37 protein-coding genes, 1 tRNA gene and 3 pseudogenes are annotated in these 45,052 nt (G+C 55.8%); 33 read left to right on the top strand and 8 right to left on the bottom strand.

Going from position 1 to position 45,052, the window contains the following annotated elements:
- The 3 genes and pseudogenes from NKJ81_RS29170 to NKJ81_RS29180 form a co-directional block, all read right to left on the bottom strand.
- Positions 1–310 (bottom strand): annotated as a pseudogene (locus tag NKJ81_RS29170) (calcium-binding protein); the annotation flags it as partial.
- A gap of 637 nt (positions 311–947) precedes the next feature.
- Positions 948–1,022 (bottom strand) — tRNA-Gln (locus NKJ81_RS29175).
- 114 nt (positions 1,023–1,136) lie between these two features.
- Positions 1,137–1,471 (bottom strand): annotated as a pseudogene (locus NKJ81_RS29180) (VOC family protein).
- Between the two features lie 191 nt (positions 1,472–1,662).
- Here NKJ81_RS29180 and ppdK point away from each other — a divergent pair.
- From ppdK to NKJ81_RS29195, 3 genes are all read left to right on the top strand, one after another.
- Entirely contained in the window at positions 1,663–4,341 is a 2,679-nt protein-coding gene (gene ppdK / locus NKJ81_RS29185; RefSeq protein ID WP_352542562.1) for a pyruvate, phosphate dikinase, read from the top strand.
- A gap of 297 nt (positions 4,342–4,638) precedes the next feature.
- A complete protein-coding gene (locus NKJ81_RS29190; protein WP_352542563.1) occupies positions 4,639–5,580 on the top strand; it encodes a glycosyltransferase family 9 protein in 942 nt (313 codons plus the stop codon).
- A gap of 141 nt (positions 5,581–5,721) precedes the next feature.
- Positions 5,722–6,459: a polysaccharide deacetylase family protein gene (locus NKJ81_RS29195; RefSeq protein WP_352542564.1), complete on the top strand. Its 738-nt coding sequence runs from the start codon at positions 5,722–5,724 to the stop codon at positions 6,457–6,459.
- Here NKJ81_RS29195 and NKJ81_RS29200 read toward each other — a convergent pair whose 3' ends face one another.
- Complete coding sequence (locus NKJ81_RS29200; RefSeq protein ID WP_352542565.1) at positions 6,460–6,849, bottom strand: DUF427 domain-containing protein; 390 nt, start codon at positions 6,847–6,849, stop codon at positions 6,460–6,462. It lies immediately after the preceding gene.
- Positions 6,850–6,974: 125 nt separating this feature from the next.
- The gene (locus NKJ81_RS29205) at positions 6,975–7,361 is read right to left on the bottom strand and encodes a hypothetical protein (RefSeq protein WP_352542566.1); all 387 of its coding nucleotides are present in this window, start codon (positions 7,359–7,361) and stop codon (positions 6,975–6,977) included.
- A 175-nt stretch (positions 7,362–7,536) separates the two neighbouring features.
- Here NKJ81_RS29205 and NKJ81_RS29210 point away from each other — a divergent pair, with 175 nt between their 5' ends.
- Both NKJ81_RS29210 and NKJ81_RS29215 read left to right on the top strand, forming a co-directional pair.
- Entirely contained in the window at positions 7,537–9,165 is a 1,629-nt protein-coding gene (locus NKJ81_RS29210; RefSeq protein WP_352542567.1) for a fatty-acid--CoA ligase, read from the top strand.
- 83 nt (positions 9,166–9,248) lie between these two features.
- Positions 9,249–10,034 (top strand): DUF1499 domain-containing protein, encoded by a 786-nt coding sequence (locus NKJ81_RS29215; protein WP_352542568.1) that lies wholly within the window; start codon positions 9,249–9,251, stop codon positions 10,032–10,034.
- 13 nt (positions 10,035–10,047) lie between these two features.
- On the opposite strand, the gene NKJ81_RS29220 is transcribed toward NKJ81_RS29215, so the two are convergent.
- On the bottom strand, positions 10,048–10,956 hold the full coding sequence (locus NKJ81_RS29220) for an MBL fold metallo-hydrolase (RefSeq protein WP_352542569.1): 909 nt from the start codon (positions 10,954–10,956) through the stop codon (positions 10,048–10,050).
- Positions 10,957–11,069: 113 nt separating this feature from the next.
- Here NKJ81_RS29220 and NKJ81_RS29225 point away from each other — a divergent pair, with 113 nt between their 5' ends.
- From NKJ81_RS29225 to NKJ81_RS29345, 25 genes are all read left to right on the top strand, one after another.
- Entirely contained in the window at positions 11,070–11,660 is a 591-nt protein-coding gene (locus NKJ81_RS29225) for a biotin transporter BioY (RefSeq protein ID WP_352542570.1), read from the top strand.
- A gap of 455 nt (positions 11,661–12,115) precedes the next feature.
- Complete coding sequence (gene nusG / locus NKJ81_RS29230) at positions 12,116–12,706, top strand: transcription termination/antitermination protein NusG (RefSeq protein ID WP_352542571.1); 591 nt, start codon at positions 12,116–12,118, stop codon at positions 12,704–12,706.
- Positions 12,707–12,852: 146 nt separating this feature from the next.
- The gene (locus NKJ81_RS29235) at positions 12,853–14,187 is read left to right on the top strand and encodes a UDP-glucose dehydrogenase family protein (RefSeq protein WP_352542572.1); all 1,335 of its coding nucleotides are present in this window, start codon (positions 12,853–12,855) and stop codon (positions 14,185–14,187) included.
- Between the two features lie 34 nt (positions 14,188–14,221).
- Positions 14,222–15,499: a sugar transferase gene (locus NKJ81_RS29240; protein WP_352542573.1), complete on the top strand. Its 1,278-nt coding sequence runs from the start codon at positions 14,222–14,224 to the stop codon at positions 15,497–15,499.
- A 147-nt stretch (positions 15,500–15,646) separates the two neighbouring features.
- Positions 15,647–16,741: a GDP-mannose 4,6-dehydratase gene (gene gmd, locus NKJ81_RS29245; RefSeq protein ID WP_352542574.1), complete on the top strand. Its 1,095-nt coding sequence runs from the start codon at positions 15,647–15,649 to the stop codon at positions 16,739–16,741.
- Positions 16,742–16,762: 21 nt separating this feature from the next.
- A complete protein-coding gene (locus NKJ81_RS29250; protein WP_352542575.1) occupies positions 16,763–17,527 on the top strand; it encodes a glycosyltransferase family 2 protein in 765 nt (254 codons plus the stop codon).
- A 141-nt stretch (positions 17,528–17,668) separates the two neighbouring features.
- Complete coding sequence (locus NKJ81_RS29255; RefSeq protein WP_352542576.1) at positions 17,669–18,556, top strand: O-fucosyltransferase family protein; 888 nt, start codon at positions 17,669–17,671, stop codon at positions 18,554–18,556.
- Between the two features lie 6 nt (positions 18,557–18,562).
- Positions 18,563–20,101, top strand: a complete 1,539-nt coding sequence (locus NKJ81_RS29260; RefSeq protein WP_352542577.1) for a hypothetical protein — start codon at positions 18,563–18,565, stop codon at positions 20,099–20,101.
- Complete coding sequence (locus NKJ81_RS29265) at positions 20,098–20,847, top strand: FkbM family methyltransferase (RefSeq protein ID WP_352542578.1); 750 nt, start codon at positions 20,098–20,100, stop codon at positions 20,845–20,847. The genes NKJ81_RS29260 and NKJ81_RS29265 overlap by 4 nt, the downstream gene beginning before the upstream one ends.
- A 30-nt stretch (positions 20,848–20,877) precedes the next feature.
- Positions 20,878–21,675, top strand: a complete 798-nt coding sequence (locus NKJ81_RS29270; protein WP_352542579.1) for an FkbM family methyltransferase — start codon at positions 20,878–20,880, stop codon at positions 21,673–21,675.
- Positions 21,676–21,789: 114 nt separating this feature from the next.
- Positions 21,790–23,127 carry a lipopolysaccharide biosynthesis protein gene (locus tag NKJ81_RS29275; RefSeq protein WP_352542580.1) on the top strand — a complete coding sequence of 446 codons (1,338 nt, stop codon included), beginning with the start codon at positions 21,790–21,792 and terminating at the stop codon, positions 23,125–23,127.
- Positions 23,128–23,163: 36 nt separating this feature from the next.
- Positions 23,164–24,000: a glycosyltransferase family 2 protein gene (locus tag NKJ81_RS29280; protein WP_502904351.1), complete on the top strand. Its 837-nt coding sequence runs from the start codon at positions 23,164–23,166 to the stop codon at positions 23,998–24,000.
- Complete coding sequence (locus NKJ81_RS29285; protein ID WP_352542582.1) at positions 23,997–25,181, top strand: glycosyltransferase family 4 protein; 1,185 nt, start codon at positions 23,997–23,999, stop codon at positions 25,179–25,181. Before NKJ81_RS29280 ends, NKJ81_RS29285 begins: the two co-directional genes overlap by 4 nt.
- The gene (locus NKJ81_RS29290; RefSeq protein WP_352542583.1) at positions 25,127–26,338 is read left to right on the top strand and encodes a glycosyltransferase; all 1,212 of its coding nucleotides are present in this window, start codon (positions 25,127–25,129) and stop codon (positions 26,336–26,338) included. The genes NKJ81_RS29285 and NKJ81_RS29290 overlap by 55 nt, the downstream gene beginning before the upstream one ends.
- A gap of 526 nt (positions 26,339–26,864) precedes the next feature.
- Positions 26,865–27,701 carry a glycosyltransferase family 2 protein gene (locus NKJ81_RS29295; RefSeq protein WP_352542584.1) on the top strand — a complete coding sequence of 279 codons (837 nt, stop codon included), beginning with the start codon at positions 26,865–26,867 and terminating at the stop codon, positions 27,699–27,701.
- 40 nt (positions 27,702–27,741) lie between these two features.
- Positions 27,742–28,695, top strand: coding sequence for a UDP-glucuronic acid decarboxylase family protein (locus NKJ81_RS29300; protein ID WP_352542585.1), 954 nt, complete (start codon positions 27,742–27,744; stop codon positions 28,693–28,695).
- An 814-nt stretch (positions 28,696–29,509) separates the two neighbouring features.
- A complete protein-coding gene (locus tag NKJ81_RS29305) occupies positions 29,510–31,861 on the top strand; it encodes a ubiquitin-activating E1 FCCH domain-containing protein (RefSeq protein WP_352542586.1) in 2,352 nt (783 codons plus the stop codon).
- Positions 31,862–32,382: 521 nt separating this feature from the next.
- The gene (locus tag NKJ81_RS29310; protein WP_352542587.1) at positions 32,383–33,504 is read left to right on the top strand and encodes an acyltransferase family protein; all 1,122 of its coding nucleotides are present in this window, start codon (positions 32,383–32,385) and stop codon (positions 33,502–33,504) included.
- Positions 33,505–33,888: 384 nt separating this feature from the next.
- A complete protein-coding gene (locus NKJ81_RS29315) occupies positions 33,889–34,362 on the top strand; it encodes a hypothetical protein (protein ID WP_352542588.1) in 474 nt (157 codons plus the stop codon).
- Between the two features lie 298 nt (positions 34,363–34,660).
- Positions 34,661–35,149, top strand: a complete 489-nt coding sequence (locus NKJ81_RS29320) for a hypothetical protein (protein ID WP_352542589.1) — start codon at positions 34,661–34,663, stop codon at positions 35,147–35,149.
- A 516-nt stretch (positions 35,150–35,665) separates the two neighbouring features.
- Positions 35,666–36,472, top strand: a complete 807-nt coding sequence (locus tag NKJ81_RS29325; RefSeq protein ID WP_352542590.1) for a tyrosine-protein phosphatase — start codon at positions 35,666–35,668, stop codon at positions 36,470–36,472.
- A 29-nt stretch (positions 36,473–36,501) separates the two neighbouring features.
- On the top strand, positions 36,502–37,260 hold the full coding sequence (locus NKJ81_RS29330; RefSeq protein WP_352542591.1) for a polysaccharide biosynthesis/export family protein: 759 nt from the start codon (positions 36,502–36,504) through the stop codon (positions 37,258–37,260).
- A gap of 49 nt (positions 37,261–37,309) precedes the next feature.
- Complete coding sequence (locus NKJ81_RS29335; protein WP_352542592.1) at positions 37,310–39,694, top strand: GumC family protein; 2,385 nt, start codon at positions 37,310–37,312, stop codon at positions 39,692–39,694.
- Positions 39,582–40,841 carry a tetratricopeptide repeat protein gene (locus NKJ81_RS29340; RefSeq protein WP_352542593.1) on the top strand — a complete coding sequence of 420 codons (1,260 nt, stop codon included), beginning with the start codon at positions 39,582–39,584 and terminating at the stop codon, positions 40,839–40,841. Before NKJ81_RS29335 ends, NKJ81_RS29340 begins: the two co-directional genes overlap by 113 nt.
- A gap of 50 nt (positions 40,842–40,891) precedes the next feature.
- The gene (locus tag NKJ81_RS29345) at positions 40,892–42,181 is read left to right on the top strand and encodes an O-antigen ligase family protein (RefSeq protein ID WP_352542594.1); all 1,290 of its coding nucleotides are present in this window, start codon (positions 40,892–40,894) and stop codon (positions 42,179–42,181) included.
- Between the two features lie 317 nt (positions 42,182–42,498).
- Here the strand turns inward: NKJ81_RS29345 and NKJ81_RS29350 are convergent, their stop codons facing one another.
- Positions 42,499–42,732 carry a hypothetical protein gene (locus NKJ81_RS29350; protein WP_352542595.1) on the bottom strand — a complete coding sequence of 78 codons (234 nt, stop codon included), beginning with the start codon at positions 42,730–42,732 and terminating at the stop codon, positions 42,499–42,501.
- Between the two features lie 2 nt (positions 42,733–42,734).
- Positions 42,735–43,535: pseudogene (gene tnpC / locus NKJ81_RS29355) on the bottom strand (IS66 family transposase); the annotation flags it as partial.
- 112 nt (positions 43,536–43,647) lie between these two features.
- On the opposite strand from tnpC, the gene NKJ81_RS29360 reads away from it, so the two are divergent.
- From NKJ81_RS29360 to NKJ81_RS29370, 3 genes are all read left to right on the top strand, one after another.
- On the top strand, positions 43,648–44,028 hold the full coding sequence (locus NKJ81_RS29360) for a transposase (protein ID WP_245274633.1): 381 nt from the start codon (positions 43,648–43,650) through the stop codon (positions 44,026–44,028).
- An 11-nt stretch (positions 44,029–44,039) separates the two neighbouring features.
- Positions 44,040–44,369 carry an IS66 family insertion sequence element accessory protein TnpB gene (gene tnpB, locus NKJ81_RS29365; protein WP_352542596.1) on the top strand — a complete coding sequence of 110 codons (330 nt, stop codon included), beginning with the start codon at positions 44,040–44,042 and terminating at the stop codon, positions 44,367–44,369.
- 73 nt (positions 44,370–44,442) lie between these two features.
- Positions 44,443–45,052 (top strand): IS66 family transposase (locus NKJ81_RS29370; protein WP_352542597.1); only part of this gene is annotated, 610 nt, incomplete at its 3' end.

The following is a 45,052-nucleotide window of genomic DNA, read 5'->3' on the forward strand; positions in this document are numbered from 1 at the left end:
CTGGAAAATGCTCATGGATCCAGTCGGATTCCGCCTTCAGGTTCTCGGCGGTTGCATAGGTGCCCCACCTGCCCGTGGGATCGGGCTCGTCAACCAGATAGAACCCAAACACATTCGGATTGCCGAGGAAGGGGGTCATTTTCTCGATGAAGGATGCGGTTACGCCCTCATGCTCGTTGAGGTACACCAGGCCTTTCATGCCATCCGGCAATGCGTCGACCAGCGAAACATACTGAACGTCAGCCAGATTGAAGCCGGCGGTTGCGATTTCGGTGGCAGAACCACCCGATGCATAGTGCAGAGTTGCCATCCATAATCCCTCATTTTGATTCGATAGCGCCCGCGGATGTCTGCCTACTAGAAGGTGTATATTAGCGCCAAATCACATACCTGCAGGCTCTGATAGAATGATTGATCGGCGGCAGGATTCTCACGTTGCGGCGAAAAATATACTTACAGATAGTAAACATTGTGCGATAAAACAAATTTAACTGCAGATATACCCCCGTTGTTTTCCAATAGATGTTTATTGACATTTCTACTGTATTCTAGTTGTTGCTGATATCACAAGATAACATGATCGCTGACGTTTAAAAAAGAAATTGAATTTTATTAAAATGAATTTGATTATTGAACTGGTTGATACTAGAGAAGGCGTTGGAGGCGCTGACTTGTCTGAAGAAAAGCAACAAAAAATCCGGTGTTTTTGATTATAAAAGTCTCAAACTATAAGATCGAACGCCAAGCCGTGGCAGAAAAACTGCTTTTCTCCACAAGATACATTTGACTGCCGGCCAATTGAGCCGACATTAAACTAAGATGCCAGCCGCATCGCGCTCTCTGCCGGAGACACCAATTTGTTGTGGACAGATACCGCAGATACCAGTCCGCGACCAAGGTGTCTGCAACTGAGATTACGACTCGGGAGATCGTCAGAATTGGAGAACTGGCTGGGGCGCCAGGATTCGAACCTGGGAATGTCGGTACCAAAAACCGATGCCTTACCACTTGGCGACGCCCCAACAGCCGGAGCGTACCCGCTGTGCGCGCGGCCTTATAGGACGAGCCGGGAGAAAGCTCAATCCCGACTATGCGCGACCGACCCACCAGTTTTGCAATCGTCACTTTGAACGGATCTATTCACTCCACACCGCCATTTCATTGCCGGCGATCGACGAAATAGAACCGCCTGCCGCCGGGGAATGAAAAGATCGGCTTGACGATGGTGCCGCCGGCATTTTCGACGGCGCTCAATGTTTCCCCTAGCCTTTCGGAATAGAGCACGTGCAGCGGCTTGGCCGGTGCATCTTGGCCATCCGCCTGAAAGCCGCCGTCCAGCCTTCGGCAAAGGCTGAATAGGTCGGCCCGCAATCGGTGAACGACCACGAGAAGGCCGCGCTGTAGAAAGCCTTCACCCTGTCCAGCGTTCCGCCTGTCGCCGGTATTCCAAATAATCGAGCTTTCCGGTCATTCTCGTCGTTCAGCCTTTTGTTCACGCTATGTTCGACAACAAAGCTTTCCAAAAAGCAAGTCTTTTCGGCGCCGCTTTTCTTAATCGATTGTAGAGGCCGGCCGGCTTGGTCGATGCCTTGCCTTTCGCACTGCAGCATCATATCGCTCGATTTGTCAGTATTTCCAATCTCCTGCAACCGGGGAGCAAGCATGACCAAATGGGTCTACACCTTTGGCGATGGCGCGGCGGAAGGCCGTGCCGGCGACCGCAATCTGCTCGGCGGCAAGGGCGCCAATCTTGCCGAAATGTGCAGCCTGGGCCTGCCGGTGCCGCCGGGCTTCACCATCACTACCGAGGTCTGCAACGCCTACTACGCCAACGGCCACGCGTATCCGGCCCCGCTGGAAGCCGACGTTGCGATCGCCCTCGACCATATCGGTCGGCTGACCGGGCGCCGTTTCGGCGAACCGTCGAAACTGCTTTTGGTGTCGGTTCGCTCCGGTGCCCGCGCCTCCATGCCCGGCATGATGGACACCGTGCTCAATCTCGGCCTCAACGATGAGACGGTCGAGGCACTTGCCGCCGATTCAGGCGATGCGCGGTTCGCCTATGACAGCTACCGCCGTTTCATCCAGATGTATTCCGATGTCGTCATGGGCCTCGACCATGAGGTCTTCGAGGAAATCCTCGAGGACCAGAAGGGCGGCCTCGGCCATGAGCTCGACACCGAGCTGACAGCCATCGAATGGCAAGGCGTGATCGCGCTTTACAAGGCCAAGGTCGAGGAGGAGCTCGGCAAGCCGTTTCCTCAGGATCCGAGCGAGCAGCTGTGGGGCGCCATCGGTGCGGTGTTTTCCAGCTGGATGAACAACCGCGCGATCACCTATCGGCGCCTGCACGACATTCCCGAAAGCTGGGGCACGGCGGTCAATGTCCAGGCCATGGTCTTCGGCAATATGGGCGACACCTCGGCCACCGGCGTCGCGTTCACCCGCAACCCGTCGACCGGCGAAAAGCAGCTCTACGGCGAGTTCCTGGTCAACGCCCAGGGCGAGGACGTCGTTGCCGGTATCCGTACGCCGCAGAACATCACCGAGGCGGCGCGCATTGCCGCCGGTTCCGACAAGCCGTCGCTGCAGAAGCTGATGCCTGACGCCTTCCAGGCTTTCGTCAGCATCTCCGACCGCCTGGAAAAGCATTACCGCGACATGCAGGATCTCGAATTCACCATTGAGCGCGGCAAATTATGGATGCTGCAGACCAGGTCAGGCAAGCGCACCGCCAAGGCGGCGCTGAAGATTGCAGTCGACATGGCCAGGGACGGGCTGATCTCGAAGGAGGAGGCCGTCGCCCGCATTGATCCGGCCTCGCTCGACCAGTTGCTGCATCCGACAATCGATCCGAAGGCGGCGCGCGATATCATCGGCGTCGGCCTGCCGGCATCGCCAGGTGCTGCCACTGGCGAAATCGTGTTTTCCTCGAACGACGCCGAGGAGGCCAAGACACAAGGCCGCAAGGCGATCCTGGTGCGCATCGAGACCAGCCCCGAAGACATCCATGGCATGCATGCGGCCGAAGGCATCCTGACGACGCGCGGCGGCATGACCAGCCACGCCGCTGTTGTGGCGCGCGGCATGGGCAAGCCTTGCGTTTCGGGCGCCGGCTCGCTGCGAGTCGACTACAAGGCCGGCACGCTGATGGCGATGGGATCGACGTTCCGCAAGGGCGATATCATCACCATCGACGGCGGCAACGGCCAGGTGCTGAAAGGCGCGGTACCGATGCTGCAGCCCGAACTCTCGGGCGATTTCGCCGCCATCATGGAATGGGCCGACGGCGCGCGCCGCATGAAGGTGCGCACCAATGCCGAGACGCCGCTGGACGCTCGCATGGCGCGGTCCTTCGGCGCCGAAGGCATCGGTCTTTGCCGCACCGAACACATGTTCTTCGACGGCGATCGCATCATTGCCATGCGCGAGATGATCCTGGCCGATACGGAAAAGGACCGTCGAACGGCGCTGGCCAAGCTGTTGCCGATGCAGCGCTCGGATTTCCTCGAACTGTTCGAGATCATGGCCGGGCTGCCGGTGACGATCCGCCTGCTTGATCCGCCGCTGCACGAATTCCTGCCCAAGACCGAGGAGGAGGTGGCCGAGGTCGCCGCCGCCATGAATGTGTCGCCGGACAAGCTCCGGCGGCGCACCGAGGCGCTGCACGAGTTCAATCCGATGCTCGGCCATCGCGGTTGCCGGCTTGCCGTCTCTTATCCCGAGATCGCCGAGATGCAGGCGCGCGCCATTTTCGAGGCGGCCATCGAGGCCGGCAGGAAGGCCGGCGCGCTGGTGGTCCCCGAAATCATGGTGCCGCTGGTCGGGCTGGTGAAGGAGCTCGACTTCGTCAAGGCACGCATCGATGCGGTCGCCAAAAGCGTGATGGAGGAGACCGGTGTCAGGATCGACTATCTGACCGGCACGATGATCGAACTGCCGCGTGCCGCGATCCGCGCCCAAATCATCGCCGAGGCGGCCGAATTCTTCTCCTTTGGCACCAACGATCTGACCCAGACCACCTTCGGCATCTCGCGCGACGACGCGGCCTCGTTCCTCGAGACCTACCGGCAAAAAGGCATCATCGAGCAGGATCCGTTCGTGTCGCTCGACATAGAGGGTGTCGGTGAGCTGGTGCGGATGGCGGCCGAAAAGGGCAGGGCGACGCGGCCCGACATCAAGCTCGGTATTTGCGGCGAGCATGGCGGCGACCCGGCCTCGATCCATTTCTGCGAAAAGGTCGGCCTCGACTACGTCTCGTGCTCGCCATACCGGGTGCCGATCGCCAGGCTGGCCGCCGCGCAAGCGGCGGTGCAGGCTGCAAAGAACGGCCGCGGATAGGAGTTGGAGTCCACCGGCATCTGACCTTACCGATTTGTAACCGAATTCACGCGAACGTGCGTCTGTCGGCTCCAAATCCCGACATCGTTTCTGCCCAGTTTCCGGCCCCCGAACCCGCCCCGGTGCCAGAAACAGATGTTGCAGAACCCGCCCACGCACGTCCGCTCGATTCTCATCCTCCAGACGAAATTCATCGGCGATCTTGTCCTCGCTTCCGCGCTCGCCAGAAACCTGCGTCTCCAATATCCAAAGGCCAGGATCGTATTCCTTTGCGAGGCGAACTTTGCCAGTTTCCTGTTGGCTCATGGCATCGCCACGGACGTGGTGGCGTTCCGACGCGTACGGATGCGTGGCACCCCTGTGCAGCGTGGTTGCGAGCTTTACGCGATGGTGCGCGCTCTGCGCCGCTTCCGGTTTGACCTGACCATCGACCTGGCCGATTCCAAAACCTCACGCATCATTGTCAGGCTCGTCAGCGCCAAGACCCGCGTCGGATATGATCCCCCCGAAAAACCGTTGCGCTGGCTGGAACGCCAGCCCGCCAACGTCCTGGCCAAGCCGTTTGGCTTTGGTGGCCAGCATTATCTCTACCGCTATCTTTCGCCGCTTGAGGCGCTTGGCGTGAAGTTGCGTGCGCCGGTCCCAACGATTGAGCCGCTGCCGCTGGAGACCGCCAGGGCATTGGCGCTTCTCGACCGGCATCATCTCCGGCGTAACGCCTTCATAGCCGTTCATGCAGGAGCGAGCTTCCGGGGGCGGCAATGGCAGCCGGAACGTTTTGCGCTGGCCATCGACGAGATCTCGCGGCAGACCGGGTTGGACTTCCTGCTTGTCGGCGGCCCCGATGAACGGGCATCGGCCGAGCGCATCGTCGCCAAGGCCGCTTCGCCGGTCGTCAACGTGGTCGGGGCGCTGTCACTGGCAACGCTGCTGGCGGTCCTCGGCCAGGCACGCCTGTTTCTGGGAAACGAGAGTGGCCCGATGCAGATGGCGGCGGCCGCGGGAACGCCGGTTGTCGGCCTGTTCGGCCTGACCGACCCGGCCGTCTGGGGGCCTGTCGGCGTGGTCAGTGTTACGCCGCGGCCCTCCATGCCTTGCGAGTGCATAGCCAGGGACCTGTGCCGCCGACCCGATCCGAGCAAGGCTTGCTGCGTCTGGCGACTTGAGGTCAAAGCGGTGGTCGACGCGGTGCTCGCGATCCTTTCACGTAAGGTTAAGGACGTGGAGCACGCGTTGTGACCTCGCACTTGCCAAAGGTCAGGCCGGCGGTCAAATTGCCGCTGCCGACGCTTTTGCAGGGGCACCGTCCCGATTTCCGCCTTGATGCCGGTCTTGGGGTCGCCGCTTCAACTTTGATCCGGCCGACCTGGAAATAAATCGATGCGCCTGTTCCAAAAGTATTTTTGCGCCGTTGCGATATCGCTGTGGGCTGTCTCTCCTGGCAACGCCCAGTTGCTCGTCGCACCGACGCTGCACATCAAGGCCGAGGCGGGCGGCGGCCGCGTCGCGCTGACGCTCGATGCGTGCGGCGGAAGGACCGACACACGGATTCTCTCGGCGCTGGTGGAAAACAAGATTCCTGCCACCATTTTCGTCACCGGCATCTGGCTGAAGCACAACGCCGCCGCCGTCGAGATCATGCGGGCGCATCCCGAACTGTTTGAATTGGAAAACCATGGCGGCCGCCACATCCCGGCCGTCGACACGCCGCAAAAGATCTACGGCATTCGCAGTGCCGGCAGCCCGGAGGCCGTGCTGGCCGAGGTCGAATCGGGTGCTGCCGCTCTTGCCGTGACCGGCGAACCGGCGCCGAAATGGTTTCGCGGCGCAACCGCCGAATACAGCCCGTCGGCGATCGCGATGATACGCAAGCTTGGTTTCAAGATCGCCGGATTCTCGATCAACGGCGATGGCGGCTCATTGCTCGGCGCAAAAGAGACCGCCCGGCGCATTGCCGCGGCGAAGGACGGCGACGTCATCATCGCTCACATCAACCAGCCGACCCATGCGGCCGGCGAAGGCGTAGTGCAGGGACTTCTGGCGCTGAAGGCCAAGGGCCTCACCTTCGTGCGGCTCGACGATGCCGACGGCATCGGCGATGAAGGCACCACCGACTGATCAGTCGGGCGTGGCCTCGATGGTCACCTTGTTCGGATAGAACGCGCCGTGGTCGCGGATATCGGCCATCTCGTCGAACGGCCGCTCATAGGCCCACATCGCATCCTTGCCTGCATCGCCGGCGGGCAGCACGCTCCAATAGCTGGCATCGCCCTTATAGGGGCAATGGGTCGAGTGTTCGGTCTTGCCAAGCTGTTTGAAGTCGATGTCACCGAACGGAATGTAGAAAACAGGCGGATAGGGAGGTTCGGTCAGCACCTTGACCTTGCTGGACGAGGCGATAACGACATCGCCGGCGCGCACCGTCACGGTGCCCTTGTAAGGCTCGACCCTGATGACCTTGCCCGGATTGCTCTGAAAGCCGGGTGACGGATTTGCGATCTGGTCCATATCGGATCTCCTTGCCTCTACCCCAAGATGTGTCTGGCAAGCGCGTTGCGCAAGACCTGCCAGCCACCGGCGGGCATCGCCCGCGGCTGGCAGTCTTCCGCTTTCCTCCGGTATCGCGCCTAAAATCAGGCGGCGGCCTGGAAAGCGTCCATCAGCCCGGCATAGGCGGCAGCAATCCCGGCCACCGGATTGGTGCTTTTCGAGGTGGTCTCGACCTTCAAAGCACCACCGTTGGTCGGCAAGGTGAGCAGCAGGAACTGGCGATTGCCGCCATCGCCGACCGATGCGGCGGCGACGTGCTGGGCTTCGCCCTCGTTCTCGACGCACATCTTGAACAAGAGCGTGCCGCCGACAGCTTCGAGGGCGCCGCCGACGACCTCGACGAATTCATCTTCGGAAACGGTTTTGGCGTCAGGCACCCGATCGGCCTGCGCCACATCGGCGGCCACCAGATCGGCCAGGCTTTCGGCAAGCGTATTTTCGAGGGCTTTGTCGTCGAGCTGCGCGTCCATGCGAACCTCTTTCATTCGCCAATCGCGCCCCGCCGTTAATCAACGTTAACGCCGAGCATGGCCGGATTGTGGCGAATTCGGCCTCAATTGGCTCCATGCCCCGCTCCAGCCCGATCCTGGCTGGACAATCCGCCGGTTCGTCCCACAATGGCGAAAAAATAACGGGAGGAACAAGATGCTCGGGCTGATGCAGGAATGGCCGCTGCTTTGCCATAAGCTGATCGACAATGCCGAGCGGCAGCACGGCAACCGCGAAATCGTGTCGCGTTCGATCGAGGGGCCGATCGTGCGCAGCACATATGCCGAAATCCATGATCGTGCCCTGAAGGTCGCCGAGCGGCTCGAGCGTGACGGTTTCGGGCTTGGCGACCGCATCGCGACCCTGGCCTGGAACACCGCGCGCCATATCGAGGCCTGGTACGGCATCATGGGTGTCGGCGCCATCTATCACACGCTCAACCCGCGGCTCTTTCCCGAGCAGATCACCTGGATCATGAACAATGCCGGGGACAAGGCGATCTTCGTCGACCTGACCTTCCTGCCTCTGCTCGAAAAGATCGCCGGCGCGGTCAAGTCGCTGAAGCAGGTTATCGTGCTGACCGACAACGCGCATATGCCGGAGACTGCGCTGCCCAATGTGGTTGCGTACGAAGAATGGCTTGCTGAAGCCGACGGCAACTTCGCCTGGAAGACTTTCGACGAAAACACCGCCGCCGGTATGTGCTACACCTCGGGCACCACGGGCGATCCGAAAGGCGTCCTCTACAGCCATCGTTCGAACGTGCTGCACGCCATGATCGAAGCGATGCCCGACGCCATGGGCCTGTCGTCGCGCGATACCGTATTGCCGGTCGTGCCGATGTTTCACGCTAACGCCTGGGGCCTTGCCCAGAGCGCGCCGATGATCGGCGCCAAGCTGGTCATGCCCGGCTGCAAGATGGATGGCGCTTCGATCTACGAGCTGCTCGACACCGAGAAGGTGACCTTCAGCGCCGCCGTGCCGACGGTGTGGATGATGCTCCTCCAGCATCTGGAAGAAACTGGCAAGAAACTGCCCTATCTGCAGAAAGTCGTCATCGGCGGCGCGTCCTGTCCACGCGCGATCACGACGAAGTTCCAGGACAATTACGATGTCCAGGTCGTCCACGCCTGGGGCATGACCGAGATGTCGCCGCTCGGCACGCTGTGCACCTTGAAGCCGGATTACGCCGGGCTGAAGGGCGAGGCTCGCCTCGCCGTTCAGCAGAAGCAGGGCTTTACGCCATTCGGCATCGAAATGAAGATAACGGATGACGACGATAACGAGCTGCCATGGGACGGCAAGACCTTCGGCCGACTCAAAGTCCGCGGGCCGGCCGTCGCGCGCGCCTATTATGGCGGCATCGGATCCGAACAGTTTGATGAAGACGGCTGGTTCGATACCGGTGATATCGCGCATATCGACCCCGGCGGCTACATGCAGATCACCGATCGCGCCAAGGACGTGATCAAGTCGGGCGGCGAATGGATCTCGACCATCGAGCTCGAGAACCTCGCTGTCGGCCATCCCGACGTGGCGGAGGCCGCCGCCATCGGCATTCCGCATTCCAAATGGGGCGAGCGGCCTTTGCTCGTGATCGTACGCAAGCCGGGCAGGGAGCCGACCAAGACGGATATTCTCGCTTTCATGGACGGCAAGGTGGCGAAGTGGTGGATGCCGGACGACGTCGCTTTTGTCGGCGAAATCCCACACACGGCTGCCGGCAAGATCCAGAAGATTACCTTGCGCCAGCAATTCCGGGATTATCACCTGCCGACGGATTGACCGGAGATGCGGCGTCTTTGCGTCTTCAAGCCGGCGCTGAAAGGCACTATGCCTGTGTTCGGGTTGGGGCAGCGCGGAAAACAATGACGGGAATTCCCGAGCGACAGACATCGAGGGCTGCCGGTTGGTCGCGGCGCGCCGGCGCCTTTTCGGCGGTCCTGCTGCTGACCGTACTCATCGGCCACCGATATGATCTCGTCGAGACGTCGGCATTCCTGTGGGTGCTCGCCATTGTCGCCTTGCTGGCCGCGTTTGCGCTTCTGTTCGCCGGGTTTGCCTTTGCGCGATTGTGGAATTTCGGTGATCGCGGCGGCCATGACCTGACCGTCGGCGCCTTGCTGGCGGTTCTGGTGCTCATCCCTTACGGCGTCGCGGCCTATTGGGTGGCCACTTATCCGCCGCTGCGCGACATCTCGACGGATCTGGACGACCCACCGGTGCTCGATATTTCCACCCGGACAAAGGATATGAACGAGCTTTTGCCGCCGACACCCGGCGAGCAGCGCCTGCAAATCGAAGCTTATCCGCTTGTTACCGGACGCAGCTACACCTTGCCTTTCGATCGCGTTCTGGAGGCGGTCAAAACGGTGCTCGATCGGCGCGGCTGGCAGCTCACGGCGCCGTTTCCAGACGCAGCAGGGCAAAGCGACCTGACGGTCGATGCGCTGGCCAAGGGCTTGCTGCTTGGTCTTCCCGCCGATGTTGCCATCCGCGTGACCGACGACGGCGATGCGGTCATCGTCGATATGCGCTCGGCCTCGCGTTACGGCCGCTACGACCTTGGCGACAATGCAGCGCGTATCACCGATTTCCTTTCCGAACTCGACCAGGAAGTCGCCGGCCAGGTGGGCGTGGCGCCGGCGGAATGATATCCGAAGTGTGCTAGGTTGCCGGCGAATAGATGCCGTCGATAGCCGGCGCGCCGTCGGTGTGGACCAGGCCGCGCGCCATCAGGTCTTCCAGATGGGCAAGCACCGACAGACCGGCCGCGCCATGCAGGCGCGGGTCGGTGTCGCGATAGATCACCTTCACCATGTCCTTGATTGTCCGGTCGCCGCTGTTGATCCGCTCCAGAATTGCGCGTTCGCGCATTTTGCGATGCGTTTTCAATCCGCGCATGAAGCTGCGCGGCTCGGTCACCGGCCCACCATGACCGGGCAGCAGCAGCCGGTCGTCACGTTCGATCAGCCGATCGAGCGATGTCATGTACTCGGCCATCTCGCCATCCGGCGGTGCGACGATCGTGGTTGCCCACGCCATGACGTGATCGGCCGAGAAAAGGATGCCGGTTCCCTCCAGCGCGAAGGCCGCGTGATTGGCGGTATGGCCGGGCGTCAGCACCGTCCGGATCGCCCAGCCATCGCCGTCGATCACCATATCATCCGGTAGCGCGACGTCTGGAACGAACTCGATGTCGGCGCTGGCATCGAGCGGATTGACCTCGCCGGTGCGCAACGGCCGCGCCGGGCGATGCCGGCCCTCCGCCAGAACCACCGCACCCGTATGCCGCTTTAACCGCGCCGCCAGCGGCGAATGGTCGCGATGCGTGTGGCTGACGAAGATATGGCTGACCGGCCTGGTCCCGATCGCTTCGAGCAGTGTTCTAAGATGTGCCTCGTCATCCGGTCCGGGATCGATCACCGCCACCGTCTCGCGACCGACGATATAACTGTTGGTTCCGTGAAAGGTGAACGGGCTTGGGTTCGGGGCCGTGACGCGTTGAATACCAGGCGCAACGATCACGCCCTTGCCATAGGACGGTTCGAAGCGTGTGTCGAATTTCAGCGCCATGCGAACGTCGCGACCTTTTTGGGGCGAGGGCAAAACCGATTGCCGCATAGCACGGAAGCCAATATAGGAAAACGCAAGGCCGCGTTCGGCGGCAATCTGGAACGGGGAAGACCATGGCAATTGCAACGACGATGCGTCCGCTTATTTCTCTCGCTCTGCCTGAAAAGGGCGCGGCACGGCTGGCAGGACAGCTTTTGCTGGCGATCGCCGGAACGCTGCTGTTGATCTTGTCTGCCAAGACCAAGGTCATGCTCGGACCGGTCGATATCTCGATGCAGACGCTCGCCGTCTTGCTGATCGCTGCCGCCTTCGGCATGCGCCTTGGCGTCGCCACGCTGCTTCTCTACATGGCTGAGGGCGCGCTGGGGCTTCCGGTCTTCCAGAGCACGCCGGAAAAGGGCATCGGCATCGCCTACATGCTCGGATCGACCGGCGGTTATCTTGCCGGCTTCGTCGTCATGGCGGCGATCGTCGGCTGGGCTGCCGACCGTGGCTGGGATCGCCATCCTATCAAGCTCTTCAATGCCATGCTGGTGGCCGAGATCGTCATGATGGTAATGGGCTTTGCCTGGCTGGCGCTGTTGATCGGCCCGGAAAAATCCTGGCAGTTCGGGGTGGTGCCCTTTATCGTCGGCGATCTGATCAAGGTTGCGCTGGCCGCGAGCTTGGTGCCGGCTGTCTGGTCGCTGTTGAAGCGTTCGTAAAGCCGGTCGAGCGGAACTTAAGCCAAAAACGGACCTGCATGTTGCACCGCTGTCACCAAGCTATTGCCTGAACCCCATGACTCGATGGCAACCTGTTCTGCGCGATTACCTGTCGAATGGTTTTCGCCGTAGTTGGTGTGGCCGTGCAGGATCTTTCTCGCTGGCGGCTGGCTTCTAGCGCGACGCCATCCGTCACATTAGCTTCAAGTCGACGGGCTAAGTACCAGAACCAACGGGCGATTCGTCACGACCAGCGTAACCAAGCACCTACGTATGGAAATAAATTGCTCGACATAGCATCTCAGCCAGCTGAAAAAGAAAGCGGCTCGGTGATTATTTAGGCACAGCTAAATTTCTGGACAATGTGTAGGAAATTCTTAACCCAACCGCCTTGACTTTAGTGGCTTGGTTGCTTGCTGGTATCCACACACTGTCGTAACCGTTGACCTGAGATCATGCCGCTGACCGCCGAAGGAAGACACGTGAGTAGCGCGGAAAAAACAACGAGCAAGGCAACAGCCCTGTCGCGTGGGCCGACCGCCGCGCCGGCAACCCGCTGGTATGCGGCCAGCGTCTTTCCCGGGAAGGAGCATGTCGCAGAGCGGCATCTCCGGATCCAGGGATTCGAGCCCTTTGTGCCTCGCTGCGAGAAAACCGTGCGTCATGCCCGGCGGCTCGAGACACGGTCTGCGGCTTATTTCCCGGGCTATATGTTCATCGCCCTCGACCTCGCGCTGCAACGTTGGCGCTCGGTCAATGGAACATTCGGTGTGCGCTCCCTCGTCACACAAGGCGACCGGCCTTTGCCGGTCCCCTCGGGTCTGGTAGAGCGTTTCATTGCATTGACCGGTGAGGACGGGCTGCTTGATTTCAGTGGAGGCCTCGCAGCTGGTGCCTCGGTCCGAATCCTTTCGGGCCCTCTCGCGGAACAGATCGGTCGCCTTGACCGGCTCGATCCAGCCGGAAGAGCCCGGGTTCTGGTGGCCATCATGAATGGCGAAATCCCTGTCGACTTGGATGCCAGGGATCTCGTAGCAATCGCGTAGCCGCAAACATCAAGGCGGCGTCGTGATGTAAATTGTTGTAGGATGCGCTCTCGGGTTTCACCCGGGAGTGCGGTAGCCGTCGTTCGGTGGGGAATAGGCGCTGTCTGGCGAGATCATCTCATCGGCGCTGATTGAGAGTACGCGGTATGCGAATAACAATGATTGGTGCCGGCTATGTAGGGCTCGTCTCGGGCGCCTGCTTTGCCGACTTTGGCCATCAGGTCTGCTGCGTCGACCGGGATGCGGAAAAGCTTGCCATGCTCAAACTTGGCAAGATACCGATCTATGAGCCAGGGCTCGACGACCTCGTCACCACCAACACCGCGCAAGGCCGCTTGCGTTTCGACGACAATCTGGCCGATGCCGTTTCTCAATCGGATGTCGTTTTCATCGCCGTCGGCACGCCGTCACGGCGTGGCGATGGGCACGCCGATCTGTCCTTCGTTTACGACGCGGCCGCCGAAGTTGGCCGCGCGCTCAAAGGATTTACGGTCGTGGTGACGAAATCGACCGTCCCTGTCGGTACCGGCGATGAGGTGGAACGGATCATCCGCGAGCAAAATTCCGCCGCCGATTTTGCGGTGGTCTCCAATCCGGAATTTCTTCGCGAAGGATCGGCGATCGAGGATTTCAAACGGCCCGACCGCATCATTGTCGGAACCGATGCCGAACGGGCCAAGGCGGTCATGGGCGAGATCTACCGCCCGCTCTCGTTGAATGCCGCGCCGATATTCTATACCAGCCGACGTACCGCGGAGCTCACCAAATATGCCGGCAACGCGTTTCTGGCCATGAAGATCACCTTCATCAACGAAATTGCCGATCTCTGCGAGAGGTTGGGGGCCGATGTGCAGGACGTCGCACGCGGCATCGGCATGGACAACCGCATCGGTGCAAAGTTTCTTCATGCCGGGCCTGGCTACGGTGGCTCCTGTTTCCCGAAGGATACGCTGGCGCTGGTCAAGACCGCGCAGGACGCGGCAAGCCCCATGCGGCTTATTGAAACGACGGTCTCGATAAATGACCAGCGCAAACGGGCGATGGCGCGCAAGGTGGTCGAAGCCTGCGGCGGATCGGTGCGCGGCAAGACCATCGGTATCCTCGGCCTTACGTTCAAGCCGAACACCGACGATATGCGCGACGCCCCCTCATTGGCCATCATTCAGGCACTCAAGGATGCGGGCGCTTCGATCAAGGCCTATGATCCGGTCGGGATGGAGCAGGCACGCAAAATGATCGAGGGTATTGAATTCGGCGAAAGCGCCTACGCGGTAGCCGACGGCTCGCATGCGATCGTCATCGTCACCGAGTGGAATGCGTTTCGGTCATTGGATCTGAAGCGGCTCCGTGCACTCATGGCGACGCCGGTGATGGTCGACCTGCGAAACGTCTATCGCGGCGAGGACGTCGTGAGGGAAGGCATAGCCTATTCGAGCGTCGGACGAGGAGCGATATCTCGTCGAATGGATGCGGATCATTGAAGCATAAATGTCGATCAGGTTAGCGGAAATAAACTTGAACACTTCTACAATTACCCTGCCTAAAGCAAGACACCTTTTGCTTCGGATGCGCTTTCAATTGCTTGGCGGATTGACCTTCGCTATCTTGATTCCTGTGCTTATCCGTATGTCGTTTGGTTTCGGCGTAATATTTTCTTCAAACATGCAGGTCACGATTTTGGCTGCATTCATTGCTCACACGACAGGCTACTTGTTTTATAAGCGAATTGGAAATTTTCCTGGTGTGGCAGCAACAGGTTACATCCTACCCACCTTTGCGCTGACCTACGGTCTGGTTTTTGCGAGCATTTTCTTTTTTCGATTTGACTACAGCCGGTTCCAAGCCGCTGCCAGCTTCATCCAATCAACATTGTGGTATTTCGGCTTGCATTTAGCCACACGAAGGCTAGCTCCATACCGGCTGGCAATAATTCCTGGCGGAGATGTCAGTAGGCTCGAAAGCATACCAGGCGTGAGTTGGCACTGGATCCGTTCGCCTGACAGGGTTATCGAGTATGCAAACGGCGTCGTGGCCGATCTTCGGGCCGACCTTTCAGATGAGTGGGAGCGGTACATCGCCGACCGTGCGCTCTCGGGAACGCCGGTTTACCACGTCAAACAGATCAGCGAATCCCTGACCGGCCGGGTTGAGATCGAGCATCTTTCCGAAAATACCCTAGGCTCTTTGAACCCGAATCAGGCTTACCTGAAAATAAAGCAGGCCATTGACTGGGTTTCTGCATTGTTTGTCCTTGTTGTTTTCTCGCCATTGCTGATGTTCGTGGCGATTGCCATAAAGATCGATTCACCTGGGCCGGCGCTATTTCGACAGATAAGAATGGGTTACAGAGGACTTCCTTACGAGGTCTACAAGTTCCGAACGATGAAGCGCAGCGCCATCATCGGCGATGAGAAAGAAGCGGCGATCACAAAGGCCGGCGACGCGCGCATCACCCGCTTGGGGCAGCTCTTGAGAAAATCCAGGATCGACGAGTTGCCGCAGGCGTTCAACATTCTGCGCGGCGAGATGAGTTGGATCGGTCCTCGGCCGGAAGCACTCGTGCTCTCGAAATGGTACGAAGCGGAGCTGCCCTTCTATCGATATCGGCACATCGTTCGGCCTGGCATTACCGGATGGGCGCAAGTCAATCAGGGGCACGTTGCGGCCGTGGACGACGTTCTGGAGAAACTTCACTACGACTTCTACTACATCAAAAATTTCTCCCCTTGGCTCGATGTGCTGATTGTGTTTCGTACCATCCGAACCATGCTGACAGGATTTGGCGCGCGTTGACCGAACGGCGAAGATCGGGAGCCAACGTCGCAATACCGTCCCTTACGAGCATAGGACGGGGCAGCGACGTTTTTTTGAAACGGGTAAATTCTAAGATTTGCTGACGAGCGTTGGAAATATCGTTGTATCGTCCTTGGAGAAAACACAATGACTAGGAAGACCGCACTCATTACCGGCATCACCGGCCAAGATGGCGCCTATTTGGCGGAACTTCTTTTGGCAAAGGGCTATGATGTTCATGGCATCAAGCGGCGTTCCTCGTCGTTCAACACCGGTCGCATCGACGGTCTCTACCAAGATCCTCATGAAAAGAACGTCAGGCTGTCGTTGCACTATGGCGACATGACCGACGCCACCAACCTCATCCGCATCGTCCAGGAAGTGCAGCCAGACGAGATTTATAATCTCGCCGCACAATCGCATGTCCAGGTGAGCTTCGAGACCGCGGAATATACGGCGAACGCGGATGCGATCGGTACGTTGCGTCTCCTCGAAGCCATCCGGCTGCTTGGCCTGACAAAAAAGACGCGTTTTTATCAGGCGTCGACTTCCGAGCTCTACGGTAAGGTGCAGGAGATCCCGCAACGCGAGACGACCCCTTTCTATCCCCGGTCGCCATATGCGGCCGCAAAGATCTATGCGTATTGGATCACAGTGAATTACCGCGAAGCTTACGACATCCATGCTTCCAACGGCATACTGTTCAACCACGAGAGCCCGATGCGCGGCGAGACGTTCGTCACCCGCAAGATCACCCGGGCGGCTGCTGCGATCAGCTTGGGCCTTCAGGACAAGCTTTACCTCGGCAATCTGTCTGCCGAGCGGGACTGGGGCCACGCTCGCGACTATGTCGAAGGTATGTGGCGAATTCTTCGGCATGACGTGCCGGACGACTACGTTCTCGCAACCGGCGTGAAGAACTCGGTCCGCCGCTTTGTCGAGCTTGCATTCAATGAGGTTGGGACCGAGATCCAATGGGTTGGTTCGGGCATCGACGAAAAAGGCATCGACGCGAAATCGGGCGCCGTTCTGGTCGAGGTGGATCCGCGCTATTTCAGACCGACCGAAGTTGAGCTTCTGATTGGCGACGCCTCGAAAGCGGAGCGCGTTCTAGGGTGGAAGGCGACAACGTCCCTCGCAACCATGATCCAGGAAATGGTCCAGTCCGACCTTGAAACGGTAAAGCGCGAATCGGAGCACAGGCGTCTGGACGAGGATCAGATTCGAATTGCGGCACAGTAAGAAGCGTTGAACCGAGGTGACATGAAAATCTCGGTTTTAACAGTTTGCCGGAATTCGGCGGCGACAATTAACCATACGCTCGACAGCTTCTTGGCCCAGGACCATTTGGACAAGGAACTGGTGGTCATAGATGGGGGCTCGTGGGATGAGACGTTGTCGATAATCCGATCTTACTCACAGGACCAGATTCGGTTGGTCAGCGAACCCGACAGCGGAATGTATGATGCACTCAACAAAGCACTGCGGCTCTATACGGGTGATGCCGTAGGGGTTCTTAATTCCGACGATTGCTTTCACGACCGCACGGCGCTGAGGCGAATCTCCGCAGGGCTCGAACAAGCGGACATTGTGCATGGCGACCTAGACTTTGTTGAAGACCATCTGACCAAGCGGGTCGTACGCCGTTGGCGTGCGGTTCCCCGACCCGCCAAGGGGTTTCGGACCGGCTGGATGCCGGCCCATCCCACGTTCTATGTTAAACGGAAGGTCGCCGAAGCGATCGGTGCTTTCGACCTTAATTTCAAGGTGGCATCGGATTATGATTGGATGCTCAGAGCTGTTGAACTCCATGGATTTCAATCGGCCACAATCGAGCAGGTCTTGGTTGACATGATGATTGGTGGCGAGAGCACGCGCAGCCTTAAATCTCATGTTTTGCACAATATGGAAGCGTTGCGAGCACGCCGCCGATGGCTGGGTTCGGGTGGGATAGACTATGCGCTCATCGCAAAGCCTGTACGCAAAGTTGGGCAGTTTTTCGTGGGTCGCGGCAGGTCCCGGGCATGAAACGAAAACAAGGTTTTTTCTTTGCGGTATGCGAGGTGGGTTGGATAACTGTAAGGCGAGTCTTTTTAGCTGACTCATCTCAGATTTGCTCGAGCTCCCGTGTTTCGGCGAGCCTAAAAACAGTAAGCGGTTAGCTCAGCTATGAACATCTATGGCCTGCAGAATTCCGCTTTTTCGCTTTTCGCTAAAGTGGCGCCATTGCGTTTGCGCATTCCATCACGTGGCTGCGGTTTCTTTGGTGACCTCTTCATGACCCTCAATGGGCTAAGGTTTGCTGAGCTTTGCGGAGCTGATGCCTCCGTGGTATGGGGGCAAAATAGCCTCTATTTCGATGCGAACTCGGGACAGAACGCTTATCGCTACTTTTTCGAACAGGCCGAGTTTGATATTAGGACGCCCAGATCGCGCTTGTCCTTGGATATGAAATATCGACCAACTGCCGATACATTTCGCCCATATGACGGCCTGAGCGTCCGCGCATCGCTTAGACGTGCGCTCGCGACGTATTGTGTTGTCCGAAAGGAAATTGCAGACGCAGTTGAGACGTTCGTCCGTGACGAATTTAGCAATCTAACGCTTGGTGTTCATATTCGCATGACGGATGCGGCGACCGGTGTTGAGAACCGGAAAGTCGCTGCGATTGATCTCTATAAACATCACGCAGACAAATGGGTCAACAGAAACCCCGATGGACGAGTGTTCTTAGCAACCGATGACGAGCGAATTGTCGAGGAGTTCGGCCATCGCTACCGCGAGCGGCTTGTTGTTCGAAAGAGTTTACGATCAACAGACGGAACGTCCTTGCACGGTCACTACGATATTGGGGTCGCAGGAAGTGGTCTAACTAAGGGTCAAGATGTTCTTACCGAAGCGTTGATTCTTTCGCGATGTAATTATCTCGTTAGAAGTCACTCCAGAGTAACCTGTTACACACTTTGTGTGAATCCGGCACTAGAATTTACTGACCTGAGCTTGGAAATCGACGGGGTAGACAGAACGCCTTGGCTCCGCGGTAATGGATTTTATTGAAGGACGATGGCTCAGATAGTTCCATTTATCGTGTTGGGATTGGCTGCCCTTGTTGCGATGCGCCTGCCGCTTGGAAAGGATTTAGCTGTACCGGCGTTTCTTCAACCCTGGTTTGCGCTGACCCCAAATGTGGGGCTCAACCTTCCGCTCTCTAAGCTCCTGTTTGGCATTCTCATATTCAAATATCTTCTGCATGGGCGCTTTGATCCAATAAAGTCGTCGCTTTTTCTAATCTATATGCTGCTGTTGGCGTCGGGATTTTGTGCCGCCACTGTTTCGCTGTCTGTAACAGGATCAGGCGTAGAATTTGTTGGTGGCGCATTTCGAAATGGCTGGCTGCGTGTTTTCGTAGCTGCAATCAGTCTCACACTTAGCTTTGCGCCCATGTTCCTGCTTTTGGCGAAAGGGATCGACATACCTTCTCGCTTCCTAATTCGATGTATCTGCGTTTCTCTGCTCACACTGTGTCTGCTCGGTATTTGCCAGTTCGCCGTTTTTGTGGCGACGGGAATCGATATTTTACCGCTCGGACTTTTTATGGGGGCAGAAGATGTGCGAACCGGTATGCTGGCTATGGGCGGCTCCCTTTATATTAGGCCTGGTTCTCTTGCCGGCGAACCGAAGAGTTTAGGTATTGGCGCCTGCGTGCTTTTGCTGATGTTAATTACGATGGGGCGTCAGATCTTCCCGTCCAAGTTCAATAGATATTTTGCGGGAGGAGTCGGTCTAGTGGCGATTTTGCTCACGCAGTCGACCTCGGCCTTCGTTTCATTATGTCTAGGATTGGCTGTTTACCTAGCGCTGCGCAGCGTAGGGCGACCGCTCCGGAACGGCGAGATAGTTTCGTTGTATACCACTGGTGCTGTTCTGATTCTCGCTGTGTTCCTCACGAGAGTCTCGAGTATCGATACCCTTGGTTTGTCTGCACAAGAGGTGGCGACTCCAGATAGCTTTGTTTCTCTTCTACAAAGCAGAACGCTGGACCGGTTAGAAGTGGAAGACTTCGATGTGATTATTCTTAAGTCAATGCTCGATGACACTCAATCGATGATCGTAGGAAAGGGGCTGGGATTGGCTCACCTTTTTACCAACGACTATATTCCTGACGTGTGGCGGTACTACATGGAAGACCGCATCATATTTCCGAAAACCGGTTTGACGTTTTACCTCGCTAGTGGAGGTATCTTTTCTGTGTTTCTCTTTGTTATGCTGATGGCGGCTCTGACCCCAGGAGCTCGGCAGGGTGGAGACTTGTTGGATAGAAGGTTGTGGCGGTCCCTTCTTTTTATGCAACGCACGGTTATCCCGCTTATGTTTTTAGCAATGATACGTATCTATGTGCTCGAACTGTCACTGCTGGTTGGCGCAATTCTGACATTCGGTCTTCAGCAGACGCTAAATATCGATGGTCGGAGACACCTCTTGTCCTTGAATCCCAGTGATAGGAGAAGACCCGCTTCAACACCCATTCGATTTGCTGAGGTCCCCATACAGTTAGAAACAAGCGCTCCTTCGCATTTCAGAAACACCGGAGAGATTGAATGATCCCACATTCTTTGAAGCTACGAGCCAGAGATATGGCGCGACTAGTTGGACTCGAGGTGAGTCCAAGCAATCTCTACTCACGCTTTGATCTTCGGCTTGTCGAGCTTCTCAACATCAAACAAGCACGGTTCCTTCTGGATGTGGGTGCGAATCGGGGTCAGTTTGCATCTGAGATTTTGAAGGCTGGGTTTGAGGGGACGGTTATATCGTTCGAGGCCTTGCCCCAAGTCTATCAGGAGCTCTTGGCTTCGGCGTCGGCATTTGGCGAACGATGGGTGGTAGCGCCGCGGGCGGCGCTTAGCGACTTCGATGGCAACGTTTCTTTCAACGTGACTAAGAATTTTGTGAGTAGCTCATTGCTCCAACCAACTGACTATATGCTGAATGAGAGCGAGCAACTCACGATTCTGGAAACAATCCAGGTTCCAACAAAGCGCTTGGACGACTTGGTTGGATCACTTGAGTTATCCGAGGGATCATTTTTCCTAAAGTTGGATGTTCAGGGCGCCGAACATCTCGTTCTTGCCGGCGCTCGCGAGACACTGAGACGTTCCGCGGGCGCACTCTTAGAAGTTCACCTCGTAGACTACTATGAAGGTCAAGCTTCATGGAAGCAGCTTGACGCTATTATGACTTCTAACGGTTTGAGCTTATGGGATGTCCATCCTGTCCTTCGGGACGGCTATGGCAGGCTCGAGGCGATGGACATCGTTTATGTTCGGTCGGACGACACTCGGCCGCAGTGATTTCACTCAACGCTTACTCGAGGTAACCCAATGATACAAGCATTCATCAAAAATAGTGTAGAGCGGCTATCGGGTGACCAGGTTTGGCTGGAGCGCAGTGCAGATTTCTCACGGCTGGCGGAGTTTGTTCACTCTGTGCGCCCGCGTGCAACGACTACGCCGTTAGTAAGAATTGGGAAGCCGGGTGATGGCGGGTATCTACTGCCAGAGGATATGGAGGGCATGAAGATATTGATTTCGCCTGGCGTCTCGACAGAGGTGAGCTTCGATTCTGAAATGTCGAAGCGCGGATTGCACTCGTTTATGGCAGATGCGTCTGTAGATGGACCTCCTGTTGACGATCCGAATTTCCATTTCTTCAAGAAATTTGTGGACGTTCACGAGGATAATGTGAACATGCGGCTTGATTCCTTGTGCCAGAAGGTTCCTCCAGAGCTTGATGGCGATCGGATACTCCAAATGGATATCGAAGGGGCAGAGTATCGCGTGCTTTTGGATCTTAGCGAAGAAAATCTAAAAAAGTTTAGAATAATGGTGATTGAATTTCATCACCTTACCCGGCTATTTGGGGAGTGGCAGATGCAAATTATAAGTGCAACATTCCGAAAGTTACTGCGCCATCACTACGTCGTCCATATTCACCCGAATAACGTTGCGCCGCCGACCCAAAGAGGTGGCGTGAGTATTCCACCGGTTATGGAATTTACGTTTCATCGCAAGGATCGCACGGCTTTGATCGAGAGTGGGAAGTGCTTAATTCCAAATCCGCTAGACGCAGATAATCTGCCATATCGCCCTGCGGTCGTTCTTCCAGAGTGTTGGAGATAGATGCCATCTACATCTATATCATCAGTACGCAAGGGCTATCTCCCCTATTGGATGAGTTGTTGCATAACTGTTGTGAGGAAATGATATTGTATTTTGTGCAGTCGGATTGATCGTTTGCTGACCAGAAGACTTCGGCAAGTCGCCTCAACTGCCGTTCTCGGAAGCGTCGCAAATGTCGTTCGGGTTCTTGCGACTTTAGTGACAGTGCCGTCGCTTCTCACATATCTTGGGCAGGATCGTTTTGGTCTTTGGATCCTTTCCCTTTCCCTCATGGGCGTTCTTGGATTCGCGTATTCAGGGACGGCAGGTGCCATTGTCACTGCAGTGGGTCGCTCGCTCAAAGATCCTTCGCATGACGCAGCTCGCCGTGCTGCTACCAGTGCTATGACGATATCTGTTTTATCCGGGTTGTTTTGCACGGTCGCTGGGCTTTTAATCTGCTGGCTTGTCGATCTGCCGTCTCTCTTGGGCGTAAGAGCGTCAGTCTCTGCCCATGAAGTTACAACGCATTTGGCGACGATGGCGCTTTTGCTCGGCGTCGGCTTTCCTGCGAATGTGCCGAAGTTCGTATTGATCGGGTCATTGCTTGGGGGGGTTGCCTATAGCATTGAGTTGGTCGGAGTAATCAGTGCAACGTGTTTGCTCCTGATTTCCATATCGTTTAAGCAGCCACTACATATTCTTGTGATGGCCTTTCTCTGCCCTCAATATCTTCTCATGTTTTTCCTCGGGCGATATGCGCTGAGCCGCTATAATGTTCCATTATTTTCCCGGCGCTACTTTTTATGGAGAGACGTTGTTGGTATGTTTCGGGAAGGATCAAAGCTCGCCCTTAGCCAAGCTTCCTTTGCAATTGCCTCACACACAGATTTGACTTTGATAAGCGTGATTGCCGGTGCTGGGGCCGCTGTGCCCTACGGATTGGCACAGCGGGTATTTGGAGTTCCGATAATGTTTTTGGCCGTAGCGAATGATGCGCTTTGGCCAGCTCTAGCCCGGGCCGACGCCAACGGCGAAAGACGTTGGGTCCGGACTACCTATCTTCGAACGCTGATTTCAATGGGTATCATATCATCTGTGGCAAGTAGTCTAATTTGGATGCTTTACGGGCCCTTGACTAAGCTTTGGCTTGGAGCTTCTATCGCGTCTAGCCCTCTTTTGTTGGGCGGAATGGCGGCCCTCGTCGTAGCTACGATGCTGGTGCACACTACCGCCACGCTACTTCGTTCAGTCGGACAGACAACCATTCTCATGCGAGCAATGGTGGCGATGATGATGGTAAACGTGCCCACTTCAATCGCCCTAATTCATTTTATCGGCGCCGCTGGCGCTGTATGGGGTACGGTTATCTCGTACGCAATCTGTCTGATCGCTCCGTTCATTTGGATTGTACCGAGAATTTTGGAACAAAGAGAAACTGGTAGTGCCGGGGCCGAGCCAGCAAGTACATAGGAATAATCAGGTGTAAGAGTGAGAATATCAATAGTAATGCCGACTTTGAATCAGGGGCGCTTTATCGAAGAAGCTCTTCTTTCCATTTTTAGTCAGGACTATTTCGATAAAGAAGTGATTTTGATGGACGGTGGATCGACAGATGAGACGATGGCAATCGTCGATCAATACCGTGATCGAATCGCGGTGTGTGAAAGCAGCAAGGATGATGGCCAGAGCGATGCCCTGGCCAAGGGCTTTTCGAAGGCGACCGGTGATATTTTGACCTGGCTGAGTTCGGATGACATCCTTCTTCCTGGCGCACTATCTAGCGTTGCTCGCACGTTTGTTTCGCAGCCTGACTGCGAATGGGCATTCGGAAACCTGGTGTGGATAGATGCCGATGGTTTCGTGCTCCGCTGTCGGAGAGGCGAAGCGTGGTCAAGGCTGGCTGTTCAGCTTGGGGTGTTGTCAGCATGCGGCCCATCGGCGTTTTTTGGCCGCGACCTTTACGAGCGCGTCGGTGGGATTAATCGGAAATTGCACTATATGATGGACACCGAATTGTGGTGGCGCTTCGCGCTTTGCGGTTCGCGCTTCGTTCGTCTGCCGCGATATACGTGGGCACTTCGCCTGCACGAGAACGCTAAAATGTCAGGGCACATGTTTTCTGATCCCGACGATCCTAAGCAGTTACGGATTGAAACCGCGAAAGGGAGAGAGAGGGAACATATCGAGCAGATTCAAATGAGGTGCAAGGTTCGATCGGACGCTTTCGTGGCTCCGCTACGACTGGCACTCAAAGCGTCTACGCCTGGATACATTCGATCGTTGGTCGATAGCTGGCATTGGCACGGAAAGCCTTTGCCTTTGCTTTTGGAGAAAATGGAATGAGACGAAAATTGACAGTTTGGTGGGGAATTCCCTGCAAAAGTGCCATTCCGGTTTTCAAATCTCTAGCCGAGCAACTAGACATCGATATCCTTTTTGTAGCTTTGAACGACTTACCAACTCACCGCAAAAAGCTAGGTTGGGGTATACCTGACTTTGGTGAATTGTCATTCGAAGTGCTTGGTGCAAATTGGATTTCTAAGGCTGTTGCGCTGATTGATGATCGTGCGGGCCTTCACATTGTAAACGGAATATATCATGATAAACGTGTTCGGTATGTCTCGCACCGACTGGTAGAAAAAAACCGAGAATTTGGCGTTATCATGGAAGCGCCAGCGAATCTTCGGACTGGACTGAGGCGCATCATAAAAAAGTTTGTCGGCCCAATAGTGACGCCGTTTCGCACTCGTTCTGTCGCCCAAAAGGCTAAGTTTGTTCTGTCTGCATCGGGTGATCATCAACGTGATTTCGAACGCTTAGGTTTCGCGAGGGATCGTATCTTTCGGTACGGATACTTTCCTGATTTTCCAGCAATAACCAGGAAGACTGGCCCCAACTTCGATCTACGTATTCTATGCATTGGCTATTTAGAGCCGTTTAAGGGCCAGGATTGTCTTCTATCCGCCTTAGCTATACTGAAACACAAAATACCATTTGAGTGTGCTGTAACCGGATTCGGGTCGTCTGAATCTTATCTTTTGAAGATGAGAGACCGCCTTGGTTTGCAAGAAAATGTAAAATTTGAAGGGGTGGTCAGTAATGACAAACTGAGGGAATTGTTTAATTGGGCAAATATTCTTATAGCTCCGGGTCTTGAAGAGCCATGGGGTATTCGGGTGAACGAGGCTCTTCTCTCGGGCCTGCCGGTCGTCGTCAGTGATGGCGTGGGCGCAAAAGAACTGGTAGAGGTAAGCGGTGCAGGCGAGTTGTTCCGGGCCGGATCACCTGCGTCTCTCGCCGATGCTCTTACACGGAGTCTGGCGAGGCTTTCAAATTCAACCGAGCTTGTGGACAAGGTCTGCGCCTTTCAGCGATGCATCACCCCGCAGGCGGCTGCGGCTTATTTGGCGGAAGTACTTGATTACATCGAGGCTGGATCCGGCGCTAGCGCAACACGCCCGATACCCGCTTGGAGTTTGCCACCGAAGCCAGGCCAACTGTTGCTACAAGAGCATACAGTTTGACTGGTCTTCCGCTCCGGATCGTCCACACCATTGCCTCGATTGAGGAGGAAGCGTCTGGGCCATCTTATTCGGTGCCGGCGTTGGCTGCCAGGCAGGCCGCTCGGAACGACGATGTTTCCGTCTACTCAATAGGTAAGAAGGCCGCGTATCTTCGGGATGGATTTTTACACCGTCGCTTTGAATCCGATTTTGCCGATTATCCAGTTTTGCGAAGGATGGCCTTTTCCGGTTCGCTGTTGAGGGCTCTAAAGCTGGCAAAGCCAGATATCATACACAATCACGGCCTTTGGTTGATGCCAAATGTATACGGCGCGCTGGTGAAGAATAACACGGGCGCGAAGCTCGTACTTGCTCCACGTGGAATGCTTTCGCCCGCTGCCCTCCGCTTTTCGGCGGTGCGCAAAAAAGCATTCGGCGCACTGTTCCAGAACCGCGCCTTGTCGTCAGTCGATCTCTTTCATGCAACGAGCGAGCAAGAATACCACGACATTCGCGCCTTCGGCTTAACGGGAGCGGTCGCAATTGTACCTAACGGAATTGACGTGCTGGAAAATGACCCGGCCGCTCAGCCAAAGGAAAAAATTGTAATCTCACTTGGCCGTATCCATCCAAAGAAAGGGCTTGACCGTCTTATTCGAGCTTGGTCGTCGGTCGAAGCAGATTTTCCGGGGTGGAACTTACTCATTCTTGGGCCTAGCGAAGGCGGGCACGCAGACGAACTCAGACGGCTTGCCGCCAACTTGTCGTTGGCTAACGTCCAAGTTCGCGACGCCGTTTATGGAGAGCGGAAACGAGAGTTGCTCGCACGAGCCGAACTCTTCGCTTTGCCGACGCTCAGCGAGAATTTTGGCATGACGGTCGCCGAAAGCCTTGCAGCCGGTACACCTGTAATTTCTTCTAAAGGTGCGCCGTGGCAAATGCTGGAAACGAAACGTTGCGGCTGGTGGGTCGACCATGGTGCTGAGCCGCTTGCGTCATGCCTCCGAGCGGCAATGTCGATTTCTCCGAATGAACGCGTTGCAATGGGTCTGCGGGGCAGAGAATGGATGTTGCAGGACTTTTCATGGGATTCCATTGCAAGTCGAATGACAGAGTCTTATCGCTGGTTAATCGGTGGTCGGAGAGAAGTGCCGAAATGGATCCGAGTGTTCGAATAGTCGACTTTGAAGAGAACCGCCGTATGGTCAAGTGGAGCAAGCGTGAGCAAGCTGCGCGGGTGCTGTGGACTTTCGCCTACCCATTGTTCGCGCTGAGTCCGAGGCCATTTTGGGCATGGCGGCGCATGCTTTTACGGCTTTTTGGGGCAACAATAGAGGATCAAGTGCATGTGTATCCGAGCGTCGAGATAACAATGCCGTGGAATATACATTTGGGAAGAGGGGTAGCCATAGGAGATAAGGCTATTCTATATGCATTGGGTCCCATTCAAATCTGTGAGGGCGCTGTTATATCACAACTAGCGCACCTATGCGCGGGGACACATTCATACCGTGACCCGCGAATGCCCCTGGAAAAGCGCCCGATCGTTGTTGGGCCAGGGGCTTGGATTTGCGCTGATGCGTTCATTGGTCCTGGCGTGACGATAGGCGCTGGCGCAATAGCTGGTGCTAGAGCTGTCGTGATGAAGGATGTTGGCGAAAACTCAATCGTAGCTGGAAACCCCGCAAAAATGGTTGGCCGTCGTTGAAAGACCGTAATTTCCTGATCGCCGTGACAGTAGTTATTCCTGTAAAAAATGAGGAATTGAATATTGGTAGGTGCTTGGCAAAGCTAAAAAGGTTCGAAAAGGTGGTTGTTGTCGACTCCGGCAGCACGGACTCTACAAAACAAATTGTGGACGAGCACGGTGTTGAATTTATTAGTTTCTCTTGGGATGGAAATTATCCAAAGAAGAGAAATTGGATGCTCATCAACTATGAGTTTAAGACGCGCTGGGTTTTGTTTTTGGACGCGGATGAGGTTGTTTCGGACGAATTTTGTGATGAACTCTCTCGCGCTCTTGCCAACACTGAGGTAGAGGGATTCTGGCTAAATTTTACTAATTATTTCCTCGGGAGGCCCCTGCGATTTGGTGTCCCGCAGAAGAAACTTGCGTTGTTCCGTGTGGGCTCAGCTTACTACGAGCGAATCGATGAGCACCGGTGGAGCAATCTTGACATGGAAGTGCACGAGCACCCAATCTTGAATCGCAAGGCCGGCGAGATAAGATCAAAAATCGACCATCTAGATTTCCGCGGCATCGAGAAGTTTATTGACCGACACCAGGACTACGCCAAATGGGAGGTCAAAAGATACATGAGTATCGATTGGTCGAAGGATACAACTCATCTGACTGACAGGCAAAAATTTAAGTACAAAAATATAGGAAAATGGTGGTATCCGTGGTTCTATTTCATCTATAGCTATTTTGTGAGACTGGGAATCCTGGACGGATTCCCGGGATTTTCTTATGCATTCTACAAAACATGGTATTTTTTTATGATTAGAAATTTAATGGCTGAGAATAAGGTCAAGAGTTAGTCGGTATAAGGTTCAATAGGGCGGTCTAGAGGAACGCAGAATGACGAGAACGTATAGCAATCGTAAGCGAATTCTTGTTACTGGTGGGGCTGGGTTCGTTGGCTCGCACCTTGTCGATCGGCTAATTGACGAGGGACACGAGGTACTGTGTGTCGATAACTTGTTCACCGGGACCAAGAAGAATATCGATCATCTACATAATAATCCGCGGTTTGAATTTCTACGACACGACGTGACACTCCCGCTTTATGTGGAGGTAGATGAGATCTACAATCTTGCCTGTCCGGCGTCGCCCGTTCACTATCAACATGATCCGATACAGACGACAAAGACGTCGGTACATGGGGCCATCAATATGCTCGGTCTGGCTAAGCGGCTTCGTTGTAAGATACTCCAGGCTTCAACTAGTGAAGTGTACGGCGACCCGGCCATTCATCCGCAAACGGAAGAGTACTGGGGACATGTAAATCCGATCGGACCGCGATCGTGTTACGATGAGGGCAAGCGGTGCGCCGAGACGCTTTTCTTCGACTATCATAGACAGCTAGGTCTTGAGATCAAAGTAGCAAGAATATTCAATACTTATGGTCCACGAATGCATTTGGCAGATGGGCGGGTGGTTTCGAATTTTATAGTTCAAGCGCTTACAGGCCGTCCTATCACAGTTTATGGGGACGGAGATCAAAGCCGTTCCTTCTGTTATGTTGATGACTTAGTTGACGGGTTGATACGACTCATGGGGACAGCCCCTTCGGTCGCCGGACCTATTAATATCGGAAATCCGACGGAATTTACCATCAGGGAGCTGGCCGAACGGACGCTGGCTATGACAGAATCGTCAGTTCCGATAGTCAGGATGCCCCTTCCTCAAGACGATCCCCGGCAGCGGCAACCTGACATAACGAAGGCTAAAGAGCTTCTTGGTTGGGAGCCAAAAGTGAACCTGGAAGAGGGGCTCCATCGAACGATTGAATACTTTAGGGCGGCTATATAAACCGAGTGCGCGCGCCACAACAGGTGTATGGGCGCTTCCAGTGTGTCGTGGCAGATAATTGTCTGGTTTGGTCACCAGCGAACGAAAGCTAGGGATGAACGGGTCTGCTGGACGCGAGTTGCGTAGCATGTCAAAATATGAGGAAGAAGGCGTCGGCGGCCTTTGAAGGCGTCGGCGGCCTTTATTGACCGTCGGGTCGGCCAAGCATCGTCGCAGCGCGCGCCGGCGAGCGATCGAGGAGGTGCTTTGCCTTTAAGGGTAACGGGAGCGCGCTGTCAAAGGAATCGCCAGCGACGGCGTGGATCGGGTCGTTCTGCCACGGCAAGTGCGATTGCCTGGGCGACTCTTCGTGCCAGGGCCGACCGGTGCGCCTTTGCTACCGTGCCGTTGATCATCTGATGCCGCCCGGATGATCGCTCTGGAGACAATGCTGCCACGACTGGGTCGTGCCCAGCCACGGGACTCGATTACAAGGTCGTGAACTGGCAATGCGACTTTTGCAGTAGATACTCAACTTGTATTATGCCGGCCATAGGACGCATGGGTCACGTCGCCACCCCACCACCAAGGAACTCAATCACTGGGTGGCCGGATGCGCAACTACTCCGGTCCCGCGCCCGGGCGATTGTAGTCGCCGTGGTGCAGGATCGACGGTCTGAGCGGCCGTCGCGAGCCATAGCTTGCGACTGCCGGAAGAGAACAAGTGGACTGCCCTTTGGAGCGGTCACCGAGCATTCGCTTGCTCACGTGTTTTTGTATCGCCAGCGCCGAGAGGGTGCCATATCGGTTTTTAACAGCTTGATTGAGATGTCGCTTGGTTGACGACGCCAGAACAAATCGCCGTTCATTTTTGAAGGTTGCCCCCATTGCAGCCTTTGGCACGCGTGTGCCGACCGCACTAGCGGGCGCAGATAAATTTGCTGCCGCAGACGCGGTGAACCAGGGGTATGCGCCGATCTACGCGACGAAGACAGGCATGGCGGCGTTTGCTGTTCCTGCGGACATCAGCGCGCTCCGGGTCATTGGTTATTCTTCAGCTGGCGATGGCGGCACGGCGCTGTACAAAAGAGCTGTTTCTCAGCCCCCCCACGCCGGCAAATTCCAGTCGCTCGATGGCGCTTGGTGGGAACTTGCAGAACCGACTATCAACGTCCAGATGCTTGGTGCAGTCTGTGACGGCATGACGAACGACGCCGCTCCTTTCGCCGATGCTATAGATCTGGCACTGATGCTGAACGCGCCGCTAGAGTTGCCAGCCGGCCGGGACATAAACATAGCTGGTGCAGTGTCGTTCGAGATCGCTCCCGGTAAACAGCTTCGCATCTTCTCAAATGGTGGTGCAAGACTGCTGATCAACGGGGGTGCACCTTGCGTAAATTTCCATGGAATAACTGTCGCCACAGGCCTGACGCTAACATCGGCAGTTGCTTGGGGCGATAGGGCAATCACCATAAGCAGTGCGAGCGGTATCCAAAATGGAGATCTGATTCACCTGGACACTGATACGGCCGTCGAAGCATCGTATGGTTACGGCAAACAGGTTCTTGGCGTGGTCGGCTTATGCTCAGAGGGCAAAATATTACTGGTTGAGCCGACCAACTTCAACTTCACGCCAAGTGAGACAACGATATCCGTTTACCGCTCCGGAAAGCTCGTGCTCGAAGGCGTGAGCTGGAAGTGCTCCCACGGGAGTCGGCTCGATTTCACCAATCTTCGCGCGCCATATTTTTGTGACGCAACGATAGAAGGTAGCTCCGCACAGGGAGAGCCAGGGGGAATCGACTGTTTGATAATCAGCAAATGCGAAGGCGTCGTTGGCGAACGACTACGGCTTCTCAATAGCCGTTACACGATCAACGTTTCTAATGCTTCGGCAAATTGCAATTTCCGAGACATTTATGCCGAAGGATGCAGGCATCCAATAGATGCAAATTCCTGGGCTAGAAATACCCTTGTTCAGCGATTGGAAGGGCTCAACAATGTCGCCAGCGTCGAGTGCCATCCGTCCTTTGAAACGAAATTTGAGGATATCACAGAGACGATGCTTCCCGGTCAAGGAGCCAGTTCCGTGGGGCTTCGCTGCCTAGGTGGTCACGCAAAACGGGTGAAGGCGACCGATCCATCCGGTGCGATCATAGCGGGTGGCGGTGGCGTTCTCCTCCTGCCTGACTACCAATATCTAGGCCAGCTTTACGACAGGGTTTATGAAGACATCGAAAGTCTTCACGGCGGTCTTGGCGCGACCTATGTGCGAGGTATGTACGTCAGGCGCTGCAAGGTCCCGACCATTGACGCTGACGCCGCGACAAGCCCGATAGGCTTTGTGGAGGTTGATGATCAATCCGTCGCGTCGGTCAACATCCGCCGAACAATCCAAAGAACTGCACCGCGAGCAGAGCCGATCGTTCTTACTCCCGCAGATGAATGGGGCGCTAGAGGGTCAGTCATCAGCATCACCGGGATTGCGAGAGCCAGTCCTGGAGTTGTTACAGCCCCGTCACATAACCTTTCAGACGGTGATGTCATTAGGATCGACGGCGTTGCAGGAATGATACCGGTCAATAAGCTGACGTTCACAGTGGCCAACGCAACAACCGACACATTTGAATTGTCTGACATAGACACGCGCTTCTACCCCGCATACTCCTCAGGCGGGAAGGTGGCATCTGGCATCGCTATGAAGGCAGTTAGTGTTACACAGGTGCCCTATCTCGGGTGGTCGCCAACGCTTCACTATAAAGCCGTTTTGCGCTCATCGGGCACCCCGGTCGGAGCTACAACAATCGCCATTCCGTTCAAGCTGAAGCACAACTACGGCCCTCAGGAACTTGGAAATGGGTATCGACAACTTGAGCTGACGTTGCGAGCCATTTCGCGAACCAGAGGTATGGTGATCGTTAGACATCCTATGCTTCTATTCCAAGGGAGTACTAGTGCACTTATCCTTGGAAGGGGGATCAATCTTGGAAGGGTAGGAACTCTGAATGCAATCATAACCAACACGGCCCCCCATTTCTTTACACAAGTTGTTTCTGAGGGCGGCGACCCGAGCTTGGACCACGATCAATTCTACATTACTGGGGATGCCGTTGTGAGGCTCACCAGTTCGACCGATATTCTTGATCTGGTTGAGCTTGAGGTGGTCGAGCGTCGAATGGGTACCTGACGCCTGCCACACGACGCCTTAGAGTTCGGGGGCGGGTCTGTGGCCCGCTCGCGCACTGACACAGTCGCTTCGACAGGGGCGAATGGGCCAGCCGTGCCGTGCGCGGCCGCTGGCTCGCTGTCGTCTTCGATGACAACCAGACGCGTCTCGCAAAGGGCACCGTGCCCTCACGGCAGCTATTGTGCGCCATTTCGCTCTCAATCTCGTCACAACCGCCGAAGACAAGCGCTCTGATAAACTCAGGCCTAAATGAGCTGGGTAGGATTTGACCTGCCTACTCGCTGCAATCCTTCGGCGACGTGCGTTTTCAGCTGGATTCGCAGCTTTTCCTACCTATCAGGTAGATAGCGAAATTTTCTTGTTGGGTTTGTCGGCGTATAGTAGGTCTGGGAGGTGACGTCAGAGCAACTCTCCCAAGGGCGGCGGGCGCCCAGTTCGGTTTAGATGGGCAGATCGCGTCGCTATAGCGGCACCTGGCGATCCGGCCATGCTTCCGTCAAACGGCCAAATATTGGCCATTAATGCAGCCAGCTAACGTTGTGGGGAAATTTGTGGGGCTAATTCGATTTTTACTGGCTTTGTCGGTACTCTGTTCCCACGCTGGCGGGTTGCCAATAGTCGGAAGCTTGGCGGGCGGGCGGACGGCTGTCGAAGCTTTTTTCGTCCTTTCCGGTTTCTACATGTCACTGGTGCTTGTGAACAAGTACGATTCCGCCATTCCATTTTATATCGCGCGGCTATCGAAGATATATTCGGGATATTGGATAGCCCTTGCATTCGCATTTATAGTAATGCTCGCTGCTGGTCGCAATATTTTTTCAGAAATAATTGCATCCGAATGGACCGTGCTTAGTAAGGGGTTCATGTTTGTGACCAATATAGGGATAGTTGGCTCGGACATTATGATGTTCTCCTACCCTGGTTCTAAAGGAATGGAGTTCACCGCAAATTTTCATAATCAGTCTCCAAAGTTCTTTGAGTTTCATTATATTGCGCAGGCGTGGTCGTTACCTCTTGAGCTAATGTTTTACCTGATAGCGCCTTTCTTAGTTAGGTCAGTAAAAGCCATGAGCATTCTATGTGCTCTGTCGCTAGCCGCGAGGGTGGTGATCTTTTTATACGTCGGGAACCAAGATCCATGGTCCTACAGGTTCTTTCCTGCTGAATTGTCCGTGTTCCTCATGGGTAGCATTAGCTATCAAGTTCATCGTGCCTTTCGCCCAGAAAATTCGAAAGCGATTGGCAGAATAATGTGGATCACCCTTATTTTTGCGATATTTCTATGTGGTGCTGTGGACGTGCCTGGGAAAGGAATTCCAATTATACTTTTGGTGGTCCTGTTTGTTCCGTTTATATTTGATGCGACGAAAGATATGCGCGTGGATAGATGGTTAGGAGATATATCATACTTAGTGTATCTTGTTCATTATGTGCTAATTTCTGCTTTTGAACGGGTGAGCGGACATCAGACTTCGACTTTTTACTACATAATTGTCGCTGTAGGTGTGGCAGCTGGTCTCCATCCGCTCGCCAATCGCTTCGATAGGGGCCTGAAGGAATGGCTTTCTCGACGCATGCGAGTTCCCCTGCTACCCGTCGGCAAGACTGCTATCACGGCCGCGGAAGCAGAAAGCCGCTCGTGACACGTCCGCAATCGGCTTGAGATCGATGGTGTGGCCACGTAGGCGGGTCTCCGGCGTAGATGTCAGCAGCGTCGCTGCTGATGCGCGTTGAGGCTCAGCAGGGTGATTGGTCGACGAAACGGGTGGCTCGGCAACTTGCGGGGCTGGCCGGATTTGTCGCGGGCGTTAGGCGCTGATCCGCTGATCCGTTGCATCGGCTGCCTCCGATTGAGGCAAGGGTCGCACGGGTCCAGGCCTGCAAAGATACGCCGATCATCTGCCGCTTTGCCGCGGTCGCAACCGAACAGCCAAGTCGACGATGGCCTGTCTGCCACTCTCTGCGGGAGCGTCGTTCCGACGGAGCTTGGCGACAATATCTATGGCGATTGCAAAGGAGAAGAAATTTTGCCGATCAAGAAGATAGGCTTGCTTGCGCTGATAGCCTGCGCATTTTCGGTTTGGTTTCTTGTCATCATTGTTAAAAGAGGAACAGACTTGGATGCGCGGCCTTTAAGCCAGTCCGCTGTGCTTGAGCCATTTGCTGGACAGCTTGCCATCAGATCAATCGATGATTTGCGTGTCGCCGGGCGCAAGATCGTGCTGTGCGGCGTCGCAGTCACCAAGCCTCAGTCCATCCGCGCCATGGTCACCGAGGCTGCGCGACGGGACTATCAAGGGCTTGCCTTGACATGCAAACCTGTCGGCGCGGGGACACCTTGCGACGGCAACATCGCGGCAAAATTTGGTGACGCCCTCGTTGTGCAATGCCTGACGTCCGATGGCACGGATCTGGCTGCGAAACTTGTCGAGGCCGGCATCCTGTGCGGACAGCCGGCTCAGGCCGGCTCGACCTACAAGTCTTGCGCGCCAGGCTCGTAGCTCCTGTCTCGAACGCAAGAAGGGCCGGGCCGACGCTATCAGGACATGGTCGGCTGCAGACCTGTGTGAAGCGTTGGAGCGATGGTGGCAGCCTCGCAGGCAACCTGCAATAGTGGTCGGCTGTAAAGATGATAAATTACGATATTCTAATAGTGTGTTCGATCAACCACACCGAAACCAAAAATTATCTCGCATCTGCGAAATGGGTTGGAATTGGCGCAAAAAGCTGTTAGGCGCTTTTCAGTACCTTAATGGCTGGGTGGGCCTCAGGTAACCTGGGACAGAAGGATTGATGCGGATGAACCTAGTTGTGAAAAGTGCGTTGGCCGGATTTGTTGTGTTGGCCGGTTTCGCTCCGGTATCGTCTTTCGCGCAGGATGGGTCGTGCACCTGTGCAACTGCCTATACGGGCGTAAATCCGATTGGATCGATCGGGAACGTCAACGGCAATGTGATGGTCTCGCAGGTCGCTGGCTATGGCCCGGCACAAGCGGGGGGCGCGCTGGATTTCGGCAGCCGCGTCGTAGTTGGCGGCAAGGGGTCGGCTTCGGTTAATGTTGGCAGCTGCAATGTGAGCGTGCCGGCCAATTCGACCCTTGATATCTCCCGCGTCGAGAACAAGATTTGCCTCAATGTTCTCGGTTCTGAGCACACCGCCCAAACGGGCAATTCGACGGGTGCTTCCAATAACAATACGCCCCTCTTCATCTTTGGCGGTCTGGCTCTTGGGGCTGGTATTCTGGCTGCGACGGCGGACAAAGATCACGGCCACGCCGTTAGCGACTAAGTTGATCGCAAATAGGGCAACGGCAGCAGAGGCGCATGGCGCTTCTGCTGCGTGTCTATTGTTGGCGACAGAACGCCCTTGGCGTGTAGCCGGTGTATCAGTCGGATCGCTCAAGCCAAGGTGACACGCGGATGTATGAGGCTAGTGAGCATGCCGGGATGAAGGGCGGAGTGCCGGTCTATCCAGACATTATGGCCGAATAGCAATCTTTCACTTCGCGGCTGTGTGTTGGTGCAAGTCTCGGATGCGAGGTCCGGCAAACGCGACGATCAAAGTGAGTCCTGTGGAGGCAGCATGTGTGTAGCGCTCGATACATCAGGCGCAGCTATTGCGGCCGATGCGGCGCTGATCATCGGCCTGCATGATGACGACAACTCTGTCCGCCAGTAGCCGGGACCTGGCATCCATCGTATTGCATGAACTTGACAAATGCGTCATTCGCTGTCCTGCGGGTGACGCATGTACATTTTTTGGGGATGACGTCCAAACGTTGCTTCGTTGCAATCACAAACGCCAATGATCGATCTGCATTCCCATATCTTGCCCGGCCTCGACGATGGCTCGTCCAGTCTTGCCGAATCGCTGGAAATGGCTCGACTGGCGGTGGCCGACGGAACGACCCACATGGCGTGCACGCCGCACGTGACGCCGGGCGTATACGAAAACGGAACATCGAACATCGTCCGGGCGGTTCAAGAGTTGCACCAGGCGCTGCGCAGCGCCGCCATACCGCTTGCTCTTTACGTCGGCGCCGATGTTCACATAGCGCCGGATCTTCCGGATCAATTGGCGGCCGGCAGTGTGCCGACCTTAAACAGGTCCCGCTATTTTCTGTTCGAACCGCCGCATCATGTTCTACCTCCACGAATGGAGGATCTTGCTCTACGCCTAATAAACGCCGGTTTCATCCCGATTCTTACTCATCCTGAGCGTTTGACCTGGATCAAAACGAATTACGACGTTATCGAGCGGTTGAATGCAGTGGGTTGTCTTATCCAGCTTACCGCAGACTCGATTGTTGGTGCTTTTGGACGCACGGCCCTCTATTATTCGGAAAAGCTGATTGACGAGGGCAGGGTGGACATCATCGCATCGGACACGCATAGCGCTACACGCCGGCGTCCTGGGCTTTCACAGGCGGTTGCTGCTGCTGCCAAGCGATGTGGGGAAGACGAGGCCCGTAACATGGTGTTGAAACGTCCAGGCGAAATATTGGCGAACCGGCCCATCGAGCCGGTCGGAAAAGCACGTCCAAAAAAACCTAATGCCCGCAACGCCGGCCGTTTTGGATTGGGCCGCTTGTTCAAGGGCGGGACTGAGTGATGCGCTTTTTCCGTTTCGCAAGAAGACATATGGCCACAATATTTGCCTTGCTTGCACCACTGGCAATCTCGGCATGCACGAGCACCTCGTCGACGACCCCATCCTCTTCGGGTGCGGTCGATGCGCTGCAATTGACATCATCATCCGCGCCACTTTCGGGCGGCGGCGCTCTACAGGTGGTGAAGGAACTGCCTGCGCCGCAAAATACACAGAATGGCAGCGAGCAGCCTCTGTCGCCGAACGATGTGCTCGAGGTAAATGTGTTTCAGGTCGACAACTTGAACAGAACGGTTCAAGTCGACTCTGGCGGCCAGATTTCGCTTCCGCTTATCGGCACGATTACCGCAGCAGGGAAGACCGTCCGTCAGTTGGAGCAGGAGATCGAGACCGCCTACGGGTCCAAATACCTGCAGTCTCCCGACGTCACGATTTTCGTCAAAGAATCGATCGGACAGCGCATTACCGTCGACGGCGAAGTCAACAAGGCCGGTATTTATCCAGTGTCGAGCAATTCTTCTCTCATCGATGCGATCGCCCTCGCTGGAGGGTTCAATACCGTTGGGGATGCAAAAAAGGTTTTTGTCTATCGCAATGTTGGCCCAAATACATTGGTTGCTAATTACAACGTCGAGGAGATTCGCGGTGGCAAAAGCCGCAATCCGCGCATCTATGGTGGCGACAAGATTGTGGTCTTCGCCTCGAAATCGAAAATTGCCATGAACAATCTCAAGGACGCCCTCGGCGTCGCGTCAAGTGCAGCCCGGCTTGCTGTGGTCCCCGGCTTGTGATTCACGGCGGTAGAAATTCAGGACAGAAAACCTAGGATCACCTCGCACCATGCTCGATCGCAACAGGCAGCATCAAATCGCAGGTCCAGGACATGGCCAGGCCTTGTCCGCCGACCTCTATTATGACGGTGCGCAAAACTTTAGCCCGTACGGTCGCGATTATTCGGAACAGGACGAGAGCTTTAGCCCGCTCAAACTGCTCTTTTACGTTGTCCAATATCGGTGGCTGATCGTCATGCTTGCGGCAGCCGGGCTTGTTGCCGGCGTTGTCGTTACAATGATGCAGACGCCAAAATATCAGGCGACAACTCAATTGGAGGTTCTGGTGCCTTCGGCCAAGGTTTTCCAGGATATTGAGGTGGTGTCTGAAAACGGCGATGTACGAGCCTTTCAGACTGCACGCGAGAAGCTCAAAAGCCGGGCGTTGGCCCAGCGGGTTGTGTTTCAATTGGGGCTCACCGAAAAGCCGGATTTCTTGTTCCCCACGCCGGACTTTTCGGTTAGCAATATTTTCTATCGCGCGTTCGGAATGTCAAAATCGCCTTCCATTCAGGAGAAAACTCCAGAGCAGCGCGAGGAAATTGCAATCAAACGTGTTCTAAATGATCTCACAGTCAATCTGGTTCCCAACACGAGCCTGCTGTCGATCACGTTCGTCGATCAGAAACCGAAATATGCCAGCGACGTTGCCAACCAGGTTGCGCAAAGTTTTATTGATCAACGTCTCGATCAGACAAGTGAGACCTCCGACCTGGCGCGACAGTTCATTCAGGAGCAGGTCTTACAGGTGAAGCAGAAGCTTCAGAAATCGGAAGAAGAGCTGGTCGCTTATGCGAAGGATGCGGGCATCACGATAACCGGTGACGACAAATCGCTGATAGGGTCGAACATCGAGGCGCTAAACACGGCGCTTGCGACGGCAATCCAGGACCGTCTCGATGCGGGACGGGTGGTAGACCAGATAGACAAAGGTCGTGGAGCGAGCCTCTCTCCCGTGTTGGAAAGCGAAGGCTTGCAGAAGCTTAGCGAAAAACTGGCTGACCTGACCAGCCAGTATCAACAGAAGCTAGGCATTCTGAAGCCTGGTTTTCCAGAAATGCAACAGCTTCAATCTCAGATAAAAGAATTGCAGCGTCTCTATAACAACGGCGTGCTTGCCATTACGGATTCACTTCGGTTGAAATACCAGGAAGCGCAGAACAAGGAGGCTGACCTTAAGGCAAAACTTGCCGAAATGGAAAAGCAGCAGGTTATTTTCAACGACAAGAACATCAAATACACCATTCTGAAACGCGAAGTCGATTCAAATCGGTCGCAGTACGACAATCTTATAGCCAAGCTGAATGAAGTCGGTGTCAGCTCGGAACTCAAGACGCAAAGCGCGGCAGTGGTAGATTTCGCGGCGTTGCCAGATCACCCATATTCTCCTCGGTTAACTATCAATGTAGCGATCGCCCTTGCTTTTTTCATGGTCCTGAGCGCATCGGTTATTTACGTCATTGAGCTATTGAACAACACCTTCACCAACCCTGAACAGGTCGAAAAAGAGCTGGGGCTGGCGATGCTTGGCATCTTGCCACTCGTCGACGACCGAGAACTCATGGCCAGTATCGCCGACCAGAAGTCCGGCTTGTCGGAAGCCTACCGTTCACTTCGAACATCGTTGCAATTCTCGGGTGCGGAAGGCGCGCCACGATCGCTGGTTGTCACAAGTTCGGAGCCCTCCGAGGGCAAGTCTACGACATCATTCAAGCTTGGGCAGGATTTTGCGGCGCTAGGTGCAAGAGTGCTTATTGTCGACGGCGACCTTCGAAAGCCGAACCTTCACCGCCTGTTTGGCCTGGACAATACGATTGGGCTCAGCAATCTGCTAACAAATACCGTCCGCAAGGAGGATCTGGCCAGCATCTTCAGGGCGACGAAGTATCCCAACGTGACCGTCCTGACGTCTGGAACAATCCCACCAAACCCCGCGGACCTGCTCTCGTCACCGAAAATGGCTCTGATCGTCACAAATCTTGGCAAGCGCTTCGATCTCGTCATAATCGATGCGCCGCCAATCGTCGGCCTCTCGGATGCGCCGATCCTCAGCCGGCTTGCTGAGGGCACATTGATGGTGATCTCTACCAATCAAGTGACGCGTAAGTCGGCTAAGACGGCGTTGAAGCGCCTGCGAGCAGCGGGCGCCAACGTGGTCGGCGCTGCGATGTCCAAGTTTGCGGTGAATAAGTTCGATTACAACTACGCATACAAGTACATGAACTACCAGTACTACAACTACGGCACGGACACGGGTACTCCGAAGATTGAGGGCAAAGTCGATGATGGAGCAGGCCAGCCCGCTTATGCAGAATCTCCGGCGCTCAGTCGCCTGGTTCGTCGCATCCGTTCTAGTGTTGGTGGTTTCCTCGATCGGGCTAAGTCGATTTCTTGAAACTGAAACGCCGGCCGTCTCTCTTGCGCTGGATCCGTTCAACGCTGATGCATTGATAGCTGAAATCACCAGCGACCTGAACGACACGAATAATCCTCCCAATCTTGATTTATTGCTTGCCAAGGCCCGTGGAGCGCTTCGCTTTGATCTGGCGGACGCGCGTCTCTATAGCCTGATCGGCGAGATCAAATATCGGCAGGGCGAACAGGACGAAGCCTATGCTCTCTTTGATCAAGCAAGAAAACTGTCCAAAACAGAAATCCATGCGTTACAGAGATCCATTAGCCGAGCCGTAGAAATAGGCCATTTGACAAAGGCCATTGGCGAGATCGACATTTTGCTACGGCGATGGCCGGACCAATTTCCGGCGATCGCTGACGGCATGCCGGCAATTCTCTCGAATCCTGATGGGTACCAAGCTGTGCTAACAGCCATCGAGACCGAGGCGCCCTGGAGGGCTAGGCTAATCGCGGCTCTTAGCAAAACTCCCGAGGGACTCGACTTCGCAAATCGGCTTCTGCTTGATTTGTCAGGCACAACTGCACCGCCGAAATCGAGCGAACTTTCCGTGGTGATTAGCGGCTATATCCTTCAAAAGAAATATGAACCAGCTTATCGGTTGTTTCTGTTCAGCCTCTCTGATCAAGAGAGAAAGTTGGGGGGGTACATTTTCAATGGAACGTTCGAACCAGTGGCGAGCGGCAGACCGTTCGATTGGCAACTCCGCGATCAATCGGGGTTGGAAGTTACATTTGCGACATCCCAAAATGCTGTGGAGGGCGAGGGCGGGGCGACGGTCCGTTTCTTGAATACGCCAGTCAAGAACACAGCTCTCGAGCAGTACATTGAGCTACCTCCTGGCTCCTACAGGATTTCCCTGGCTGCCTCCGCAAGGAATCTTAAGCTTCCAAAGGAATTATTCTGGTCGATCAGATGTGTTGATCCGGCTGGAGAAATAGCGCGATTCAATATTCCGGAAGGCACCTATAATCGTCAGAACCTCAGCCAGGATTTTTCGGTTGGACCGGCTGCGTGTCCGCTGCAGTTGCTCAGGCTGCAGACTGCCGCCATTGCCGAGAGCTGGCGGTTTCGATATGTTGGTACACTGACAATGCACAAATTGAGCATCGAGAGACTTCCATCTTGAACGACCGGCCTTCGGAATGGGATAAGTATCTTCTCGGGTCGGTGTTGTTCATGTCGCTGCTGATCGGCGGTGGTACTGCGAGCGGCCTCTATACGGACACTTTGATCGAGGTTGCTGCAATTGTCTCGGCGGCGGCCGTTTTTACCCAAACCTCTGGCCAAAGAAGCTCGCAATCGGCTCTGTGGCTCCTAATTTTAGCCGCAGCATTGGCAGTTCTGCAAATCGTCCCACTGCCGGCGGCAATATTCAACGGGTTGCGGCCAGAGCTTCTGCTCGGATATCCCTGGATTGGAGAAAGTCGATTTCGGTTTATCAGCGTTGGGGTCGGCCGCACGGTCGAATGTCTGTTTTATCTTCTTGCCTGTGCTGCGTTTTTCTTAGCCGTATTGCGTTTACGTGCCGAGCAGGTCAGCGCGCTTCTTCCGTTTTTCTTCATGGGTGTTGTCTGCAACGGTTTGGCGGGAGCGATTCAATATTCACTCTCTGAGGACATCGCTATTATAGGACTGTTGCCTTTTACGATCAATGCCGGGCTTTTTGCTAATGTGAATCATTTTTCGGCGTTGCTTTTTGTGTCTGTTCCCTTCGTCGTCTATTACGGTCTGTTCCGCGGACACCTATTGTCCGGATCTTTCGGTTTGATCGCGCTTTTGCTGCTTCTTTTAGCAGCCGGTTCCCGCGCCGGTGTTCTGATAGGACTGGCGATAACCGTATTGTCCGTCATCTTTCTTTCAGCCCGTTCCAGGGCGAGTGGATTTGGTATTCTCCTAATTTTCATAGGGCTTTCGATCTACACGATAGGTGCTTGGACTAAGATCGATGCAGAAGTGGTCGATCCGGCATTCGGGCGCGGAGAATTCGCCCGCACCACAATAGAAGGAATAAAGGAGAATTGGCCGACAGGAGTGGGCTTCGGCAACTTTCAAAAAGCGTATCAAATATACGAGAGAGAAGGCATGATTTTCAACAACTATGTTAACCATGCCCACAATGATTATCTTGAGATAGCCTTCGAAGGGGGAATCCCTGCTATTGCTTTGATGATAGCATACTTTTTCTTGCTTTTGACGGCATTGGTTAGAGTTCGTCGCGATACTCTGCAGAAGGCGGCATTTCTCTCAGTATCTTTTCTTCTTATTCATTCGCTGGTTGACTACCCGCTGCGAACCGAGGCGCTGGCGATGACGTTCGCGTATATGAACGCCATCATCTTCCACAAAGGATTTGCGGAACGTTTTACCCGCAAGCGCGAGGTGATCGAGATCGACCACGATGGTGACAAGCTGTTTGTTCCTGTAGAAATGTCGAGGAGGTCACCAGTTAAGGCCGCATCGCTTTAGCGGTGCCGACTGCAGTCAGTCGCCGTTTCGTCGGTACTTGACATCTCGAAGGCGTGCGGGAAATCGTGCCGAAATGTTTTTGGGGTGCGCGGGGCTTCTTCTTCCTCACCTTCAACGAGAAACGGTTTTCACACTTAGGCCTGGACGTTGATGGTCTAGGCCCTTCACTCGCTATTGCATGTTTTCCTCGCCATCGTCCCGGATGCCGAGGCGCTGTATGGAGGTCACCGATGCCTACTTGCCGAAGGTACCCATCCGGTGAAGACCGCAGACGTGTATCCGGCGGCCATGAGCACCTGAGCACCGCGGTGCCGGCGTCAAGCTTTCTTTGGGGAGACGCGATGATATTCTTCGAGGAGGAGTTTGACCTCCTCGATCCCTTCATCGGTGAAGGCCAAGATCCCGTCGTCATCGTTGGCGCCGTAGACCCAGATGACGCCGTCCTCGGGCTCGAGACCGAGGGTCAGGTCCTGGATGAGCGCTTCGCTGACGCCGAGGTCCCTGGCGACACGTTCGACGGTGTAGACGTGATGCACCTTATTGCGCTGCATGATCAGGCCGCCGCTGGTTGGGTCCGCAGTTGTGCGGATCTCCAATTCCACGGCAGCAAATCATCGATCCGATGAGCCGGATAGGCGGGCAGTCGGGCGAGGACGTCGGCGAGCCAGGCCTGAGGGTCGACGTCATTCAACTTGGCGCTGACGATCAGGCTGTAGAGAACGGCAGCGCGCTGTCCGCCGCGATCGGAACCGCAGAACAGCCAGGACTTTCTGCCGAGAGCGATGCCGCGCAGGGCTCGCTCGGCTGCATTGTTGGATAGGCAGATCCGCCCATTGTCGAGGAACCGGGCGAAGGATGACCAGCGGCGCAGCATGTAGTTGAAGGCCTTGGTCAGATCGTGTCCGCGCGAGAGCTTGTCGCGCGTCTCGATCATCCAGGTCTCGAGCTCCGCGACCAGCGGCAGGCTGCGCTCCTGGCGCACGGCGTGGCGTTGGGCCGGCGACAGGCCGTTGATCGCGCGCTCGATATCGAACAGGGCATCGATGCGCTTCACGGCTTCGACCGCCAGCGGATAGACCAGGTTGGGCTTCTCGCCGTGCGCCTTCTTGCGCGCCGCCGCTTCGATATCGGCCAGCTCGAACACTTTGCGCCGGCTGTGGGCCCAGCAGCTGGCTTCCAGAATAGGCGCCGGCTGACGACCCGTCGCATAGAGATCGCCATAACCACCAAAGGCATCGGCCTGCAGAATGCCGCTCCAGCCGGCAAGATGCGCCGCGGGATGTTCGCCTCGGCGATCGCGGGAATAATAGAACACCGCCGCCGGCGGATCGACACCGCCGAACGGTCGGTCATCAGTAAGCGCCAAGCTGACCCCATCTGGCGCGGCTTGAGGTGATGAGCGAGACATACTGACACTGAAGCAAGGAGCCGAGGAGCTTGCAGTGTCAATTTCTATGTCTGCGCCTATGCCTGATGATAGAAGTTTCCATGTTCTTGAAGCGGTTGCCAACCGACTGGAGGCAAGCCCGCAGCGTCCGCGGCGGCGCTGGTCGGCGGAAGCGAAGTCGCGGCTGATCGAGGCGACACTGAAGCCGGGCGCGAATGTATCGGCCATTGCCAGACAAGCGGGGATGGCGCCGGCCCAGCTGTTCGGCTGGCGGAGCAAGGCGATCAAGAGCGGTGCGGTCACGCCACACAGGGATGCGGAGCGGCTCGGCTTTGTCGAGGTCACGCCGACAGCGTCCGCGTCGGTGGAGATCGAGCTGGGTGGCGTGGTCATTCGCGCCGGTGCCGATATCAATGAGGAGCAGCTGGTGCGGATTATCCGGGCGGTTCGCCAGGCATGATCCCGGCTGGCGTGAAGGTGCTGGTCGCCAGTCATCCCGTCGATTTTAGAAAAGGTCCCGACGGCCTTTTGGCACTGGTGCGCGATGCCGGCTCGGATCCATTCAACGGCGCACTTTATGTATTCCGCGCCAAAAGAGCGGACAGGATCAAGATCGTCTGGTGGGACGGCAGCGGCGTGTGTCTTTATGCCAAGCGGCTGGATGAGGCGAAGTTCTGCTGGCCGCGGATCGGCCACCACCGGGTCCAGCTCAATCATGCTCAGCTCATGGCTCTGGTTGACGGAATGGACTGGAAACGGGTTCGAACGGAGACCGTCAGGCGGCCGCAATCGGTTGGGTAAAACCCTGCGGCATGATGAATCAGGGGGCTGAAAACGCGGGAAAATTGCCCGCGAATATGCTCTGATTTTGGCCATGTCGGCACCCGATCTCGCGCTCCCGGACGACGTTGACGCGCTCAAGGCGATGGTTGTTGCCATGGCCGAAAAAGCCGCCGGTCTGGAAGAGCGTAATGCCGATCTCGAAGCCCACAATACGCATCTCGAGTTGGTCAACAAGAGCGCCGAGGAGCGGATCGCACGACTGACGGCGGTGGTGAAGATGCTGGAGCGGTCGCGCTTCGGCAGCCGCTCCGAAAGGTTACGGGCCGGTGCGCTGAGCGAGGAGCAGTACGCTCTGGTCTTCGACGAGATCGAAACCGGCGTGGCGGCCATCCAAGCGCAGATGGAGAAGTCTGCGGGCGGCTCGAAAGCGAAGCGCGCCCCGCGCCCTCGCAAAGGCTTTGCGGCCCATCTCGAACGGGTCGAGGTGGTCATCGAGCCCGAAACGCCTGCTGGCTGCGAAGCGCTGGAAAAGATCCTGATCGGCGAGGACGTCTCCGAACGGCTCGATGTCACCCCGGCGAAGTTCCGGGTGATCGTTACGCGTCGCCCCAAATATGCCTACAAGGGTTGGGACGGCGTCATCCAGGCAGCCGCGCCCGCCCGCATCATCGAAAGCGGCATTCCGACCGAAGCGCTGCTGG

The organism is Mesorhizobium sp. M0018 (genome assembly GCF_040323955.1).
In the GTDB taxonomy this organism is placed as follows: domain Bacteria; phylum Pseudomonadota; class Alphaproteobacteria; order Rhizobiales; family Rhizobiaceae; genus Mesorhizobium.

What these genes read in the sequence shown, in the direction of transcription:
- ppdK (WP_352542562.1), top strand. Translation starts at nt 1,663, where the DNA reads ATGACCAAATGGGTCTACACCTTTGGCGATGGCGCGGCGGAAGGCCGT.
- NKJ81_RS29195 (WP_352542564.1), top strand. Translation starts at nt 5,722, where the DNA reads ATGCGCCTGTTCCAAAAGTATTTTTGCGCCGTTGCGATATCGCTGTGG.
- NKJ81_RS29200 (WP_352542565.1), bottom strand. Translation starts at nt 6,849, where the DNA reads ATGGACCAGATCGCAAATCCGTCACCCGGCTTTCAGAGCAATCCGGGC.
- NKJ81_RS29205 (WP_352542566.1), bottom strand. Translation starts at nt 7,361, where the DNA reads ATGGACGCGCAGCTCGACGACAAAGCCCTCGAAAATACGCTTGCCGAA.
- NKJ81_RS29210 (WP_352542567.1), top strand. Translation starts at nt 7,537, where the DNA reads ATGCTCGGGCTGATGCAGGAATGGCCGCTGCTTTGCCATAAGCTGATC.
- NKJ81_RS29215 (WP_352542568.1), top strand. Translation starts at nt 9,249, where the DNA reads ATGACGGGAATTCCCGAGCGACAGACATCGAGGGCTGCCGGTTGGTCG.
- NKJ81_RS29220 (WP_352542569.1), bottom strand. Translation starts at nt 10,956, where the DNA reads ATGGCGCTGAAATTCGACACACGCTTCGAACCGTCCTATGGCAAGGGC.
- NKJ81_RS29225 (WP_352542570.1), top strand. Translation starts at nt 11,070, where the DNA reads ATGGCAATTGCAACGACGATGCGTCCGCTTATTTCTCTCGCTCTGCCT.
- nusG (WP_352542571.1), top strand. Translation starts at nt 12,116, where the DNA reads ATGCCGCTGACCGCCGAAGGAAGACACGTGAGTAGCGCGGAAAAAACA.
- NKJ81_RS29235 (WP_352542572.1), top strand. Translation starts at nt 12,853, where the DNA reads ATGCGAATAACAATGATTGGTGCCGGCTATGTAGGGCTCGTCTCGGGC.
- gmd (WP_352542574.1), top strand. Translation starts at nt 15,647, where the DNA reads ATGACTAGGAAGACCGCACTCATTACCGGCATCACCGGCCAAGATGGC.
- NKJ81_RS29250 (WP_352542575.1), top strand. Translation starts at nt 16,763, where the DNA reads ATGAAAATCTCGGTTTTAACAGTTTGCCGGAATTCGGCGGCGACAATT.
- NKJ81_RS29255 (WP_352542576.1), top strand. Translation starts at nt 17,669, where the DNA reads ATGAACATCTATGGCCTGCAGAATTCCGCTTTTTCGCTTTTCGCTAAA.
- NKJ81_RS29260 (WP_352542577.1), top strand. Translation starts at nt 18,563, where the DNA reads ATGGCTCAGATAGTTCCATTTATCGTGTTGGGATTGGCTGCCCTTGTT.
- NKJ81_RS29265 (WP_352542578.1), top strand. Translation starts at nt 20,098, where the DNA reads ATGATCCCACATTCTTTGAAGCTACGAGCCAGAGATATGGCGCGACTA.
- NKJ81_RS29270 (WP_352542579.1), top strand. Translation starts at nt 20,878, where the DNA reads ATGATACAAGCATTCATCAAAAATAGTGTAGAGCGGCTATCGGGTGAC.
- NKJ81_RS29280 (WP_502904351.1), top strand. Translation starts at nt 23,164, where the DNA reads ATGCCGACTTTGAATCAGGGGCGCTTTATCGAAGAAGCTCTTCTTTCC.
- NKJ81_RS29285 (WP_352542582.1), top strand. Translation starts at nt 23,997, where the DNA reads ATGAGACGAAAATTGACAGTTTGGTGGGGAATTCCCTGCAAAAGTGCC.
- NKJ81_RS29300 (WP_352542585.1), top strand. Translation starts at nt 27,742, where the DNA reads ATGACGAGAACGTATAGCAATCGTAAGCGAATTCTTGTTACTGGTGGG.
- NKJ81_RS29310 (WP_352542587.1), top strand. Translation starts at nt 32,383, where the DNA reads ATGCAGCCAGCTAACGTTGTGGGGAAATTTGTGGGGCTAATTCGATTT.
- NKJ81_RS29320 (WP_352542589.1), top strand. Translation starts at nt 34,661, where the DNA reads ATGAACCTAGTTGTGAAAAGTGCGTTGGCCGGATTTGTTGTGTTGGCC.
- NKJ81_RS29325 (WP_352542590.1), top strand. Translation starts at nt 35,666, where the DNA reads ATGATCGATCTGCATTCCCATATCTTGCCCGGCCTCGACGATGGCTCG.
- NKJ81_RS29330 (WP_352542591.1), top strand. Translation starts at nt 36,502, where the DNA reads ATGGCCACAATATTTGCCTTGCTTGCACCACTGGCAATCTCGGCATGC.
- NKJ81_RS29335 (WP_352542592.1), top strand. Translation starts at nt 37,310, where the DNA reads ATGCTCGATCGCAACAGGCAGCATCAAATCGCAGGTCCAGGACATGGC.
- NKJ81_RS29340 (WP_352542593.1), top strand. Translation starts at nt 39,582, where the DNA reads ATGATGGAGCAGGCCAGCCCGCTTATGCAGAATCTCCGGCGCTCAGTC.
- NKJ81_RS29345 (WP_352542594.1), top strand. Translation starts at nt 40,892, where the DNA reads ATGTCGCTGCTGATCGGCGGTGGTACTGCGAGCGGCCTCTATACGGAC.
- NKJ81_RS29350 (WP_352542595.1), bottom strand. Translation starts at nt 42,732, where the DNA reads ATGCAGCGCAATAAGGTGCATCACGTCTACACCGTCGAACGTGTCGCC.
- NKJ81_RS29360 (WP_245274633.1), top strand. Translation starts at nt 43,648, where the DNA reads ATGCCTGATGATAGAAGTTTCCATGTTCTTGAAGCGGTTGCCAACCGA.